Raw genomic sequence first — 54,454 nt, 5'->3', positions numbered from 1 at the left:
TTCAGAGCGGGCGACTTGAGCTGGATCGTCGCGCTGGCGCCGGAACCGACGGCCTGCACGGCGTTCGGCTTCTTGCCGGGAAGGGCCTTGGCGTAGGCGTCCTCGACCGCGCCGGGCGTGATCGTCTGGCCACTGGCCGAGACCGACGGCAGCGAGATCTTGGTGCCGCCCTCGAAGTCGATGCCGAGGTTGAAGCCCTTGAACACCATCGAGCCGATGCAGACCAGCAGGATGATGCCGGACACGATGTACCAGCGGGTGCGCTTGCCGACGATGTCGAAGGCGCCGTTGCCCACGTAGAGGCGTGAGAACACGCTCATGTCAGGCCTCCTTCACGGCGGTCGTCTTGCCGGTCGTGGTGGCACGGTGTGCGGCGCCCTCGCGGGCGGCACCGCCCAGGCCGGACAGGCTCGGGTTGGACAGGAACTTGGACTTGGACGCCAGCGCGACCAGCGGGTGCGTCACGAGGAACACGACCACGAGGTCGAGGACCGTGGACATGCCCAGGGTGAACGCGAAGCCCTTCACCTGCCCGACCGCGATGATGTACAGCACGGCGGCGGCGATGAAGCTGACCGCGTCGGCGGAGAGGATCGTGCGGCGCGAACGGACCCATGCGCGCGGCACGGCCGAACGGAACGTACGGCCCTCACGCACTTCGTCCTTCAGTCGTTCGAAGAAGACGATGAACGAGTCCGCGGTGATACCGATCGCGACGATGAAGCCCGCGATGCCGGCGAGGTCGAGCGTGAAGCCGATCAGGCGGCCGAGCAGGACCAGCACGGCGTAGATGATCACGCCGGACAGGACCAGCGACAGGATCGTCAGGATGCCGAGCAGGCGGTAGTAGAACATGCAGTAGACGAAGACCAGCGCGAGGCCGATGCCGCCGGCGATCAGACCCGCCTTGAGCGACTGGAGGCCGAGCGTCGGGGAGATCGTCTGCGCCTCGGACGAGTCGAAGGACAGCGGCAGCGCGCCGTACTTCAGCGTGTTCGCGAGGTTCTGGGCTTCCTTCAGCGTGAACTTGCCGCTGATCTCGGTCGAACCGCCCTCGATGGCCGACTGGATGGTCGGCGCGGACATGACCTCGCCGTCGAGCACGACCGCGACGGCCTGCTGGACGTTGGCCGCGGTGAACTTGGCCCACTTGCTGCCGCCCTCGGACTTGAAGTCCAGGTTGACGACGTAGCCGGTGCCGTTCGGGTTGTTGTTCGCGGCGGCGTTGTTGATGTCCTCACCGGTGAGGCGGGAGTAGTTCGTGAAGTCGTCCGCCTTGGTCTCGGTGTCCTCCTTGGGAGGGTTGACCGGGGCCAGGGTGTACTTGAACTCGCCCTTCTCGTCACAGGTGACGAGCGGCTTGTCAAGGTCGTCGTTGCCGCGCAGCGGGTCGGGCTGCGAGCAGTCGAGCATCAGCGCGGCCTGCTGCAGGATCTGCGGGTCCGTCGCCTGCCGCAGCGCCTTGGCCTCCTGGATCTCCTTCGCGACCTTCGGGTCGACGTTGGAGGGGGCGGCCGGCGTGCTGGGCGGCGTGCTCGCGTTGCTCGACGGCGGGGTGCTCGCACCACTCGACGGCGGCGTGCTGGACGGCTGAGCGGCCAGCTGCGGCGCGGGGCGGCCCTGCGGGGCACCGCTCGACGGCGGCGTGCTCGCGTTGCCGGCGCTCTCGCTCGGAGGCGTGCTCGGCGGAACGCTGCCCGACGGAGGCGTGCTCGCCGACGTCTGGGGGTTCGGGACCGCGCCTGCCGGAATCGGCTGGCCCATGACCTTGCGGAACGCGAGGCGAGCGGTCTGGCCGAGGCCCTTCGCGCCTTCGCTGTCCGCACCCGGGACGGTGATCACCAGGTTGTTGCCGTCGCGCACGACCTCGGCACCGGAGACGCCGAGACCGTTCACGCGGACCTCGATGAGGTCACGTGCGCGGTTGAGCGCCTCTTCACTCGGCTGCGCGCCGTCTTCCTGCCGAGCCGTCAGGGTGACGAGAGTGCCGCCCTGGAGGTCGATTCCGAGCTTGGGTTTGGCCGAACCGTTCCCGGTCAAAAAGACCAGGGCGTAGAGCGCGACCACGATGAGGACAAAACTCGCCAGATACTTCGCAGGGCGAATTTGCCCGGCCGGAGGTGCCACGATCCGTCCGTCTCCTAGTAGCTATGGTTTCCGAGCGCGCAGCGTAACGCGCGCCAGGTGAGCTGCGCGTCACTACCTGGAGTTGGCGGTGTTCACAGTTGCCAACTCCAGGTGTCACGACTCTGTTGGTTACTTCTTGGCGTTGTGGTCCAAGGGCTCGGCGACCTGTGCGGTGGTCACCTGCTCCTCGTCCTCGTCGGCCTTGTCCTCGACCACGGTCTCCTCGGTCTCCGCCACCTTCTCGCGGATCGCGGCACGCAGCCAGCGGGTGACGACACCCTCGGAGATCTCGATGTCGATGGTGGTGTCGTGGCTCGTGTCGGCGACGGTGCCGTACAGGCCCGACGTCGTCATCACCTTGTCGCCGACCGTGAGCGAGTTCTGCAACGACTGCTGCTCGGCCATCGCCCGCTTCTGCTTGCGCGCGCTGAGGAACAGCGGCACCGCGAGCAGAACCAGGAGCAACGGGAACATCAAACTGCCAAGGTCCATCATTCTCCGATCAAATGGACATGCCTCGACGCACGCCCGATATGTCCAGGTGCTTTCCCCGATTGTGCCAGGTCACCACAGTTGATCACCGGCGGGCGGTTCCAGCCCCAAGTGCTGCCACGCGGCGGGCGTCGCCACTCGCCCGCGTGGTGTACGGGCCAGCATGCCAGCCCGCACCAAATAGGGCTCGCACACCTCTTCGACGGTGGTGGTCTCCTCACCGACGGCGACCGCGAGGGTGGCGACCCCGACGGGCCCGCCGTGGAAGCTCCTGACCAGGGCGTTCAGCACTGCTCGGTCGAGCCGGTCGAGGCCGAGCTCGTCCACGTCGTAGACGACCAGCGCCTGCCTGGCGATCTCCTGCGTGATCAGCCCGTCGGCCCTGACCTCGGCGAAGTCCCGGACGCGGCGCAGCAGGCGGTTGGCGATGCGGGGGGTGCCGCGGGAGCGTCCGGCGATCTCGATGGCGGCGTCCTCGGCGATGTCGACGCCGAGGATCTTGGCGCTGCGCTTCACGATGAGGTCGAGCTCTTCGGCCGCGTAGAACTCCATGTGCCCGGTGAAGCCGAACCGGTCTCTGAGCGGTCCGGTCAGCGCGCCTGACCTGGTCGTTGCTCCGACCAGCGTGAACGGGGCGATGTCGAGCGGGATGCTGGTCGCGCCGGGGCCCTTGCCGACCATCACGTCGACGCGGAAGTCCTCCATCGCGAGGTAGAGCATCTCCTCCGCCGGGCGCGCCATGCGGTGGATCTCGTCGATGAACAGCACGTCGCCCTCGACCAGGTTCGACAGCATCGAGGCGAGGTCGCCCGCGCGTTCCAGGGCGGGGCCGCTGGTGATGCGGATGGAGGCGTTGAGCTCCTTGGCGATGATCATCGCCAAGGACGTCTTGCCGAGCCCGGGAGGGCCGCTGAGCAGCACGTGGTCCGGCGCCACACCGCGGCGCATGGCGCCGTGCAGGACGAGCTCGAGCTGTTCGCGGACGCGGTGCTGACCGACGAACTCGTGCAGGTCGGCCGGGCGCAGGCTCGTCTCGACGTCGCGTTCTGCCGGGGCGACGTACGGGCTGAGCTCGTCTTCCATCACTTGCGCCCCAGGGTGGCGAGCGCACGGCGCAGGACGGCGGGCGTGGACTGGTCGGGGTTGGCGGCGAGGACGCTGTCGACGGTGGTCTCGGCGGCCTTGGCCGGGAAGCCGAGACCGAGCAGCGCCTCCACGACGTGGTCGCGCGTCTGGCTGTGCGCGGGCGTCGTGGGCGTGGGCAGCTGGCCGACCTTGTCGCGGAGCTCGATGATGAGGCGTTCCGCGCCCTTCTTGCCGATGCCGGGGACCTGCGTGAGCACGGTGATGTTGCCCTCGGCGAGGGCGTGGCGGAGCTTGTCGGGTTCGAGGACGGCCAGCGTGGCCAGCGCGATCCGCGGACCGATCCCGCTCACGGTCTGGAGCAGGCCGAACAGCTCACGGGCCTCGGCGTCGGCGAAGCCGAACAGGGTGAGGCTGTCCTCGCGCACGATCAGCGTGGTGGCGAGGGTGGTCTCCTCGCCGCGGCGCAGGCTCGCGAGGGTGGTGGGGGTGGCCTGGACGGCGAACCCGACGCCGCCCACCTCGACGACGGCGTGGTCGAGGCCGACGTGCTGCACCTGGCCGCGCAGTGACGAGATCACCTGGTTCCTCCGGGGTTCACGAGCTGAACGTTAGTGGGCGCGCTTGGCGGCTTCGGCGAGCTTCGCCTTGTGCACGCGGGCGAGTTCGGCGGCCCTGGCCTGCGCTTCCTCCAGGCGGCTGCGCATCGGCGCGCGCCAGTGGTGGCAGATCGCGATCGCCAGGGCGTCCGCGGCGTCGGCCGGCTTCGGGGCGGTCTTGAGCCCGAGGAGCTTGGTCACCATTGCCGTCACCTGCGCCTTGTCCGCGCGGCCCGAGCCGGTGACGGCGGCCTTCACCTCGGACGGCGTGTGGAACTCGACCGGCAGGCCGCGCTGGGCCGCGGCCAGCGCCACCACGCCCGACGCCTGGGCGACGCCCATGGCGGTGCGGACGTTGTGCTGCGCGAAGACCCGTTCGATGGCGACGACCTGAGGTTCGTAACGGTCCAGCCACACGCAGAGGCCGTCGTACAGCTCGTGCAGACGCACGGACAGAGGAGCGTCTACGGGCGTGCGCAGGACGTCGACGGCCACGGCGCGCACGACCCGGCCTGGGCCGCCGTCCACCACGCCGAAGCCGCACCTGGTCAGACCGGGGTCGACCCCGAACACCCGCACAACCAGCTCCCCGCATCGCCGAACGAACAACAGTTCGAACCATATCCGGTGCACCCATAGGCACCGGCGACCGACACGGTTCGACAAGTCCACGCCGCCGTTACTACGGTGGTCGGGTTTCGATCACGGGAGTGCACGGGTGAAGCGGTTCTGGATCATCGCCGGGTGCGTCGGCACCGTCATGGTGATCGCCATCCTCACCGCCCTGGCCGCCCCTCGCGATATCGGTATCGCAATCGACAAGGTCGTGCAGCTCGTGTTCGCCGTGGCGGCGCTGATCGTCTACGCACGCAGGCGAAACCGCTGGATGACGGCGGCGCTGGCCAGCCTCACCGTCGGGTTGTCGGCGTGGATCTGGGGCCAGCAGATCATGGGCGTGCAACTGCCGTCGTCCACGATCGCGCCGCTCGGGTTCACGATGGTGCCGGTGCTGTGCCTGGCCGCGCTGATCGCGAAGGCGCAGCAACGCCGGGCCGACGACCTGCTGCCGAACTACCGCAGCCGCACGGTGCTCGTGCTGGACGGGCTGATCGTGATCGGGTCGCTGTTCGTGCTGACGTGGGTGTCGGCACTGGAGTCGCTGACCCGCGCGTGGGCCACCTCGGGGCCCGGTTTCGCCACGGTGGTCGCGCATCCCGCCGCGTATCTCGTGTTGCTCGTGTCGATCGTGGTGATGTCGTGGACGCATCAGGCCGTGCGTCAGTGGCCGATGCTTTTCGTCGCACTGGCGGGTATCGCGCAGTCGTCGTCGGGCTGGGTTTTCGCGTTCTACATCTCCAAGGGCAACACGGCGATTCCGGCGACGGCGGACATCGGGTTCATGTTGTGCCCGGCGTTCTTCCTGCTGAGCGCGTTGGCGCCGGCGCGCAATCTCGACCCCACGCCCGGACGCATGCGCACGGCCGATTTGCTGCATCTGCTCGTGCCGTACCTGCCACTCGCCATCACCGGTTTGTTCGTCATCTGGAACACGGCGACTGGCGGGCGGCTGAACCCGGTCGAGATCTACGTCGGTTTGATGGTCGTGTGTCTCGTGATCGTTCGTCAGTTGCTCACGATGATGGACAACGTACGGCTGATGGATCAGCTGCGCGTCTCACGTGAGCAACTGCGGCACGAGGCGACGCACGACCCGTTGACCGGTGTCGCGAACCGCTCGCTGTTCCGCGAACGGCTGGAGCGCGCGCTTTCGGTGCGTGACCGTGCCAAGCCGTTGATCCTGCTGTTCATCGACGTGGACGGCTTCAAGGCCGTCAACGACAACAACGGACACGCGGAGGGCGACGTCGTCCTGCGCAATGTCGCCGCACGGCTGGAGAACAGCGTCAGGCCGGAAGACACCGTGGCGCGGCTCGGCGGTGACGAGTTCGGCGTGCTGGTCGACGGCGGCGACGCCGACGAGATCGGCGCGCGCCTCCTCACGTCGCTCGGACATCCGCACGAGGTGCGCGGGCGGGTGCACCGGGTGCACGCCAGCATCGGTGTGGCGCAACGGTTCTCGTACGATCCCAAGATCACCGCCGACGACGTGCTGGGGGCCGCGGACGCCGCGATGTACACGGCGAAGCGGCTCGGCAAGGGCATGGTCGTCGTGCACGGTTCACCGCTACCGGAGATGACGTGACCCCAGAGCAGTTGATCACCTCGTTGAACATGCAGGAGCTGCCGGTCGAGGGCGGGTACTGGGCGCAGACGCACCGGTCCGACGAGGTGTCGGCGATCGCGTACCTGTTGCGCAGCCCCGACTTCTCCGGCATGCACGTGCTGAAGCACCTGGAGATCTACCACTTCCACGCCGGGTCGCCGTTGCGGATGTTGCTGCTGCACCCGGACGGCTCGGTGACCGAACCGGTGCTCAGCGCGTCGAACCCGCAGGTCGTGGTGCCGGCGGGGGTGTGGCAGGGCAGCACTCCGGCGGGCGACTGGACGTTGGCCGGCACGGTGGTGGTGCCGCCGTACACCGACGACATCGTGGAGTTCGGGCACGCGGACGACCTGTGCGAGCGTTATCCCTCACACGCCGCGGTGATTCGCCCCCTGTGCAGGTTCTAGCTATCTAGGATCTTCGGAATGGCGCTTGTCCCGCTCAACGGCATCGAGCTGAACGTCCAGACCGAGGGTTCCGGCGACCTCGTCGTGCTCGTGATGGGCACCGGCAGTCCCGGCCGCGTCTGGCGCACGTACCAGGTGCCCGCGCTGGTCAAGGCCGGTTACCGGGTGGCGTACTTCGACAACCGCGGGATCAGGCCGTCGTCGGAGTGCGGTGACGGCTTCACCCTCGACGACATGGTGGCCGACACCGCCGCGGTGATCGAGCACCTGGGCGGCCCGGCGCACGTGATCGGCACGTCGCTGGGCGCGCGCATCACCCAGGAACTGGCTCTCGCCCGGCCGGACCTGGTGCGGTCCGCGGTGCTGATGGCGACCGCCGGGCGTCCCGATCCGGTACAGCAGGCCTGGTCGCAGGCGTTGTGCGACCTGCACGACAAGGGCGTCGAGATCCCGCTGTCGTTCTACGCGGTGGCGTCGGTGGTGCGGAACCTGTCGCAGGCAACGCTGACCGACCCGATGGTGGCGCGCGACTGGCTGCAGATGTACGAGTTCGCGGGGTCGTCGGTGGGCGCGGGCGAACGCGTCCAGCTGGCGCTGGCCGAGTACGACACCCGCCTCGACGCCTACCGCGCGATCACCGTGCCGTCGCTGGTGATCGGCTTCGCGGACGACCTGGTGCTCCCGCCGCGGCTCTCCCGCGAGGTGGCGGACGTGATCCCGGGCGCGCGGTACGCCGAGGTCGCGGACGCCGGGCACGTCGGCTACCTGGAACGCCCGGACGAGGTGAACCGCCTGCTGCTGGAGTTCCTGGGCAGCCGCGCGTGACCGGCTCCCGGCGGACTCCGCGCGACCGCGAGCGCGAACTGGCGGAGGAGTACCCGGAGCTGCATGCCTTCCTGTCCGGCCTGTGTCCCGGACAGCTGCTGTCCGGGACGGTCGCGGCGATCGAGCGGTTCGGGGTGTTCGTGGCGCTCGACGAGGGTCCGCCGCATCCCGCCTACCCCGGTGTCGGGTTCGTCAGGGTCATCGACGTGACCTGGCACCACATCGGCTCCGTGGCCGAGGTGCTGCAGGTCGGGCAACGCGTCACCGGCGAGTTCCAGGAACACGACGCCTACCAGCAGGAGGCCCGGCTGTCGCTGAAAGCGTTGCAGCCGCCGGGTGTCGCTCAGCTCCCCGTGACGAACGCGTAGGTCTCGTCGACCAACCGCGGCAGGAACGCGGCGCGGTCGAACGCCGGGTCGTCCTCCATCCCCGGCGGCGGCACGTGCACGAAGCCGAAGTGCCCGGCGTGCGGAACCACCCGCAGGTCCACCTCGGCCGGGGCGGCACGCAGGATCTCCACCTCCGACGCCGGGACGAACGTGTCGAGCTCGCCCACGTACACGAGCATCGAGGCCGCAACCGCGTCCAGCGCGCCGGGAGCCGCGAACCAGCCTGCCGGCGGGGTGTAGAGCACCAGGCGGCGGACTCGCGGGTCCCGCGGCACGTCGAGCGGCTTGCGTTCCTTGCTCCACGGCGTCGCGCCCGCGAGGCACAGGGCGGACCAGGCGCCGATGGAGTGGCCGATCACGGCCACCTCGGCGTCCGGAGGCACGTCGCGCAGAGCCTCCACCAGACCCAGCGGCCGGGCCAGGTAGTCGTCCCAGGTCGCCGCTTGCGGGTGCAGGCGGGGGAAGGACGGCGCGATGACCTGGTGGCCGCGCGCGGTGAAGTGGTCGAGGAGCGGGCGGTGGCGTTCCGGGTCGCCGCCGCCACCCACGGCGAAGAGCACGATCAAGGTTGTCCCCCTAGCGGTGTGCCGCCTGGCCGGTCGGCCTCAGCAGGATCTCATTTACGTCCACAGTGGACGGTTGGGACACGGCGTAGAGAACGGCCCTGCCCACGTCTTCCGGCGCCAGCTTCGGATCGTTCGCGCGGGACGCCGGGATGCCCTCGGTGTCCACGAGGCCCGGCTGGATCACGGTCACGCGGACGCCGGTGCCGACGGCTTCGGCGCGGATCGCTTGCGCCAGGCCGGTGATGGCCCACTTGGTCGCCGAGTAGAGGTTGCCGGGGCGGACTCCCCTGCCCGCGGCGGAGCCCGTCATGACGAGGTGACCGCCGGACCGCATCAGCGCGGGCATCGCGGCGCGGGCGGTGAAGGCGGGGCCGCAGACGTTGGTGACGACCATGTCCGTCCATTCGGAAGGCTTGGCACCCGCCGAAGAGACGAACGACGTGTCCACCGAGACTCCGGCGTTCGCGAACACGACGTCGATCCTGCCCCATCGTGCTTCCACTCGGGACATCAGATCCTGCACGGAATCCCACGAAGAGACGTCGCATCGCGCGTCCCAGCCGCGATCTCCGACAGATTCTTCGGCGCTGCGTGAGGCCCTGACCACGCGATACCCCGCCTGAGCTGCGAGAACGGCGGTAGCCGCCCCGATGCCGCGGGAGGCGCCGGTCACCACGAAGACGTGTTCCATGATCGGCAACCCTAGTCAGGGAAACGTCAGTGCCGCCTGTTTTGATTGCGCCATGACTTTGAACCGCAGGTCCGTGTTCGGGCTGGGAACCGTCGCGGCCGCGACGGCCGTGCTCGGCTCCAACGGTGCAGCACAAGCGCAGGAAGACGCGGAGGTAGAGATCGAACGCTCCCCGGCGACGGCCGACCGGTCGCGCAAGCGCGTGGCCCAGGTCTACAAGCGACAGGCCCGCAAGGCGAGAGGGACCTGGTCGTCGCTCATCACGGTCGCCGACCTGGACGGCACCACGAAGCCCGCCGTCGACGAGAACGCCGACGTGGTGGTCGAGGCCTACAGCGTCAACAAGATCGCGGTCGCCGTGGCCGTGCTGGACAAGGTGGACCGCGGGCTGATCAGGCTCGACCAGACGGTCACGGTGTCGTCCGCGATCGTCATCCAGGACACCGACGGGATCTTCGCGCTCGACGGCGCGTACCCGAGCGAGGTGACGGTCGGCCACGCGCTCGCGAACCTGCTGACCGTCTCGGACAACACCGCCGTGCGCCTGTGCGGCCTCGTCGTCCCGGCGCTCGAGCTCAACGAGATCCTGCGCGGCAAGGGATTCGTGCACACGCAGGTCGTTCCGGTCGCGAACCCGAACCGCTTCTTCCTCGGCACCACGACGGCACGCGAGACGCACACGTTGCTGCAGAAGCTGGTCGACGGCCAGCTGCTGTCCGCGGCGTCCACCGCGTACCTGCTGAACATCCTGCGCGCCACCGCGAGCTTCACGGACGGCGTGCGGCTCAACCTCACGACCAACGAGCGGCTGCGCGTCGCGACGAAGGCCGGCTGGTTCGAGGACGGCCGCAACGAGGCCGGGATCATGTTCAGCGCGGACGACCGGGCGATCCTGGTCTACTCGATGTTCGCGTCCGGGGTGTTCTCCGGTGACAAGGCGATCAACGACGAGGACTTCAGCACCACGCACCCGGCCGTCGCGGCCCGCGCGGAGCTCGGCCGGTCCATGTTCGACGCGGTCATCAAGATCACGACCACGAAGCCCAGGCACCGTGCAAAGGTTTACAGGTTCTTCAACGGCGGCTGATTCCTGAGATTTATCTGAAACTTGGACCTGATGGCCCTGGTTTTCGGCTATACAGGCACCACGCCGGGGTCGGTCGTCGCCGCCGTCGACGACCGGCTTCCCGCGCGTTCGTGGTCAAAGCGCCGGTTCCACAACGTCGTGGTACCTGCGTGACACCTGGCCGATCACCTCGTCGAAGTCCGCCGCCCAGATGGCCGCGTTGAAGATCTCGACCTCGACGTCCCGCGCATATCCCGTCGCCGCGACGACGCGCGTCAGGCGGTCCAGGTCGATGTCCCCGTCACCGGGATAACCACGCCCCAGCAACACGTCCTCCGGCACCGGCGTGAGCCAGTCGCACACCTGGTACGACGCGATGAGCCCGCCCGCACGCGCGATCTGCTCGTCCACGGCGGGGTCCCACCACACGTGCAACGCGTCCACGACGACGCCGACGGACTCGTGCCGTTCGGCGATGTCGAGTGCCTGGGCCAGCGTCGACAGCACGCCGCGGTCCGCGCAGAACACCGGGTGCATGGGTTCCAGCGCCAGGATCACACCTGCCTGAGCTGCGTACGGCGCGAGCTCCGCGATGCCGTCGGCGACCCGTTGACGTGCGCCGACGAGATCCTTGTCGGCCGCCACTCCCCCGACCACCATGACCAGCGTGTCGGTGCCGAGCGCCGCCGCCTCGTCGATGGCGCGGCGGTTGTCGTCGAGCGCCTCCCGGTTGTCCACGGCCGTCAGGAAACCGCCGCGGCACAACGACGACACGCGCAAGCCCGCGTCGCGGACGATCTTGGCGCTGCGTTCGAGGCCCTGGTGCGCCACGGGTTCGCGCCACAGTCCGATCGACTCGATCCCGTGCCGCGCGCACCCGTCGACGGCCTCCGCGACGGTCGCGCGTTTGATCGTGGCCTGGTTCAGCGAGAGGCGAGCCATGCGGTCCACCGCCGTTCCGCGAAGTCCGGGTCGATCACGCCGGCGATCTCGGCGAGTCGTTTCGCCTCGGCGAGATGCTCGATCGTGCGGGCGCTTTCCAGGCCTCCGAGGAGCTGAAAGCGTTCCTGGTGACCGGCAAGCCACGCCAGGAACACAACGCCGGTCTTGTAGTAGTAGGTCGGCGTGCTGAACAGATGGCGGGACAACGGAACCGTCGGCGCCATGATGCGGTGGAACTCGTCGGTGTCCCCTTCGGCCAGCTTGGCAAGCGCTTTCGCGGCCACCGGGGCGATCGGGTCGAAGATGCCGAGCAACGCGTGGCTGTGGCCGTGCTCGTCGCCCGCGATCAGCTGCGGGTAGTTGAAGTCGTCGCCGGTGTAGCAGAGAACGCCTTCCGGCAACGCGCGGCGCAGGCCGATCTCGTGGTCCGCGTCGAGCAACGAGACCTTCACGCCGTCGACCTTGTCCGGGCGCGCGTGGATGATCTCCAGGAAGTTCCGGGTGGCCTGGGGGACGTCGGCGGCACCCCAGTAGCCCTCCAGCTGAGGGTCGAACGCCGTGCCGAGCCAGTGCAGGACCACCGGTTCGCTGACGCGGTCGAGCAACGTGCCGTAGACCTTCTCGTAGTCCTCGGGACCCCGCGCGGCGGCGGCGAGCTGGCGCGAGCACATCAGGACGGGCTGGGCTCCCGCCTCCTGGACGACGTCGAGCTGCTCCAGGTAGGCGTTCAGCACGTCGTCGAGGCTCGGCTCGCCGGTCAGGTGGTCGGTGGCGACGCCCGCGCAGATCCGCCCGGCCTTCTCGGCGGCGCTGCGGCGGATCAGCTCGGCGGCGGTCGGCCAGTCGAGGCCCATGCCGCGTTGCGCCGTGTCCATGGCCTCGGCGACGCCCAGTCCGTGCGACCAGAGGTGGTGCCGGAACGCGAGGGTCGCGTCCCAGTCCACCGTGGTCTCGTCCTTGGCCACGACGTGTGCCGCGGCGAACACGATCCGTTCGTTCTGACTAGACATCGGCGATCTCCACCCGGCGACCCTCCGAAGAGGACTGGAGGCCGGCGGCGGCCAGCGCGACACCCCGTGCGCCCGCGAGGAAGTTGTGCGGGAAGGCCGCGCCCTCGTAGACGTGCCGCAGGAACTCCGCCCACTGCACCTTGAAGCCGTTGTCGAAGTCCTCGTTGTCCGGCACCTGCTGCCACTGGTCGCGGAACGGGTGCGTGACCGGGAGATCCGGGTTCCAGACCGGTTTCGGCGTCACGGCGCGGGGCTGCACGAAGCACTCCCGCAGTCCGGCGACCGCGCTGCCCTCGGTGCCGTCCACTTGGAACTCGACGAGCTCATCGCGGCGCACCCGCACGCACCAGGACGAGTTGATCTGCGCGATGACGCCGTTCTCGATCTCGAAGATGCCGTACGCCGAGTCGTCCGCGGTGGCGTCGTAGGCGTTGTTCTGCTCGTCCCACCGGGTCGGGATGTGCGTGACGGCCTTCGCGGTCACCGCCTCGACCCGCCCGAACAGGTCGTGCAGCAGGTAGCTCCAGTGGCAGAACATGTCCGAGACGATCCCGCCGCCGTCCTCGGCCCGGTAGTTCCAGCTCGGGCGTTGCGCGGGCTGCCAGTCGCCCTCGAAGACCCAGTAGCCGAACTCGCCGCGCACGCTGAGGATCCGGCCGAAGAAGCCGCCGTCGATCAGCCGCTTGAGCTTGCGGATGCCCGGCAGGTACAGCTTGTCCGCCACCACGCCGTGCCGCAGGTCCCGCTCGTCGGCGAGACGCGCGAGCGCCACCGCCTGCTCGACCGTTTCCGAGACCGGCTTCTCGGTGTAGACGTGCTTGCCCGCCTCCAGCGCCTTCGTGATCGACTCGACGTGCTTCGACGTGACCTGCGAGTCGAAGTAGATCTCGACGGACGGGTCGGCGAGCGCCGAGTCGAGGTCGGTCGTCCAGCGCGCGAGGTCGTGCCGCTCGGCGATCTCCTTGAGCTTGTCGGCGTTGCGGCCCACCAGGACCGGTTCCACCTTGAGCAGGGTCCCGTCCTGCAGCCGCACGCCCTCGTCGCGCAACGGCAGCAGCGAGCGGACCAGATGCTGGCGGTATCCCATCCGCCCCGTGACGCCGTTGACCGCCACGCCAATGGTCCTGACCGCCATCGCACCTCCCTGGTAGCAGCGCTGGAAAGCGCTTTCCCGCCACGCTAATCGCGGCGCTTCACGGACGTCAACCTCCTCGCGAGCTAGTCTCAGCGCTCACATGCACGTTGACGGAGGTGGTCGTGTCCGCCCGACAGGTGACGCTCGCCGAGGTGGCGAAGCAGGCGGGTGTGTCGTTGGCGACGGCTTCCCGCGTGCTCAATGGCAGCACGCGACAGGTGAGCGAGGACCTGAGCGACCGCGTGCTGCGCACCGCGGAGGAGCTCGGGTACGTGCCGAACGCCTCGGCGCAGGCGCTGGCCCGCAACTCCAGTTCCCTGGTGGGGCTGGTGGTGCACGACATCACCGACCCGTACTTCTCCTGCATCGCGGCGGGGGTGACGCGGGTGGCCGAGGAGGCCGGGCTCGTCGTCGTCCTCGGCACGACGGGGCGTCGTCCGGAGCGTGAGGCGGAGCTGCTCTCCACTCTGCGTGCGCATCGGGCGCGGGCGGTGGTGCTGGCGGGATCCCGGACCACGGACCGCGCGGCGCAGTCGCGGCTCGCGGCGGAGATCGACGCGTTCACCGAGCAGGGCGGCCGGGTCGCGTGCGTCTCGCAGGCGAAGCTCGGCACCGACACGGTCGTGCCCGGCAACCGGGCGGGCGGCCGGGCGCTGGCCCGTGCGCTCGCCGAGCTGGGTCACAAGAAGTTCGCCGTATTGGGTGGTCCTTCGGAGCTCGTGGTGGCCCGTGACCGGCTGGCCGGGTTCAAGGCTGGCCTGAACGACGCCGGTATCGCCCCACCCGTGGTGATCAACGGCGCCTTCACCCGCGACGGCGGCTACGAGGCCGCGATGGAGCTGTTGAGCTCCAAGTCGCGCGCCACCTGCGTGTTCGCCGTGACCGACGTCATGGCCATGGGCGCGATGGCGGCGCTGCGCGAACGGGGCGTGCGGATTCCGGACGACATGTCGATCGCCGGGTTCGACGACATCCCGACCTTGCGCGACACCGTGCCCGCTTTGTCCACTGTGCGCCTTCCGCTGGAGGAGATGGGCGAGATCGCCGCTGGTCTCGTGCTCGACGGCGGAGGTGACGAGGCCCGCACCGTCCGAGTGGCGGGTGAGGTGGTGCTTCGGGCTTCAACTGCCCACAATTAGACTCGTCTGGCTAATCACGTTCTTTAAGTCATGAGGAGTTGAGCCGTCCCCATGGGGTCTGGCCCTGACTGGCATATACGCCCGGTCGCCCGTTCCGCTGGAGCGCTTAGGTGACCGGAATTCTTCTGAGCGTGCTCGGGCTGCTCGCCGTCGTGGCGCTGACAGCGGGCACCTTCATCGCGGTGGCGGCGGAGTTCTCGCTGACCGCGCTGGAACGCAGCACGGTCGAGCGGCACGTCGCCGAGGTCGGTGACGCGAAGGCGCGCACCATCGACCGCGCGCACCGCACGCTGTCGTTCCAGCTCTCCGGCGCCCAGCTCGCCATCACCCTGACCACGCTGATCACCGGTTACATCGCGGAGCCCGCGATCGCGAACCTGATCGAGCCCGGGCTCTCCGGGCTCGGTGTGTCCGAGCCGGTGGCCGACTGGTTGTCGCTGGCGTTGGCACTGGCCATCGCCACGGCGTTGTCGATGGTGTTCGGCGAGCTGGTGCCCAAGAACCTCGCGATCGCGAAGCCCCTGGAGACCGCGCGCGGCGTGGTCGGGTTCCAGGCGGCGTTCTCGACGGTGTTCCGCTGGCTGATCACCGCGATGAACAACTCGGCGAACTGGCTGGTGCGGCGCTTCGGCGTCGAGCCGGTCGAGGAGCTGGCGTCCGCGCGGTCGCCCGAGGAGCTGGGCGCGCTGGTCCGCACGTCGGCCGAGCACGGCACGCTGGACGAGAGCACCGCGGTGCTGCTCGACCGGTCGCTGCGCTTCGGCGACCGCACGGCGGGCGAGCTGATGACGCCCCGCGTGCGGGTCGAGGCGCTGCGGGCCGACGCGACCGTGGCGGATCTCGTGCGCAAGGCCCGCGACACCGGGTTCTCGCGGTTCCCCGTGCACAACGGGTCGCTGGACGAGGTGAGCGGGATCGTGCACGTCAAGCAGGCGTTCGCGGTTCCGGCGGCGCTGCGGGGATCCACTCCCCTGTCGGCGCTGACCCGGCCCGTGTACTCGGTGCCGGAGACGCTCGAGGGTGACGCGCTGCTGGACCGCCTGCGGGCGTCCGGGCTGCAGTCCGCGCTGGTCGTGGACGAGTACGGCGGCACGGCCGGGCTGGTGACGCTGGAGGACGTGGTCGAGGAGATCGTCGGCGACGTGCGCGACGAGCACGACCGCGGTGAGGCGGCGCCCGTGCGGTCGCTGGGTTCCGACAGCTGGATCGTGTCGGGACTGCTGCGCGACGACGAGGTGGCCGACGCGACCGGGTTCCAGATGCCCGAGGGCGACTACGAGACGCTGGCCGGCCTGGTGCTGGCGCGGCTCGGCCGGATTCCGGACGTCGGTGACGAGATCCGCGTCGACGGGTGGAGGGTCACCGTGATGCGGATGGACAAGCACCGGGTGGCCGAGCTGCGGGTGGTGTCGTCGTGAACTTCCTCGTCATCGCCCTGCTGCTGGCGGGCAACGCGTTCTTCGTCGGTGCCGAGTTCGCGGTGATCACCGCGCGCCGGGACCGCCTCGAAGCGTTGGCGGACAAGGGTTCCGCCCGGGCCCGCACGGCGATCAAGGCGTCGCAGCAGCTGCCGTTGCTCATCGCGGGCGCGCAGCTGGGCATCACGTTGTGCTCGCTGGGCCTGGGTGCGATCGCCGAACCCGCGCTGGCTTCGGTGCTGGAGGGGCCCCTCGGCGCCGTCGGTCTGCCGTTGGCCGTGGTGCACGGTGTGGCGTTCGCGGTGGCGTTGGTCATCGTTGTCGCGCTGCACACGATCCTGGGCGAGATGGTGCCGAAGAACCTGGCCATCGCCGGTCCCGAGCGGGCCGCGGTGTGGCTGGTCCCGGTGCACTACGGGTTCTCGCGGATGATCGCGCCGGTGCTGGCGATGTTCACCGCCGTGGGCCGGTGGGTGCTGCGGCGGTTCGGCGTGGAGCCCGTGGACGAGCTGGAGTCGGCCTACACGCCGGACGAGCTCGCGTTGCTGATCGGGCAGTCCCGGTCGGAGGGCCTGCTGGAGGACTCGGAGCACCGGCGGCTCGCGCAGACGTTGTCGTCGGCCGAGCGCACGGTGGCCGACGTGCTGGTGCCGCTGGACCGGCTGACGACGGTGTCGTCGACGCCGACCGTGGGCGAGATCGAGGCGGCGGTGGCGGCGACCGGGTTCTCCCGGTTCCCGGTGCTGGCCGAGGCGGGCCTGATCGGATACCTGCACGTCAAGGACGTGCTGGACCTGGAGGGCGCGGAGACGTCGGTGCCGCGCGACCGGGTGCGCGGCCTGCCGGAGGTGCCGGTGGACGCCCGCCTGGACGAGGCTCTGGCGGCGTTGCGCCGGGCTCAGTCGCACCTCGCGCGCGCGGTGTCGGCGGACGGCGCGGTGTTCGGCGTCGTGGCGTTGGAGGACCTGGTGGAGGAGTACGTGGGCACCGTCCGGGACGGCACCCACGTGCGCTGGGTCTGATGCTGCTGCTCGGGGCGGGCGATCTGCGGATCGACCTGCCCCGGCTCGCAGCGGAGCTGACCGAGGCGTTGCGGGCGGGTGCGGAGCCCGGTCAGCGGGTGCGCGCGGCGGTGACGCCGGACGTCACGGCGATGGTGCTGATGCCGGGGCTGTCGCCGGGGATTCCCGCGTACACGGTGAAGGTGCACGCCAAGAACCCCGCGCGGTCCCCCGCCATCACCGGCGTGATCTGCCTGCACGACCTGTCCGGTGACCTGCTGGCGATCATCGACAGCCCTCGGCTCACCGCGGTGCGGACCGGGCTGGGCGGAGCGTTGGGGGCACATCTGCTGGCACGGCCGGAGGCCCGGACCGTGACGGTGATCGGGGCCGGGGTGCAGGGCCGTGCTCAGCTGGAGGCCTTGACGGCGTTGCGGCCGGTCGAGTCTGTGTGCGTGCGGGACGTCGATCCCGTGGCGGAGCGGGACTTCCTGGCGTGGGCCGCGGGGCTGGGCGTGCCCGCCGGCCCCGAGGGCGAGATCGTGCTGATGGCGACGTGGTCGCGGGTGCCCGTGCTGCACGAGGTTCCGCCCGGGACGCACGTCACGAGCCTCGGCGCCGACGAGCCCGGCAAGGCCGAACTCGGTGCGGACCTGCTGGCCTCCGCCCTGGTCGTGGTCGACGACCCCGCACTCGCGCACGTCGCCGCCGGCACGACGATCGGCGCGGTGCTGCGCGGTGAGCACCCCGGCCGGACCTCGGCCGAGGAGGTCACGGTGTACAGCCCGGCCGGGTTGCCGATGCAGGACCTGGTGATCGCGTGGCACGTCTACCGGAACGCGCTCAGCTAGCGGTCCGGATCTCCAGCATCACGCAGCCGTTCTCCGTCCGGTAGGGGCCGTGGGGCATGCCGGGGCGGCGGCTCGCGAAGTCGCCGGCCCGGAACGTCCTGTTCAGCGTCAGGTCGGTGAGGTCGCCTTCGAGCAGGTAGACCTCCTCGTGGAAGTCGTGCCGGATCACGCCCTCGGTCTCCAGGCCCGGTGCCCAGCGGGCGATCCTGGTGAGGGTCGTGGTGTCCGGGTCGCGGCTCAGGACCCGTTCGGTGACGCCCTCGGTGGCCGGGTGCCAGGGGAGGTCGCCGGTCGGGAAGAACTCGTGTTCCTCGCGCATCTACAGCCTCCGGTTGGCGAGGACGGGCAGCTTCTGGCGGACGTCCTCGGTGAGTGCGGGGTCCACATCGGACAGGATCGTGCCCGGCTTGCCGTCGAGGCGCTCGCGGACGGTGCCGATCGGGTCGACCACGGCGCTGCGGCCGATGCCCGTCGGGGCTGAGCCGTAGTCGGCGTCCGGGTCGGCCTGGCCGCAGGCGAGGACCCACGACGTGGCGTCCAGGGCGCGGGCCTGGACGAGGAGGTCCCATTGGTCCGCCTTGCCGGGGCCCGCTCCCCAGGAGGCGCCGACCAGGATCACCGGCGCGGTGGCGGCGAGGGTGCGGAAGAGCTCGGGGAACCGCACGTCGTAGCAGGTGGCGAGGCCGATCGTGGTGCCGTCGACCTCGAACGTCACGGGCTTCTCGCCGGGGGTGACGCCGTCCGACTCGCGGAAGCCGAACGCGTCGAACAGGTGGATCTTGTCGTAGCCGAGGTGCAGTCCGGCGCCGGTGACGAGGGTGGTGTTGGTGACCCTCGTGCCCTCGCCCGGGGTGAACATCCCGGCCACCACGACGACGTCGTGCTCGTCGGCGATGGTCCGGATCTCGGTCGCCCACGGGCCGTCGAGGGGTTCGGCCACCGGCTTGAGGTCCACGCCGAAGCGGCACTGGGTGGCTTCCGGGAAGTGGACGACCCGTGCGCCTTGGTGTGCGGCACTGGCCACCTGGGTGCGCACGGTGGCAAGGTTCTCCTGCGGATCAGCGGTGGAGCTGATCTGGCAGAGCGCGAAGCGCATGATCCTCCTCTGGTATACATGTTGTATGCAGGGTGCAGACGCGTTGTCTGGCAGGGAAAAGGCTTACGAGTTCCTCAAGGACACCATCCTCGCCGACCCCGAGATGCAGGGGCGGTTCATCAGCGAGCAGGACGTCGCCAACCAGATCGGCGTCTCCCGCACGCCGATCCGCGAGGCCCTGCTGCTGCTCGCCGCCGAGGACCTCGTGCAGCTCGTGCCGAAGAAGGGCGCGTACGTCGCGCCGTTGTCGTCGCGGCAGATCGGCGAGCTGATGGAGCTGCGCGGCGTCATCGAGCGGTACGCGGCGGAGCGCACGATGGCCGAGGACACGGTTCCGCTGCGGCAGATGCAGGAGCTGATCGAGCGGCAGCGGTTCCTGGTCGAGGACGCGCGGCAGTTCATCGACGTCGACCGGCAGTTCCACGCGCTGCTGGTGGCGGCGACGGGCAACGAACTGCTGACGAAGACGTACGAGGGGCTGCGCGCCCGGCAGGTGCGCGCGGGTGTCGTCGCGTTGTACCGGGCGCACAACAGGCAGCAGGCGGTGATCCACGAGCACGACGAGATCGTGGCCGCGCTCGAGTCCGGGGACGTCGGCGCGGCCACGGCGGCGATCACCGCTCACTTGGACACGACGCTGAAGGTGCTGCTCAACGGCTGATCTTCTTCTTGCGGGTCGCGGCCGAGCCAGAGTCCGACGAGCGTGACCACGCAGGCGACCGTGACGTACAGGCCGACGACGACCCACGTGCCGAAGCCCGCCAACAGCGCGGTGAAGAGCAACGGTGCGATGGCGCCGCCGATCACGCCGGCGAGCGTGTAGGCGAGTGAGCTGCCGGTGTAGCGCAGGCGTTCGGTGAACTGCTCGGCGATGAACGCGGCCTGCGGGCCGTACATGAAGGCGTGGAAGGCGAGCCCGATCACGACGCCGATGACGATGAGCGGCCACGACTTGGTGTCGATGAGCGGGAAGAGCACGAACGGCCACACCGCGCCGAGCACGGCGGCGACGGCGTACAGGCCGCGGCGGTTGACGCGGTCGGACAGCCAGCCGGCGAGCGGCATGAGGAACAGCTGGAAGCCGGACGCGATCAGCACGGCGACGAGGCCGACGTTGCGCGGCAGCTTGAGCTGGGTCGTGAGGTAGGTCAGCACGAAGACGGTGTGCAGCGCGTACAGGACGTCCGGGCCGACGCGGCACAGCACGGCGGCGATCAGCGGCCGGGTCTGGGTGCGGAACACCTCGCTGATGGGCGCGGACGGCCGGTCGCCACGCGCCTCGATCGCCTTGAAGACCGGGGTCTCCTCCAGCTTCACGCGGATCCACAGGCCGAAGATCACGAGCACCGCGGACAGCAGGAACGCCACGCGCCAGCCCCACGACATGAACGCCGCGTCGGACAGCGCGACGCCGAGGAACGCCAGCACGCCGTTCGCCATCAGGTTGCCGGCGGGCGGGCCGATCTGGGCCGCTGACGCCCAGAAGCCGCGTTGTTTCGGATTGCCGTACTCGCTCGACAGCAGGACGGCTCCGCCCCACTCGCCGCCGAGACCGACGCCCTGCGCGAACCGCAGCACCACGAGCAGCACACCGGCGGCGGGGCCGATCGCGTCGTGGGTCGGCAACAGGCCGATGAGCAGCGTGGCGATGCCGGTGATCAGCAACGTCGTGACGAGCACGCGTTTGCGGCCGATCTTGTCGCCGAGCCGGCCGAACAGGAACCCGCCGAGCGGCCTGGACAGGTAGCCCACCGCGTACGTCGAGAACGCGAGCAGCGTGGCGGTGAGCGGCTCTTCGCTGGGGAAGAACAACGGGCCGAGCACGACGGCCGCGGCGACGTTGTAGATCGCGAAGTCGTACCACTCCAGGGCGGTACCGGAGAGCGAGGCCACGAACGCCCTGATGAGCGCGGACCGAGGTACGTCCGGCGCACCCGGCTGTGGCGTTCCTGTCGTTGCAGTGTCTGGCGGCATGGCGTAATACTGCCTGTATACAACTCGTATGCGCAAGGAGTACCGCATGTCTACCGTTCGTACACAGGCCGCTACGCTGGTTTTCGACCTCCCCGACGGCACCGTCGCCGAGGTCGCCGTGACGACACTGCTCAACGGCGGGTACGCGGGCCGCAGCCAGGAGGACGTGGCCGCTCACGTGCGCGAACTCGCCGAACTGGGCGTGCCGGCGCCGTCCGTGACGCCGAGCCTCTACCCGGTCTCGCCGTACCTCGCGCAGCAGACCTCGACGGTCCCCGCACAACACGGCAAGACCTCCGGCGAAGCCGAGTGGGCGTTGGTGGTCACCTCCGACGATGTCCTCCTGACGGTCGCATGCGACCACACGGACCGCGCGCTGGAAGTCCACGGCGTCGCGTGGAGCAAGAACGCGGGCCCGGACGTGCTGGGCCGCAAGGCGTGGCGGCTGTCCGAGGTGGCGGACCGCGTCGACTGCCTCGAACTGACCGCGTGGGCCGACGGCGTCGAGATCCAGCGCGGCACCCTCGCCGAACTGCTGACCCCGCAGTACTGGGTGGACCGCCTGCGCGACCTCGGCCTGCTCGAGCCGGGCACCGTGCTGCTGTCCGGCACGATCCCGATGCACCACGGCGTGGACCAGTTCGCCTCGCGGTGGCGCGTCGAACTGCGCGACCCGGCGACCGGCGACGTCCTCGACTGCGACTACGAGGTCACCCGCCTGCCCAACCCCATCGGCTGACTCCGGTATGTGCCTCCCGAACCCGTGTCGATGCGGGTTCAGGGGTGTTCGACGTCCCTGCGAAGGACCACCACAGGGAGGCACAGCAGATGAACAAGGTCTACACGGGCGCCAGCACCTCGATCGACGGCTACGTCTCGGGCCCGGACTTCTCCAGCTTCGACCGGCTGTTCGCCTGGTACGAGGCGGGCGACGTGGCGTTCACGGTGCCGACGGGCGCGATGACCGTGCACCTCACCCCGGCCAGCGCCGCGCACTACAGCGGCCTGATCGAGGTCACCGGCGCCCTGGTCGTCGGACGCAAGCTGTACGACATGACCAAGGGCTGGGGCGGCCGGCACCCGATGGGCGTGCACACCGTCGTGCTCACCCATCGGCCGCTGGAGAACACCGAGCACTTCACCTTCGTCAACGGCACCATCGAGGAAGCCGTCGCGGTGGCGTCCGAGCACGCGGGCTCGAAGGGCGTGGGCCTGAACTCCGGCGAGGTCGCCCGGCAGGCCATCGACGCGGGCCTGGTGGACGAGATCTTCCTCGACCTGGTGCCGGTGATCCTGGGCGGCGGCACGCCGTTCTTCGCGCCGGGCAGGGGCTATCAGCTGGAGGGCCCGATCTCCGTCGTGGAGAGCACGGCGGTCACCCACCTGCGGTACAAGGTGAAGTATGAGGCTGCGGAGACTGGCTGACGGCGACGCGGAGGAGCTGCTGCGGGCCGTCACGGAGTCGCTCGACCACCTGCGGCCGTGGAGCCCGTGGGTGGCGAACGGCTACACGGCGGCGGACGCCGAGGGATACCTGCGGGTCGCGGCGGACGGCTGGGCGAGCGGGAGGCTGTTCGCGCACGTGATCACGGTCGACGGCGCGATCGCCGGGCTGGTCGCGGTGAACCGCAAGGGATCCGACCTCGCGGAGATCGGGTACTGGGTGCACGCGGCGCACGTCCGCCGCGGCCTGGCGACCGCGGCGGCCCGCGAGATGGTGGAGTTCGCGTTCGCGCTGGAGGGCGTGCGCAGAGTCCAGATCTGGCACGACGAGGCCAACGCCGCGAGCAGCGGTGTGCCGCGGCGGCTCGGGTTCACCGAGATCGACCGCCGCACACCGCCGCGCGAGACGCCGGTCGGCAGCCGCGTCGGGGTGGACGTCGTGTGGGAGCTCCGGCGCCAGAGCGGGGCGGAGGCGACTGTCTCAAGAGGCCAGTGAGGCCTTCACCGTGCGGGTGAGGTCGTCCGCCAGCACCTCTTCGTCGCCGTTCTGGATGCCTTGCAGCACCTGCGAGACGACGTCGGCCGGCGCGATCTTGGGGCCGTCGACGTGCGCGGCCATGTCGGTGTCGATGTAGCCGACGTGCACGCCGACCACGCGGGTTCCCTGTTCCCGCAACGCGTCCCGGGTCGACCTCGTGAACGACCAGGCCGCCGCCTTGGAGGCCGCGTAGCCGCGCGCGGCCGGGTAGGAGGCCCACGACAGGACGCTCAGCACGTTGACGAGGGTGCCGCCGCCGTTGGCCTTCAGGACCGGCGCGAAGGCGTCCGTCGTGCGGACTACGCCGTAGAAGTTCACCTCGAACTCCGCCTTGATGCTGTCGACCTCGTCGCCGGGGCCGGTCACGCCGGCGTTGTTGACCACGATCGTGACGTCGCCGAGTTCCTTGGCCGCCGCCGCCACGGAGGCGTCGTCGGTCACGTCGAGCTGGACCGGGATCACGCCCTCGTCCACCACGGACGCCGGGTTGCGGGCGCCGCCGTAGACCTTGGCGCCGCGCTTCGCGAACTCCTGCGCGAACGCCTTGCCGAGGCCTCGGTTAGCGCCGGTCACCAGCACCACTGCACCGTCGAAGTCCATTTCTACCTCCTGAGTTGGATTTCCCAACTCACGGTAGCGCCGGTCGGTTTGATTTGCCAACTCACTGCTATGCTCGTCACATGACCCCTCGGAGCTGCTCCATCGCCAACGCTCTGGAAGTCGTGGGCGAGCGCTGGTCCCTGCTCGCGTTGCGCGAGGTCTTCCTCGGCGTCGCGCGCTTCGACCAGATCGCCGCCAACACCGGCGCGTCGCGGGACGTGCTGACCGTGCGGCTGAAGAAGCTGGTCGCGGCCGGGGTGCTGGAGAAGCAGCAGTACTCCGGGCACCCGCCGCGATACGAGTACGTGCTCACGGAGTCCGGGCGTGCGTTGCACAACGTGATGCTGCTGCTCAAGGAGTGGGGCGACACGTACGTGACGGAGGGGCCCCTCCCGCTCGTGTGGGAGCACTCGTGCGGCACCACGCTGGAGCCCCGTGTGGTGTGCACGGCGTGCGGCGAGGAGGCCACGCCGGAGTCGCTGACCCGGGCCGAGCCGGTGACCCACTAGGTTGGGCGGCATGAGTGAGGACGACGAGGACGAGTTCGCCGAGGACGACGACTTCGAGGACGAGGAAGACCCGGACGACCTCTTCGCCGTCACGCCGGAACCGCGCACGGTGTGTCACCTGTGCGGGGGCGCCAGCTACATCGCGGCGCCGACGCTCGCGATCATCGGCGGCGCGCCCAGGACCGTGGACAACGGCCGGGAGTGCCCGCACTGCAACGGCGCGCGGACGTTCACCGGGCTCGTGCCGCCCCTGTAAGGCACCCCGAGAGGCCGCCCGCGTACCGTGATTGCCCGTGGAAGTCCTGACCCGAGCCGAGTGGCACGAGCTGCGTGACGCGCACCTCGCGCGCATGCGCCGGTTCACCGGGCCGCATCAGGAGCGGAAGCTTCGCAAAGAGAAGCACCCGGTGATGGACTTCCTCTTCACCTATTACAGCCATCGGCCCGTGCGGCTCGAACGGTGGCATCCGGGGCCTGGCGTCGTCCTGGAGGACGCGGCGGAGTACCTGGAGTTCCCGCACTACAAGGCGACGGCCGACGGCGTCACGCTCGACGTGGAGAGCTTCATCGGGCAGCGGGCCAAGACCTTGGAGTTCGTCCAAGCACTGCTCACGGCGACGCTGAGCCGTCCCGCCCGGCTGGGCTGCTTCGGGCTGCACGAGTGGGCCATGGTCTACCGGCAGCAGCCCGAGGAGGTGCGGCACAACGCGTGGCCGCTCCGGCTCGGCAGCGGGGGCACCGACGAGGTCGTCGAGGCGAGCCGGATCCAGTGCGGGCACTTCGACGCGTTCCGGTTCTTCACGTCACCCGCTCGGCCGCGTAACGCTTTGCAGCCGACACGCGACGACCAGTTAGCGAACGAACAGCCGGGTTGCTTGCACGCCAACATGGATCTGTTCAAGTGGGCGTACAAGCTGGAGCCGGCAACTCCGTCGTCACTGGTGGCCGACTGCTTCGAACTGGCCGCTGACGTGCGCGAACTCGACATGCAGGCCTCCCCGTACGACCTGGTCGAGCTCGGGTACGGACCCGTGCGGATCGAGACGCCGGAGGGACGCGCGGAGTACGTGCGGAGGCAGTCGCAGTTCGCTGACCGGGCACAACCGTTGCGAGAACGGCTCATCTTCGTGTGCCAGTCGATACTTGCAGTGACTTCACTCTGCTGACTGGGTTCACCTGTTAGCGTGATCGGCGGTCGTCGGGGGCCGCTGCGTAGTTGTGAGGGATCGATGTCTCGACACCGCACTCTGCGGGCGAAGGTGAAGCGCGGAATCGCCAAGTGGCCCGTGCTCATCGTCGTGCTCGTGGTGCTGCTCGGCCTGAGCTGGCTCGCCCTGTCGTGGGCCGGTGACGTCCTCGACAAGCGCTCGCAGGCGCTGGCCCAGAACTGCAGCGAGGGCGACTCCGTGCTGCGGGTGGCCGTGACGCCCAGCGTCGCCGAGGCCGTCCGCGACGTCGCGCAGGCCTACAGCGCGACCCGGCCCGTCGTCTACGACCACTGCATCGCCATCGAGGTCACGTCGGCGGACTCCGCCGCGGTGCTCGAAGGCCTGACGACGACCTGGGACGAGAACAAGCTCGGCAAGCGCCCGCACGCGTGGCTGCCGGACTCGACGCTGTGGGCGAACCGGCTGTCCGCGTTGAACGCGAAGCTGGTGGGCGCGGCGCCGAAGTCGGTCGGCACGTCACCGGTGCTGCTCGCCGCCCCCGAGGCCGCCGCGCCCGTGCTGAAGGACTTCCGCTGGTCGGACATGCCCCAGGTGACCGACTGGACCAAGTACGGGCAGCCCTGGGGCCGGTTCAGCGTCGCCATGCCCGACCCGGCGGCGAACACCGCCTCCGCGCTCGCGATCCAGGCGGCGCTGGCGGGTGGCAAGGGCCCCGTGACGGCCGAGTCGCTCGGATCGGACGCCTCGAAGTCCGCGCTGACGAAGCTCGCGGCCGCGGTGCCGCCCGAGGTGCCGCCGACGACGCGCGACGCGTTGGGGCGCCTGGGTGACAGCGCGACGGTGAACGCGGCGGGCTTCTCCGTGACGCCGGTGTCCGAAGTGGACCTGTTCAAGCACAACACGGGCAAGGACGCGCCGTCGAAGCCGTTGGTCGGCGTGCTGCCGGCCGGACCGGCGCCGGTGGCGGACTTCCCGTACGTCGCGCTCGGCGGGTCCGAGGTCGGCGAGGCGGAAGCGCGTGCGGCGCAGGCGTTCCGCGACTTCGTGCTCGAGCCGGAGCAGCAGAAGATCCTGGCACGCGGCGGGTTGCGGGTGGAGTCCACTCAGGACCGTCCGTCACCGTCGCCCGGCGTGGCCTGGGCTCAGGTCACCGAGAACCTCGTCGGCGCGGACGCGACGACCACGCAGCAGATCTCGTCGGCGTGGGCGTCGGCGGACCGCGGCGGGCAGGTCGTCACGGTGCTCGCTGACGTGTCGACGTCGATGAAACCCAGGCTGGACAAGGTGAAGGCGGCGCTGCGCGGTCAGGTCGACCGGGCGGTGTCCGGGTCGTTCGGGCTGTGGGAGTTCTCCCGCGACCTGGACGGCTCGAAGCCGCAGAAGCAGCTCGTCGCGACCGGTCCGGTGGCCGACAAGCGCGACGCGTTGAAGCGGGCGATCGACGGGTTGAAGACGTCCGAGGGTTCGCAGCTCTACAGCGCGCTCGCGGCCTGCTACGAGACCGCGCACGACGGGTTCGTGGCGGGACGCGTGAACCGGGTCGTGGTGATCACCGACGGCAAGTCCGACGGCGGGATCGACCTCGACGCGCTCAAGTCCGCGTTGCACGGAACGGACCTGGCGATCAGCTTCATCGCGATCGGCGGTGACGTCGACAAGAACGCGCTCACCGACATCGCGCAGACGACCGGCGGCTCGGTTTCGGTGGTGGAGAACGAGAACGGCGTGGAAGCGGCGCTCGGCCAGGTCCTGTCGACCAAGGCCTGAGCGCCGCTCGCTCAGGCCGCGTTGAAGCGGTCGGGGTCCGGGCCGGTGCGGGTGCCGCGGTCGAGCTCGCTGATCACCAGCATGTCGTCCTGAGCCAGTTCGAAGTCGAAGATGTCGATGTTCTCCTTGATCCGGTACGGGGTGACGGACTTCGGGATCACGACGTTGCCGAGCTGCACGTGCCAGCGCAGCACGATCTGGGCGGCGGTCTTGCCGTACTTCTCGGCGAGGCCCGCGATGTCCGGTTCGCGCAGCAGCGCGCCCTGGCCGAGCGGCGACCACGCCTCGGTGACGATCCTGTGCGTGACGTGGACCTTGCGCATCTCTTCCTGTTGCAGCAACGGGTGCAGCTCGATCTGGTTCACCGCCGGGGTGGTCGGGAACTCGTCGAACAGCCGCTGCAGGTGCGCGGTGTGGAAGTTGGACACGCCGATCGCGCGCACCCGGCCGTCGGCGTAGAGGCGTTCCAAGGCGCGCCACGTGTCGGCGTAGAGGTCGCGTTTCGGGGCAGGCCAGTGGATGAGGTAGAGGTCGAGGACGTCGAGACGCAGGCGGCGCATGCTCTCGTCGAACGCGCGCAGCGTCGCGTCGTGGCCCTGGTCGGAGTTCCACAGCTTGGTCGTGATGAACAGGTCGGGGACGCCGGCGATGGCGTCGCCGACTCCGGACTCGTTGCCGTACGCCGCCGCGGTGTCGATGCTGCGGTAACCGGCCTCGATCGCCGTCGTGACCGCACCGGCCACCTGGTCCTCCGGCACCTGGTAGACGCCGAAGCCGAGTTGAGGGATCCGTACTCCGTTGTTCAACGAGATCAGCGGAACCATGCGGGTAGCTTCGCACCGTTGTAGACGTCGTGCATCGCCCTGATCGCCGCGACCAGTTCGCGGCGAAGTTCGTTCGGTGCCAACACTTCCACGTCGGCGCCGAATTTGAGCAGGTCAGCGACGGCGTGCCGGAGCGACTCGGTGGGGAAGCCGAACTCCTCGCCCGGCCGTGGATCGGCGTCTCGAATGACGCGCGCCTGGTACCCGCTGAGCAGGTACTGCGTCTTGGCCAGGCCCGCGGGGGTCATCCGGACGGTGACGCGGTCGCCGTACATGCGGGCCTCGAACTGCTCGGACCACTCGGCCCAGAACGACGCCAGATCGAAGTCCTTCGGGCGATCGAACGTGTCCGAAGTGACCTGGAGGGCGAGCACGCGCGACACGCGGTAGGTGCGGCCGCTGCCGACGAAGTACCAGGTACCCGCCTTGAGCACGAGCCCGTACGGGTCGACCTCGCGTTCCACGGTCTGGTTCCCCCACCGCTGGTAGGTCATGCGGACGCGGCGCTGCTCCCACACGGCGTCGGCGATGGTGGCGAGGTGGTCGGTGGGTTCGTCGCCGCGGAACCACGTCGGGGTGTCGAGGTGGAAGCGCTGGCGGATCTGCTCGGCCTTGGACCTCAGCTCCGTGGGCAGCGCGGCGAGGAGCTTGAGCTGGGCGGCGGCCGCGAACTCCCCCAGTCCCAGCGCCTGCGCCGGTCCGGGCAGGCCCGCGAGGAACAACGACTGCGCCTCGTCGGTGGTGAGCCCGGTGAGCCGGGTGCGGTAGCCGTCGACGAGCTGGTAGCCCCCGGCCGGGCCGCGGTCGGAGTAGACGGGGATGCCCGCCGCGGAGAGCGACTCGACGTCGCGGTAGATCGTGCGGGGCGAGACCTCCAGCTCCGCCGCGAGCTCGTCGGCCGTCATGCGGCCCCTGGACTGCAGGAGCAGCAGCACCTGGATGAGCCTGCCGGATTTCACGGTATGAACCTGACACGATCTGTCAGGAATTACCAGCAGAGTGGTCCGCATGAAGGCAACAGGAACCATCGCGGTGAAGAGCTGGGACGAGAACACGTGGGACGGCCGGTCCTACAAGGACGTCGAGGGACGCAAGCTCACCGAGGCGCACGTCGAGTTCACGTACGGGGGCGACGTCAGCGGCGTCGGCAGCTGCCGGTACCTCATGTACTACGGCGAGGACGTCGCGTGGACGACGGCGCTGGAGGAGATCACGACCGACGAGGGAACGCTGGTGCTGCGGCACGTCGGCGCCTACCGGTCCGCTGTGGAGGGTACGACCGAGATCGTCGACGGCACCGGGAAGTTCCTCAACGCGCGAGGTGCGGTGACGGTGGACTGGGCGGAGGATGGCAGCGGCACCTACACCCTGGAGTACGAGGTCTGACCATGACCAACGCCCCTCTCTACGACGCGGCCAAGAAGCGGATCACCGCGCTGGTCGACGGCGCCGATCCGCAGACCCCCGTGGCGGCGACGCCCGGCTGGTCGGTCAAGGACGTGGTGGCGCACCTCGCCGGCGGTCTGCGTGATTTCGCAGACCGCCGGTTCGACGGCGTCGAGTCGGGCGAGTGGGGCGAACGGCAGGTGCGCGACCGCCGCGACAACTCGCTGGAGGACGCCTTCGCCGAGTGGGACGCGAACCTGGAACGGGCGGCGCCGCTCTTCGACACGCCGATGGGGCCGATCCTGGTGTCCGAGGTGATCGCGCACGAGCACGACCTGCGCGCGGCCCTGGGCGTCCCGGGCGACCGCGCCGGCGTCGAGGTGCGGGCGGCCCTGGTGCGGCCGTTGCAGCAGCTCGACCAGCGGATGCGGGAGAACGGCGTGCCGGCGTTGCGGATCACGCTGGAGCACGGCGACCGCGTGCTCGGCCACGGCGAGCCCGCCGGGACGGTGCGGACGACGTCGTTCGAGCTGATGCGGGCGATCGGCGGGCGGCGGTCCGCCGACCAGATCAAGGCCCTGGACTGGGACGGCGATCCGGACGTGTGGATCTCGTCGCTGGCCCTGTTCGGACGTCACCGCCCGGAGCCGTTCACCGAGTAGCTTCAGCCGTCGTGAGCGACTGGCTGACGGACACGCGCGACTCCTACGACACGGTGGCGGCGAGCTACGCCGACCACACCCGCGGACTGCTGGACGGCCTGCCGCACCTGCGAGCGGCGTTGCGGCTGTTCGCGGAGGAGGTGAGCGGGCCGGTCGCGGACGTCGGCTGCGGGCCCGGCGACATCACCGCGCTGCTGCACGGTCACGGCGTGGACGCGTTCGGCATCGACCTCTCCCCCGCGATGGTCGACCTGGCCAGGGCCTCGCATCCGGGGCTGCGGTTCGAGGTGGGATCGATGACCGACCCGCTGCCGGGCGAGCTCGGCGGCATCCTCTGCTGGTGGTCGCTGATCCACGTGCCGGACGAGCTGGTGCCGGTCGTGTTCGGGCACTTCCGCGCCGCGCTGCGGCCAGGCGGGTTGGTGCAGCTGGGTTTCCACGTCGGCGACCGCACGAACCTCAAGACGCAGGGCTACGGCGGGCATCCGATGCGGGTGAACGTCCACCTGCGACCGCCCGACCGGGTGGCGGGGTGGCTGCGGGAGGCGGGGTTCGCGGTCGAGGCGCGGTGGCTGCTCGGCGACGACGGCGCGGTGCTGTTCGCGCGGGGGTGAGACGATCTGCCGCGTGTCAGAAGAGCAGACCTGCCAGCGTTGCGGTGAGACGGTCGAACTGGACCGCGAGGACTTCGAACTGTTCGAGCGGATGCACCCCGACTGCTTCCACTTCGCGTTCGAGCACGACCTGACGAAGCCCGGCATCGGGACCGACGAGAACTGCGGCGACGAGGCCTGTCCCGTCGGCGCCTAGCGCGGCCGCACGTTCGCGCAGAAGAGGCCCAGTCCGATCCTCGTCACCAGCACCGCGATCACGGCGGCGTGCAGCGGGTTGCCGCCCGCTTCCTGCACCAGTTCCGCGATCGTGGCCGCGTCGACGACCCGGTCGGAGCCGGAGCCGCCCGTGAGCCCCTTCACCTTGGGGTGCAGGCAGACCTGCTGTTGCAGAGCCGCGTACCGCGCCTTGAACCACGTGCGGCCGTAGTCCTCGGCCTCGTCGCGGTCCTCCGGCGACATGCCGGCACCGGAGCCCAGCAGGCTCGCGCCCAGCGTCGCGTACAGCTCGTCGTCGGTCATCTCCAGGTACGGACGGAGGTCCACGGGTCAGCTCCTGATGATCGTGTGCTCGACCAGTCCCGCCATCGCCTCGGCGACGGGACACCGGAGCAGCGGTGTGAGGTCCTGCAGGGCGGGCACCCGCTGGAGCCTGCCGCGCACGGTGTACGCGGCCAGCGGTGCCTGGGTCTTCCAGGTGTCGAACCAGGTCGGCGACAGCTCCCAGAGGCGCGCCGCGTCGCCGGGCCTGCCGTCGAGCAACGCCTCCGCGCCCTCGTGGAGGGCGGGCCACGGCCCCAGTTGCTCGGCGAGCTGGTCGGGGGCCAGCGCCTGCAGCTCGTCGCAGCGGACGAACACGTCGTGCGCCATCAGGGAGAACGGGTGGTGCTGCACCTCCGGACGGGTCCTGAGCAACGCCCAGTCGACGTCCGGACGGGAGCCCTGCACGAAGTCGGCGGCCCTGTCGGTCGCCTCGAACAACGGCAGCGCGTAGCTGTTGAACGTGGGCCGGACGTGGAACGGGACCTCCTGCCACAGCACCCCGAGCCTGCGGTCCACCGGCGGGTGGCTGACGCCGGTGCGCAGGAACAACGAGCTCTCGGCGTAGTGCAGCACGGCGATGGCCACCAGCGCGCCCAGCGGCACCTGCGACGGCAGCCCTACCCCGTCGTGCTGCTGCGCGGCGAGGACCACCTGGTACGCCAGCCGGTCGGCCTCCAGCTCGGCCTGCTGCTCCCCGGTGCAGGACGCGACACCGTCGACCGGAGCCAGGTGGGACCGGCCCGCGTGCCCGAGGACGTGGTGCGCCACCTCGTGCGCGATGACGAAGCGCATGGCGTGCCGGCTCAGGAGCTCCGCCAGCCGCAGCTGGACCGGCTCCATGCCGATCATGAACGTCTGCGCGAGGTTGAACGAGCGCTGGACGCGGCTGTTGTGGCGGAGAACCGCGGTGAGCAGCTCGGTGTCGAACTCCACCCGGCCGGTGCGGAGGAAGCGCGCGCCCTTCTTCAGGAACGTGCGCAGGTTCGGTTTCATCACCGCCCGCGCGAGGTGCTGACCGTAGACCTCGGCCAGCCCCAGCACGGCGTTCGAGATAAGGACCAACGCGGAGCCGTCCGGATAGCTCTCGGCGCTCGCGGACACCGTGGCGCGTGATTGGGGAACCAGCACGACGGACCGCACCCGCTCGGGGTCGTGCCCCACCCGGACCACCGCCTCGACCACGGAGTCCTTGAGCGCCTCGTAGTGGTCCTCGATCGTCCTGACCGGGTCCGGCAGGCCGGCCAGCGTCTCCCGGTACCAGCGGGCGGCCTCGATCTCGCCGTCGGCCTCGAGCTCGTCGGGGAAGCCGCGGCTGGACTCGAAGTCTCCCCGCCGCTCCGCACCGGCCTGCTCCGCCATCGTCCGCACGTCCGGTCAGATCGGCCGAAGATCAGCAAGCGTTACCGGATCTCCTTGCACCCCAACGTTTCCACGCGACGTGGCCAGAAAGGCGAAAGGGGCGCACCCCCGACGGATGCGCCCCTTTCAGACCTGCTGGATCAGCTGCTGTACGCGTCGAGCGGCGGGCAGGAGCAGACCAGGTTGCGGTCGCCCTTGGCGCCGTCGATGCGACGGACCGGCGGCCAGATCTTCGGCGCCGCGGTGCCGGCCGGGTAGACGGCCACCTCACGGCTGTACGGGTGGTTCCACTCGCCGACGGTCACACAGGCCGCGGTGTGCGGGGCGTTGCGCAGCGGGTTGTCCTCGACGGACCACTCGCCGGCGCCGACCTTGTCGATCTCGCCCTTGATGGCGATCATCGCGTCGATGAACCTGTCGATCTCGCCCAGGTCCTCGGACTCGGTGGGCTCGACCATCAGGGTGCCGGCGACCGGGAACGACATGGTCGGGGCGTGCAGGCCGTAGTCGGCGAGGCGCTTCGCCACGTCGTCGACGGTGACGCCGGTGGCCTTGGTGATCGGGCGCAGGTCGAGGATGCACTCGTGGGCGACGAAGCCGCCCTCGCCGGTGTAGAGGACCGGGTAGTGCTCGTCGAGGCGGCGAGCCACGTAGTTCGCGGCCGCCACGGCGGTCAGGGTCGCGCGGCGCAGGCCGTCGCCGCCCATCATCCGCACGTACGCCCACGAGATCGGGAGGATCGACGCGGAACCCCACGGGGCACCCGAGATCGGGCCGACGCCGGTGGCCGGGCCCGCGGTGGGCTGCAGCGGGTGGTTCGGCAGGAACGGGGCGAGGTGGGACTTCACGCCGATCGGGCCGACGCCGGGGCCACCGCCGCCGTGCGGGATGCAGAACGTCTTGTGCAGGTTCAGGTGCGAGACGTCCGAGCCGAACTTGCCGTAGCGCGCGAGGCCGATGAGGGCGTTGAGGTTCGCGCCGTCGACGTACACCTGGCCGCCCGCGTCGTGGACCAGGCCGCAGACCTCGCGGACGGTGTCCTCGTACACGCCGTGGGTCGACGGGTAGGTGATCATGATCGCGGCCAGGTCGTCGGCGTGCTCGGCGACCGTGGAACGCAGGTGGCCCATGTCGATGTTGCCCTTGTCGTCGCACTTCACGACGACGACGCGCATGCCGGCCATGACGGCGGACGCGGCGTTGGTGCCGTGCGCGGACGACGGGATCAGGCAGACGTCGCGGGCCTCGTTGCCGTTGGCGCGGTGGTAGGCGCGGATCGCGAGCAGACCCGCGAACTCACCCTGCGAACCGGCGTTGGGCTGCAACGACACGGCGTCGTAGCCGGTGACCTCGGCGAGCCACTCCTCCAGGTCGGAGATGATCTTCAGCATGCCCTTGGCGTCGGAGACCGGCGCGAACGGGTGCAGGCCGGAGAACTCCGGCCACGTCACGGGCTCCATCTCCGCGGTGGCGTTCAGCTTCATCGTGCAGGAGCCGAGCGGGATCATGCTGCGGTCGAGCGCGACGTCCTTGTCGGACAACGCGCGCAGGTAGCGCAGCAGCGCGGTCTCCGAGCGGTGCGCGTGGAAGACCGGGTGGGTCAGGTAGTCGGACGTGCGGCGCAGGTCGGCCGGGATGCCGTCGGCGGTGTCGGCGTCGATCGCGTCCACGTCGGCACCAGTGACACCGAAGGCGTTCCACACGGCGATGACGTGCGCGCGCGTCGTCTTCTCGTCGCACGCGATGGCCACGACGTCGGCGTCGACGAGACGCAGGTTGATGCCGGCCTCGCGCGCCTTCTCGACGACGGCGGCGGCCTGACCCTCGACGCGGACCTCGACGGTGTCGAAGAACTCGCCGTGCACGACGTCCAGACCGGCCTCGCACAGGCCCGTGGCGAGCACGGTGGCCATGCGGTGCACGCGGGTCGCGATGGCGCGCAGGCCCTCGGGACCGTGGTAGACGGCGTACATGGACGCGATCACGGCCAGCAGCACCTGCGCGGTGCAGATGTTGGACGTGGCCTTCTCGCGGCGGATGTGCTGCTCGCGGGTCTGCAGCGCGAGGCGGTAGGCCAGCGAGCCGTCGGAGTCGACGGACACACCGACGAGACGGCCGGGCAGCTGACGCTCCAGACCGGACCGGACGGCCATGTAGCCGGCGTGCGGGCCGCCGAAGCCGATCGGCACGCCGAAGCGCTGGGTGGTGCCGACGACGACGTCCGCGCCGATCTCGCCCGGCGCGCGCAGCAGCGTCAGGGACAGCAGATCGGCGACGACGACGGCCTGGGCTCCGGCCGCGTGGATCTCCTCGATCAACGCCTTCTGGTCGCGCACCGCACCGGACGCGCCGGGGTACGACAGCAGCACGCCGAAGAAGTCACCGCCGAGGCCGAGGCCCTCGATGCCCTGCGACAGGTCGGCGACGACGATCTCGATGCCGAGCGGCTCGGCGCGCGTCTCGATCACGGCCAGCGTCTGCGGCAGCGTGTCGGCGTCGATGACGAACTTGGCGGACTTGGACTTGCCCGCGCGGCGCACCAGGGTCATCGCCTCGGCGGCGGCGGTCGACTCGTCCAGCATGGACGCGTTCGCGACCGGCAGGCCGGTCAGGTCGCCGACCATGGTCTGGAAGTTCAGCAGCGCTTCGAGACGGCCCTGCGAGATCTCCGGCTGGTACGGCGTGTAGGCCGTGTACCAGGCCGGGCTCTCCAGCACGTTGCGCAGGATCACGCCCGGCGTCACGGTGTCGTAGTAGCCGAGGCCGATCATCTGCGTCATCGGCCGGTTCTGGGACGCGAGCTCGCGCAGCTCGGCGAGCGCCTCGGTCTCGGTGGCCGGGACGGGCAGGTCCAGCACGAGGTCGCGTTCGTGGATGGACGACGGAACCGCGTGCTGTGCCAGTTCCTCCAGCGATCCGACGCCGATGACGTCGAGGATGCGCGCGAGTTCGGCGGGCCGGGGACCGACGTGGCGGTCGGCGAACGGGGTGCCGTGCTCGAGAGCGGCGAGCGGAATGCGGTCCTGCGTCATCAAACGCCTCCGGGGGATGGCTGCGGGCACACTGGTCCTGTGCCCTCCCCGCTCTGTCCGTACCCCGAGGGGCGCCTGAGAGGTTCACCCGTTGCGAGAACGGGCTTTCACCGTCGGCGGGACTCCCTTGCGGAAGTCCACTTTCCAGAGGCGTCTCGCTCTGGCGGTCCTGGATGCCTGAGAGGTTCCCGGGGAGGGACTTGCTCCTTCGGCGCCGGGCTCGGGGCCCGGACTCTCCCGCCTGAGTTCAGCGACTACCCGAGAAGAATACCCGCAGGCAGCCCGGGTAGTCGCTAGGGACGCGACCTACGTCTCAGCACGAAGACCGACGAGGGCCGCCGCGACCGGGTCGGCGGGGTCGTCGCGCACGGCCACGAGCAGGTGCCGGGTGCCCACGATCTGGTCGCCGCTGCGGGCCGCGACCAGCTTCGCGCGTTCCATCGCGCGTTCGACGGCGCCTCCGGCGGGCAGTGAGGTGCCGTCCACGCCCGCTTCGCGCAGGGCCGCCGCACCTCCCGACTCGAACTCGGGCTTGAGCCTGCGGCCTGCCACCGTCAGCTGGTGGTCGAGCGTGAGCACGGCCTCGACCAGGTCCCTCGACGACACGTCCCGGCGCCCGGCGACGGCCAGCCGGTCGGCCTCGTTGCGCACGGCGGTCAGCACCGGGCCGCCCAGGCCCTGGCCGCGCGAGACGAACTTGGTCAGCCAGCGCACGTACCCGCCGCCGGCCTCGCCCTCCAGTGCTCCCGCCTTGCGCAGCAACCAGACGGCGGGCGTCTCCTCGACCTCGGCGTACTTCCGCGTGGCGTCGGCCCGCACGGCCGCGGCGGTCTCGTCCACGTCCACACCGTGCAGGAACATCAGGTCGGCGACCCTCCCGGAGTCGAGCGACAGCAGCGCCAGCGCGAGGTGCGTCGTCGTCAGCACGCCGTCGCCCGCCTGCGCCACAGCGGCTCGCAGACAGGTCTCCAGCGCCTGACTGGCGGGCAGGAGGGTGTCGACGCGGGCGTGGTGGTGGGCGGCGCTCAACAGCGCCGTGACGTCCGGGTGGGACTCGGTGACAACGCCTCCGTCGTCGCCGGCCCAGTGGTCGGTGCCCCTGGCCATCGCCTGTGCCGTCAGCGAGGTCGTGCCGAGCTTGCGGCCAGGGCCGACGGTGTCGACCAGTGAGATCAGCAGGTTCTCGGTGCCGACGAAGCCGAACTCCAGCCGGAAGGCGCGCTGCACGGCTGCGGCCAGGACCTTGACGACCTGCGCTGAAGGGGTGTGCGTCATGCCGGAAACGCTAGGGAGCAAGGGGGTTGCGGCGCTGCTGCCGACCGGCCACTCAGGACGGCCAGTCGGCCACGATCAGCGGGACGATCAGCCGGTCGCGCGCTCGCGGCGGCGGCGGGTCAGCTCGTCCTCGGTCATCGGCGCGATCTCGACGCCGTCCGCACGTTCGGCCGGGAACTCGTGGATCGTGCCGGAGATCTCGCGCATCGCACCGCTCACCGCGATGCCGAACACGCCCTGACCGCCCTGCAGCAGATCGACGACCTCCTCCGGCGAGGTGCACTCGTAGACGGTGGTGCCGTCGGAGAAGAGCGTGATCTTCGCCAGGTCCTGCACGCCGCGGCGGCGCAGGTGGTCGACCGCGACCCTGATGTTCTGCAACGAGACCCCGGTGTCCAGCAGCCGCTTCACGACCTTGAGCACCAGGATGTCCTTGAACGAGTACAGCCGCTGGCTGCCCGACCCGTGCGCCATCCGCACCGTCGGCGCGACCAGCCCGGTCCGTGCCCAGTAGTCGAGCTGCCGGTACGTGATGCCCGCGATCTGGCACGCCGCGGGCCCTCGGTAACCGACGAGCTCGTCCGGCAGCGAGGAGTCCGGGAACAGTTCACCCTGCAGCCCGGATTCGGCCCTCAAGGGCGCTTCCTCGACCACGCCTGCCTCCCCTCGGAACGGCCACGAAACTCATGACCGTCAAGCCGCCACGTCCACTCACGTGAACCGGCGACGTCCACTCGAGTTCGACGGTAAGACCGGTCCGAGGGCAGGTCAACGCGACGCGCGGGGAGTTGCGACCCTCAACCTCAGGTAGAGAGTCACACCGTCACCCGAACTAGGCGTTTCAGGTGACGTTTAGTGATCGTTTAGCGAGAAAAACGACCTAAAGTAGTCCGATCGAGCGACGTCCAAACGAACGTTCGAAAGCCCTAACGAGACAGAGTGCGACGCACCGAAACTCACTCACAGGCGCCACAGGCGTCGCACACAGGTCTGTCCGCGTGTCCGCTCCGCGACGGTGTCTACGTGTCCGCTCCGCGGAAGTCCTCCGGGGAGACCGAGTCGAGGAACTCGCGGAACTTCTCGACCTCGTCCTCCTGCTCGTCCGGGATGATCAACCCGGCCTCGGCGAGCACGGCCTCGTCGGCGTGGATGGGCACGCCCACCCGCAACGCGAGCGCCACCGAGTCGGACGGCCGCGCGGACACCCGCACGTCGCCGTCGAACACGAGCTCGGCGAAGAACGTGCCCTCCTGCAGGTCGGTGATCCGGACCTGTTCGAGGTTGCGACCCAACGCCCCGATGACGTCCTTGAGCAGGTCGTGGGTCAGCGGGCGGGCAGGACGGACGCCCTGCTGCTCGAGCGCGATCGCCGTGGCCTCGACGGACCCGATCCAGATCGGCAGGTACCGCTCGCCCTCGGTTTCCCGCAGCAGGAGGATCGGCTGGTTCTGGGGCAGCTCCACCCGGACGCCCACGACGCGCATCTCACTCATCGGGTCTCGCCTCCCTCTGACTCGTTGGGGAGTACCCGGTTCGCTCCGAGCATCCCCCGGCGTATGCAGTCGACGCTACCCGCCAAGCGGGCCGTGTGCTCAATCGTTGCGGGCAGAACGTGATCAAGATGATTGCCGCAGACCCGCTCTTACCAACAACGTGTGCAACGAGGTGAAGAGGTCAGCCAATTCCCGCACCGTCTCAGGATCTGAGAAAGACTTCAGCAGAACCACCTCGTGGTCCGCCGCAGCGCGAACCGCGCGCAGGTGCTCGCGCTCGACGCCGAGTCCGGTCATCGTCCGGATCGTGCGGAGCGCGGTGATGTCGTCGGTGGTGAACCGGCCACCGGGGCCGGGGCGCAGCAGACCGTCACGCTCCAGCTGGGACAGCTGTTCGGCGGTGAACCCGGTCTGGGCCAGCAGATCGATCCGCGTCACGGCCGTCGCCGCGTCGGGGACGGCGTCGAGCTGCTCGCGGATCACCTTGAGCGGTAAGTACCTGTCCCGTTGTGCGGACAGCACGAACCGCAACCTCTCGACGTCCGCCACGCTGAACTGGCGGTAGCCGGAGGCGGTGCGCGCCGGGCGGACCAGCCCCTCCGCTTCCAGGAAGCGGATCTTGGAGATGGTGACGTCGGGGAACTCGGGACGGAGCTGCGCGAGCACAGCCCCGATGCTCGAGCCCCCGCGTTGTGGCCGCCCGGCCGTCACGCGTCAGGCTCCCGCGGAGCCGGGACCCGTCAGGAAGACGAGACGGAACTTGCCGATCTGAACCTCGTCACCGTTCGCGAGAACGGCCTGGTCGACCGGCTCGCGGTTGACGTAGGTGCCGTTGAGGCTGCCGACGTCGATGACGACGAACTCGCCGCTCTCCCGGCGGAACTCGGCGTGCCGGCGCGAGACCGTCACGTCGTCCAGGAAGATGTCGCTGTCGGGGTGGCGCCCGGCGCTCGTCGTGTCTCGGTCCAGCAGGAACCGGGATCCGGCGTTCGGACCGCGCTTGACCACGAGCAGCGCGGAACCGGCGGGAAGGGCGTCAACACCGGCAACGGCCGGCTCCTGTGCGGGCGCCTCGGCGCCGCCTTCCATCTCCTGGAGGAAGTCCGCCCGGAAGACGGAGGTCCGCTCCGGGGACTGCTCCGGCGGAACGCCTGGGCCGTCGTTCGTGCTCACCTGAGCTCTCCTCCTGCTGCTGGATCCGTCACTTCCGGTAAAACCTATCGCGTTGGGGTCACCGCCTTCAGCGCGGCTCCCCTTCCGGCCGAAGATCCGGCGAAAGATCGACGTCACTCCTTCTCCACCAACGCCTTGTACCCGTCCGCGTCCAACAGGCTTTCGAGCGCGTCCGCGTCGTTGAGCCGGATCTCCACCATCCAGCCCTCGCCGTACGGGTCGGTGTTGACGGCGTCGGGCGACTGGACCAACGCGTCGTTGATGGCCACGACCTCGCCGTCGAGCGGCGAGTAGAGGTCAGACACGCTCTTGGTGGACTCGACCTCACCGAACGTGTCCCCCGCCGAGACGGTGTGACCGACCTCGGGCAGCTGGACGAAGACGACGTCACCGAGCTGTTCCTGGGCGTAGTCGGTGATGCCGACGCGCACGGTGTTCTCGCCTGTGCTGGCGATCCACTCGTGCTCCTCGGTGTAGCGAAGCTCCTCGGGAATCAACTGACTGCGCTCCTCGTGCTGAACCTGTATGGGGTGATCTTTTCACGCGACCGTGCGAGGTGTGACCCGCAGGGCCAGGAAGAACTGGTAGACGTACAGCAGCGCCGACCACAGGTAGAGCGCTCCGCCCCACGCCGTGAACGCGTACGCGATCGGCAGGGCGGTCTGCGCCCACGCCGAGTCGCCCTGCGCGAGCAGCAGCAGGGGGAAGGCGTAGAGCAGGTTGAAGGTCGCGGCCTTGCCCAGGTAGGTGACCTCGAACGGAGCCCAGCCGCGGCCGCGCAGGATCAGCAGGCAGATGCCCACGACGACTTCGCGGCCGACCAGCACGAGGGCGACCCAGAGCGGCACGATGTCCCTGATGACGAACGCCAGCAGCGTGCAGAACACGTAGAGGCGGTCCGCGGCGGGGTCGAGCAGCGCGCCCAGGTTGCTCATCTGGTTGAGCCAGCGCGCGAGCTTGCCGTCCAGCCAGTCGGACAGCCCCGCGAGAACGAGGACGAGCAGCGCCCAGCCGTCCGCGCGGGGTCCGAGCAACAGGTACAGGAAGAGCGGAACACCGGCCAGCCGCAACACGCTGAGCAGGTTCGGAATCGTCAGCAGGCGATCAGCCGGATCACGCACACCCGCACTCTAAACGAGTGACTGCGCAAGGGCTGCCGGATGGCGTCACGGCACGCGGTGCGACTGGTTGCGGGAGTGCGGTCGTTCTGCGTTCTCGTGGGTGCTTCTCAGGCTGTGCGGGTGAACGTCCAGCCCCGGCGCTGCATCTCGGCACCGGTGATGGCGTGCGGGCGGCCCCGGTCGTCCCGGCCGACCCAGCGGGCGCGGAAACCCTCGAGCACGTAGGCGTGACCCCGGCTCCACACCACGCTGCACGGCGTGGTGGGCAGGCTTGAGTCGGACTCCTCGTCCTGCTTCGGGTGGGTCTCCATGGCGGTTCTCATTTCTGTCCCTCCGTGACACCAGGGATGTCGCGTACCGGGGCTCCGGCGTTATCCCTGGAAACGAATTCTGTCGGACTGTGGTTCAGAACACGTGTGTGTTTTGGGCCCTAAGCGTTGGGTGGGGCGTTCGGCGCGCCGAGCTGTTCGGGCCCGAAGCGGAACGGATCTTCTGGTCCTTGCCTGTGCAACCGTTCGTCGTTCGCCGATGACCGCACGGCTCGTGCTCGTCTTCGGCCCGGCCTAACCTCGAGCCGTGGAATCCCAGGTGAAGTTCGGAGAAGAGCTGCTCAGCCGCTTGATGGCCCACCTGAGCTCCCAAATGGACGGTTGTCTCGGGGTGGGTCTGAGCGTCTGGCCGGGGACGCAGCAGCTGCGGGCGGTCGGCGTGGCGGAGGAGCTGGACCAGGCCCAGCTGGACGCGGGTGCCGGACCGCTCGTCGAGGCCTCCCGCGACGAGCGGCAGACCTCGGGCGAGATCGGTGGTCTGCACGTGGTGGCGGTGCCGGGGAGCTGGGGTGACAGCGGGCCGGTGGTGCTGACCGTCTACCTGGACCACTCGCCGCGGCTCGCCGACCTGCAGGTGATCGAGGAGATGGAACCGCTCGTCGCGACGGCCGCGTCGGTGGTCGAGTTCTGCGCGGGCGAGGTGCTGCGCGCCGACCAGATGGTGCGGATGGTCCAGCACCGCCGGTACATCGAGCAGGCGAAAGGGCTCGTGATGGGCGCACGGCCGTGTGCGCCGGGCGAGGCGTTCGAACTGCTCGTGCGGACGAGCCAGCACGCCAACGTGAAACTCCGCGACGTGGCGACGGCGCTGGTCCTGGTGGTCGGCGGGACGCTGGAGGACAGCGCCGAGGAGGTCGTCGAGCCTCCCTCGGACGCGTTCGGGGTCGCGCGGAAACTGTGGGAGGCTCTCCGCGTTTGAACCAACCGTTGTCCGGGTATGGACCACTCGACCTGTCCTGTAAAGCGGCGACTTCCCGTACGGTGGTGGCCGCAGCGGTTGAGCCAGCAGCCGCGTCGGGGCCGCTGCGTGGCGGCTCCCTGTCCGTGAAAGGGAGTACTTCGGTGACTGTGCAGGACCCACGTGCGGAGCAGATCGAGCTGAAGGTGCGGCAGCCGGCGCCCGGAGTCACCGTCCTCGCCGTGTCCGGTGAGGTCGACATGGTGTCAGCACCCGTGTTGCGCGAATCCCTGGTCAACGGTCTCGGTGACGGCGGCGTGTTCGTCGTCGACATGACCGGCGTGACGTTCCTCGGCTCGGCCGGTCTCGCCGTTCTCGTCGAGGCCGCGAAGCTCGCCCAGCAGCAGAGCGCGACCCTGAAGGTCGTGGCGACCGCGCGCAGCGTGACCCGCCCGCTGGAGGCCACCGGCCTGGGTGAGGTCTTCAGCCTGCACTCGTCGGTGGACGAGGCTCTGAGCTGACCCTCAGGCGGTTGCCCGCCTGACGCAGCGCCTCCGCGACGTCCTGGAGGGCGAGTTCCACTCCGCCCCGTTCCCGGCCGACGCCGCTGAGGTCCACGATGAGCGGCACGGTTCCGCCCCGCGCCGCCGTGGTGAGCGTGCGGCGCAACGACGGAGCGGCTTCCATCGGGACGTCGCCGCAGATCACCGCCACCACGCCCGAGGAGGACTCGTGGACTCTCACGTCGCACTCGGGCGAGAGCGCGGGCGGCGGCTTCGCCACCGACGAGGGGGTCAGTCGCAGGCGCACGGTCGTGCCGTTCGCCCTGCGGTCGATCTCGACCTCGTCCACGCTCTCCCGCATGAGCAGGAGTCCCCGGCCTCGCATCGTGAGCGCGGGAGGCGGTGTCCGCCACTGGCCGCGGTCGCTGACGTCCACTCGGGTGGAGCCGTCCGGTTCCACGCGGGCGTGGACGGCCACGGTGCCGCCCGATCCGGGGTAGGCGTGCTCGACCGAGTTGTTGATCGCCTCGCTGACCGCGAGGACGAGGTCGCTCGCCTCGTCGTCGCCGAGTCCGCTGTCCTTGAGCCAGTCGCGCAGGCGGTGCCTCACGGGGCCCACCTCACGCGCGTCGGCCGGGAAGCGGAGAGCGAGGAAGTCCTGATGCACCAGCACGGCACTCCTCTCGGTGATCCTCATCTGCTTCCAGCAGAGGATTTCCCTGAGTGCGGCGCGACTACACGTGCGACTGCGCGTGTAAGACGAGATCGATTCGGGTACGGCAGGATCTGCCGGCCTTCAGCAGAACGGACTACGAGGTGGCTGTGACTCAACTGTCAGGCGTCGAGCTTCGGATGGCCGCGGATCCCACGCAGCTGTCCATCGTGCGCGCGGTCGCGGCGGACATCGCGATGCGGCAGGACTTCGACCTCGACTCGATCGAGGACCTGAAGCTCGCCGTCGACGAGACGTGCTCGACGCTGATCACGCTGGCGGCCCACGACGCGGTGCTCAGCTGCCACTTCGCGGTGGACGACAAGGGCGCCGTCCACGTCACGGCGAAGGTGTCCGCGAAAGCCGGCTCCGGGCCGGACGAGGGCAGCTTCGGGTGGCGCGTGCTCACCGCGCTCGTCGACTCCGTGCAGACGAGAGTCGAGGAGAGCGAAGGGTTCGTGGTGCACATCGGCCTGGTGAAGTCCACGGCAGGGGCGGTGGATGCGTGACCGAGGCGAACGAGACGACCACCACGACCGAAGAGGCGACCGCGCCGAAGGAGGCCGCGGAGTCCCAGGCGGCGGAGTCCCAGGCGGCGGAGTCCCAGGCCGCGGAGTCCAAGCCGGAGGAGACCAAGTCCTCCCGCTCGGGTGACTACGACCACCTGGCCCCGCTGTTCGCGGAGCTCGCGGCCACCCCGGCGGGCGCGGCGCGCGAGACGTTGCGGGACCGGCTCGTCACCGAGCACCTGCCCGTCGCGCAACACATCGCGCGGCGGTTCGGGCACCGCGGCGAGCCGCACGAGGACCTCGTGCAGGTGGCGACCGTCGGCCTGATCAACGCCGTCGACCGCTTCGATCCCGAGCGCGGCAGCGACTTCCTGTCGTTCGCGGTGCCGACGATCATGGGTGAGGTGCGGAAGTACTTCCGCGACTCCAGCTGGTCGGTGCGGATGCCGAGGCGGCTCAAGGAGCTGCACCTCGCGATCAACGCGGGAACCTCACGGCTGTCGCAGTCCCTGGGCCGCGCGCCGACGCCGTCGGAGCTGGCGGAGCACCTGGGACTGTCGAGAGACGAGATCCACGAAGGACTCGCGGCCGGAAACGCTTACCAGAGCGCGTCTTTGGACGACATGCTGATGAGCGAGGACTCGTCGATCTCGCTGGGATCCACCATCGGCGAGGAAGACCCCGAGATCGCGATGATCGAGCAGCGCGAGGCGTTGCACCCGTTGCTGGAGAAGCTGCCGGAGCGCGAGCGCAAGATCGTGATCATGCGGTTCTTCGGCAACATGACCCAGACGCAGATCGCGCAGAAGGTCGGCATCTCCCAGATGCACGTCTCGCGGTTGCTCGCCAAGACGTTGCGGCAGTTGCGGGACGTGCTGGAGGAGTAGGCGCGTCCGCTGTACGACGCGCTGGAGTGAGCGCTGGAGTGGGCATGTCCGCGGCAGGACGCGCTGGAGAAGTGGGCGCGTCAGCTGCGGGATGTGCTGGCGGTAGGAGTGGAGTAGGCACGGACACGGCGTCGGGATGCTGCGACGATCTGGCGCCGTTCGTCCTCTCCCATGCCTCCCCACACGCCGTACGGTTCCTGGGCCTCCAGGGCGTGGGCTCGGCACTGTGCCAGTACTGGGCAGTGGCCGCAGATCGCCTTGGCCTTGTCTTCCCTGGCCGCCCTTGCGTAGCCCCGCTCGTTGTCGGGGTGGAAGAAGATCGCGCTGTTCTCGCCCCGGCATAGGCCGTCCATCTGCCAGTCCCAGACGTCGGTGACCGGCTTGGGCAGACGAGTGGTGCAGGTCATCGCGACTCCCTGGCGACTAGGGGGAAAGAGTTGCGATCTCTGCGTACCTCTGGGTGGGTTGCGGTAAACCTGATCCAGCCGTTCGGGTGGGTGCGTTCACGTGCACGTCACCTGGTGTGGTGGTTGGGTTTGGGTGCAAAGACTTTGACGAGCTTTGGTCACGTCATCGCCGCTGCGCGACGATAGAGATCGGGGCTTGACTTCGGGGCCCTTGCGAGGCGCTCATCGGCCGGAAAAGGCCGGGCTGAAAAGCGCCCGGCCGAGCTCGAGAAGCTAGCACCTCGCACCCAAAGTCAAGCCCCAATCTCTTTGCAGCGTGGGCACGTTGAGCCGGTACGTCACGTCATTACCGGTTGCCGTGGCGCGCCCAGGAAGGACGCCTCGCCTTCGGCATTGCGTTGAGGCAAGGAAGCTCGGCTACGCCATCGCCGTACGCACGCTCAGACGGGCTCGCCTTCGGCATCGCGAACCCTCAAGCCATTGGTGACCTGAGACTTGGCCCCACCCGTCTTGGCCCACCACCGACCCACACGCCCAAGCCCCCCACGCCCCGACCACCGCCGCTTGGCCACCTCGCCCCGGCCACTGCGTTCGGCAACCTCGTCCTGGCCACTGCGCACGGCCGCCTCGCCCGACCTGTGTGCTCAGCAGCCTCGCTCTAGCCCTGCGGTCAGGCACCTCACCCGGCCCATTGCGGTTGGCTGCCTCGCCCTGGCCGTGCACTCCGCCCCAGAACGCGGCAACCCAGCGCTCTGCTGGCTGGCGGAGCGCTGGGTTGCCGGGGTGCTGGGGTGCTTGGCCCTACAGCCTTTCCGGGGCTCCGATGCCCAGGAGCGACAGGCCCAGCGTGAGTACGCGGGAGGTGAGGGTGAGCAGGTGCAGGCGGGAGTCCTGGAGTTCCTGCGTCTCCGCCGTGGCCACCGGGCAGTTGTTGTAGAAGGTCGAGAACGCCGTGGCCGTCTCGAACAGGTAGCCGGTGAGCTTGTGCGGGGCCAGCTCGTCGATGGCGGCCTGGATGGCCGTCGGCAGCTGGAGGAGTTTGAGGGCCAGGTCGCGTTCTGCCTGTTCCTGGAGGACCAGGGGGGCGTCCTGCGGGGCCTCGCGGCCCACCTTGCGGCCGATGGAGAGGATGCGGGCGTTGGCGTACTGGATGTACACCGAGGTGTCGCCGGTGGTGGCGAGCATCTTCTCCCAGGTGAAGACGTAGTCCTTCTCGCGGTCGTTGGAGAGGTCCGCGTACTTCACGGCACCCAGTCCGATGGTGCGGGCGAGTGCGTCCTTCTCCGCACCCTCCACTTCGGACGTTTCCGGCATGACCTTGTAGGAGTTCTCGACTGCCTCGGTGAGGAGGTCGATGAGTTTGATCGTGCCGCCTGCTCGGGTGCGGATGGTCTTGCCGTCGCTGCCGAGGATGGTGCCGAAGCCGGTGTGGACGGCCGTGTGGGCGTCGTCCAGCCAGCCCGCCTGCTTGGAGGTGGCGAAGATCATCTGGAAGTGCTGGGCCTGCGGGGTGCCGACCACGTAGATCAGGTCGTCCACCTTGCGGTCGCGGACCCAGTAGCGGACGGTCGCGAAGTCCGTGGTGGCGTAGCCGTAGCCGCCGTCGCTCTTGCGGACGATGAGCGGGAGGCGGTCGCCCTCGCGGTTGGTGAAGCCGGGCGGGAACACGCAGAGCGCGCCGTCGCTGGTCTCGATGAGGCCCTTGGACTGGAGCTCGGTGATCGTGTCGGCGAGGTACGGGTTGTAGAAGCTCTCGCCGTAGTTGTCGTCGGCGTTGAGGCCGATCTCCAGCAGGTGGTAGACCTCGTTGAAGTGGCGCTGGGACTCGCCCACGAGCTCGTGCCACAGCTTCAGCGTGGCCTCGTCGCCGCCCTGGAGGAGGACGACGCGGCGGCGCGCGCGGTCAGCGAAGCCCGGTTCGTTGTCGAACTTCTGCCTGGCCTGCTGGTAGAACGCGTTGAGGTCGCTGATCTCGTGGTCGGCGCCGTGGCCCTCGTCGGTCAGGTGCTCGATGAGCATGCCGAACGGGGTGCCCCAGTCACCGAGGTGGTTGTGCGGGATGACCTCGTGGCCCGCGAACGTGAGCAGCCGGCAGAACGCGTCGCCGATGATCGTCGAACGCAGGTGGCCGACGTGCATCTCCTTGGCCACGTTGGGGCTGCTGTAGTCGATCGCGATGCGGCGCGGCTCCTCGGTGCGCGGCACGCCGAGGCGGTCGTCGGCCAGGAGGCCCGCCGCCTGCGTCTCGAGCCACTCGCGCTTGAGCTTCAGGTTGATGAAGCCCGGTCCGGCGATCTCCGGCGTCTCGATCGCGTCGGCCGCGTCGAGGTGCTCGACGATCAGCGTCGCGACCTCGCGCGGGTTGCGGCCCACCTTCTTGGCGAGGCTCATCGCGACGTTGCACTGGTAGTCGGCACCGTCTCGGTTGGACGGTCGGATCAGCGCTTCCTCGGCGGTGATGTCCACGTCCAGGGCGACGCGCAGCGCCTGCGCGACCCGCTGGCCCAGTTCCAGCCCGACATCCCCACGCAGCACTGAACCCACCTCTCACCACGGCTTGTTCACCTCAGTATTTCACCCGTGGCAAAACGCTTCTTCACCACCGCCCGAGCAGCAGCGCTCCCCCGCCCACGAGTGAGGCGAGGCTCACCAGGCCGAAGAACGTCACCCAGCCCAGCGCGGGGACCCCGGTGAGCCAGGCGAGCTGGTCTGCGTCGGACTTCGGGGCCTGCCGGCGCCACCGCTTGACCTGGAGCTCCCACACCGGCCGCACGCCGCCCAGCAACAGGAACCACGCGAAGACGTACGCGGCCGCGTCCCTGACCTCCAGCGAGGCGTAGAAGGAGACGAAGAGGAAGATGCCGCCGGTGATGATGATCGACAGCACGCCGAAGACGTTGCGGATCATGATCAGCATCGCGGCGAGGAACCCGATGCTGATCCAGAGCATCAACTGGATCTGCTCGTTGGTGATGAGCACGGCCGCGCCGAAGCCGAGCAGCGACGGGGCGATGTAGCCGGCCAGCGCGGTGAGCACCATGCCGGGGCCGCGGGGCTTGCCGCGCGAGACGGTGAGGCCGGAGGTGTCGGAGTGCAGCTTGATGCCGCTGAGGCGCCGGCCGGTCAGCACGGCCAGCAGGGCGTGGCCGCCCTCGTGGGCGATGGTGATGACGTTGCGGGTGACCCGCCAGATCCCGTGCAGCGCGACGGCCAGGAACGCGGCGGCCGCCGTTCCCCACGTGATGAGCACTTCGTGGGTCAGCAAGTCCTCAGGCATCGCGACATCGAAACAGACGCGCCGTGAGAGCCGCATGTGGGCTCTCACGGCGCGTCTGCGCCGGACAGGGGTCTGTCTAGTGCTTGATCTTGTCCTTGCTCACGCGTTCGGTCTTGGGGTCGACCGTCGCCTGCTCCTGCGTGACCGGCTCCCGGTGGTGGACCGGGGTCGGGAGCGGTTCGGTGATCGCGTTGTTCGCGGGCGGGGTGACGGTGTCCGGTTCGTCGCGGAACGCCTCCGAGCGCGGCTCCGGCACCACGGGAACCTCGTCCTCGACCAGCTTGCGGCGCGCGGGCATGACCGCGAGCAGCAGGCCGAACAGGGCGAGGCCGAGGTGCAGCCAGTTGTCGTTGGCGTTGACGGCCAGCGGGTTGCCGTACTCCTGCGCCGGGTTCTGCGCGAGCACGCCGGTGATCATCAGGTCCCACACGAAGAGCGCGCCGAAGCCGGCGAACAGCAGCCAGCCGTACAGCCGGGCCGTGCCCGAGCCGAGCGCGGTGAGCAGGCCGAGCACGCCGACCGCCACCATCACGAGGTTGTGCAACGGGTTCACGGAGAACCCGAGCACGAACGACTGGGCAGCCCAGTCGCCGACTCCTGTGCGGGTGAAACCCACGACGCCGAACACGATGAACGCGATACCGGCCAGTCCGGCCAGCACCTGCACCGGCTGCAGACCTGCGACCTTGATGCGGTGGGTCATGTCGCCCTCCAGGCTCCGTTTCTGTCGCCCGGCGAGGTACCCCCGCTTCACACCGACCAAACGTGGCCGGTCAGCTCGTGCTCTTGCGGCCGATGCCCGCGTACGCGCCCGGCACGACGGCCGGCGCCTCGATCTGCAGGCCTTCCATGAGTTGTTCAACGGGCTGCGGGTGCGACACGACGAGGAACCCGCCCGCGGGCAGTGCGTGCCGATAGCGTCTGACCACGCGTCCGGGGCTCGTCGTGTCGTCGACGTACCTCAGGACGTCGACCATCAACACGGCGTACGGCTCGCGCAGGTCCAGATGCGACAGCACGCCCGGATGCCGGAGCACTTGGTCGGGGCGACGCAGATCGGCCTCGATCGCGCACGCCCGCGGTTCGCCGCGCAGCAGTCCGCGGGAGAACGCGACCGTCACCGGGTCGGAGTCCACGTAGACCACCCGCGCGTCGGGCAGCGTCTGGTGCGTGGCACCGCACGTCGGGATGCCCGAGCCGAGGTCGAGGAACTGGCGCACGCCGGACGCCCAGCAGTGGCGGACGGCGTGACGGAGGAAGGTGCGCTGCGCCCTGGTCACGAGCGGCAGCTCCGGATCGATCCGCACGGCCTGTTTGGCGAACGCGCGGTCGGCGGCGTAGTTGTGCGCGCCACCGAGATAGAAGTCATGGATCCGTGCGGCGTTCGGCCGACGTACGTCGACCTCGTAGCGTGCGAAGGCGGGGACCGCAGCCATTCGCAGAGCGTAACTGGCGCCTAGACCATTCGGGCGAAGTTTTCGAAGATTCTTTGGGTCCGTCTGACATGGACCACTGTGCGGGAGGGCCCGGCCCACCCCACGAAGACCGGGCCACGTAGCGCGTACGGGGATCGAACCCGTGTTTCCGGATTGAGAGTCCAGCGTCCTGACCACTAGACGAACACGCCGAGCACGAGCATTGATACACAAATGCCCGTAAGTAATAGTAGAAAGTGAACTTGCTGGTCAGAGCTTGGAGGGCGCTCCGGCCCATTCGTCTGCGCGAATCATGGAACAATGATGACGTGCGGCGCGCGGAGTGCGCAAAGCAATTAATCGAGCCACGTGAGAGCGAGCCACAGCCGGGTCCGCTCGTCGGCCGTTCCAAGATCACGACCGAGGAGCCGCTCGGCGTGAGAAATTCGGTGCCGAACGCTGTTGCGGTGCACTTTCAGCACGGCCGCTGCCCGGTCCCAGCTGCCGTGCTGCCCCAGCCAGGCCCTCAGGGTGTCGAGGAGGTCGGGCCGGTCGAGCAGGGGTGCGAGCTCTCGCCGGGCGAACGCCCTGGCGGCCGCGGGGTCGACGAGAGAGGCCAGGTCGGAGGCAGGTAGCGCTGGCTCGCCGGTCGCCTGGGCACGGCTCAGGAGAGCGCTTGCCTCGGCAGCGGCGGCGTCGATTTCGGCGCGGGAGAGGGAACTGGCGAGGTTGGGGCCTGGCGCCGGGGTGGGAGCTGGGGCGGGGTTGAGGCTTGCGGCAGAGGTGGGAGCTGGGGCGGGGTTGCTGCCGGCAGCGGAGCCGGGAGCGGGCAGCGGTGCGACTCCTACCGGGCCGGCGATCTCCACCCCGGCGGCGACCAGCGCCAGGAATCCGTCCCCTTCCTTGGCCACGAGCGGCCCGTACCGCTGCGCCAGCACGTCGTAGTCCGCGCGCGACTCCCCCGCCACCACTCGATAGGGGCCAGGTCCCGTCACCCCCTCAAGTCCGGACACCTCCTGCCGCAGCAACGCCGAGGCCGCGAGCCGGGCCAACCGGCCGCGTTCGCTCTCCACGTCCCGGCGCAGCAGGCCGAGCAGGGCGAGTGCCACCGCGACCACGGCCCGTTCGGCGGCCGACAGGGGCGACGGGCGGCGCACCACGAGCACCGCGGACTCCACCGGGTCGAGGGTGACGTGGTCCTCACCCACCTGGGCCGAGGCCGAACGAGGGCCGCGGCCCGACGACACCCGGCCGACCAGCGAGGCGACGTCGGTGGGGGCCGTGGCGGGGTCCACCAGGTCGGCGCGGCAGTTCAGGACCACCGCGAGGGTGGTCAGGACCGACTCCACCGGGCGGACTCGGGTGGCGGCTCGGGTGAGGGCGCGCTGGCTGTCGGCGATCAGGCGCTGCTCGCGCACGGCGATCTCCGCCAGCAGGCTGGCGAGGGCCTGTGACACAGCCAGGAAAGGAGTGGACGGCGGCACCTCCAGCAGCGGCATGCCCTGGGCGGCACAGGCCTCCACCAGCGAGGACGGGGCGGTCGGGAACTCCGGTTCGACGCCGAAGCCGATCGCCGAGGCACCGGAGGAGACCAGGCCGGCGACGTAGGCCGGGACGTCGGACGGGAAGCGCACGCCGGCCGTGAGCAGGAGTTCCTCGCCGACCAGGTACGGGGTCGGGTCCTCCAGTTCGGACACGTGCGCCCAGCGGATCGGGCGGTCCAGGGCGTCGGCGCCGCACAGGACCGTGAGGCCCAGTTCGGTGCGCGCGACCAGGGCCAGCAGCGGGACGGTTTGCACAACCACAAGTCCAGGATTGTGCAGAACGACCTCTTACCGGCGCCAGCCCCGGTTCTTACTGTGACCTGCAACCCCAAGGAGGTCGGCAGTGGCTCTCGACTACGCGGTGATCGCCGCCTACGTGCTCGGCATGATCGGCATGGGCTGGTGGGGCATGCGCCGCGCCACCAGCAAGAGCGAGTACCTGGTCGCCGGGCGGCGGCTCGGGTTCGGCATGTACTCCGGCACCATGTCGGCGGTCGTGCTCGGGGGCGCGTCGACCATCGGCGGGGTCGGGCTCGGCTACAAGTTCGGCATCTCCGGCGCGTGGATGGTGTTCGCGATCGGGCTTGGCATCCTGTTGCTCAGCGCGTTGTTCGCGCGCCGGATCGTCAAGTTGAAGGTCTACACCGTCAGTCAGATGCTCGACCTGCGGTACGGCGGCAACTCGTCGTTGATCTCCGGCGCGGTCATGTGGGCGTACACGTTGATGTTGACCGTCACGTCGACGATCGCCTATTCGACGATCTTCAACGTCCTCTTCGGACTCCCGAAGACCGTCGGCGTGATCATCGGCGGGTCGATCGTGGTGCTGTACAGCGTTCTCGGCGGCATGTGGTCGATCACGCTGACCGACATCGTCCAGTTCGTCATCAAGACGATCGGCATCCTGTTCCTGCTGCTCCCGGTCTCGATCGCCGCCGCCGGTGGGTTCGATGGAATGCGGCAGCGGCTCAACGATCCGGCGATGTTCGACATCGGCAACATCGGCATCAGCACGATCATCACGTTCTTGTTGATCTACGTGTTCGGTCTGCTGATCGGGCAGGACATCTGGCAGCGGGTCTTCACCGCGAAGTCGCCGAAGGTCGCGACCTGGGGTGGCGTCACGTCCGGGTTGTACTGCCTGGTCTACGCCGTCGCGGGCGCGTTGATCGGCACGGCCGGCAAGGCGTTGTACCCGAACATCGCGAACAAGGACGAGGCGTTCGCGGTGATGGTCGAGAACCTGCTGCCGACCGGTGTGCGCGGACTCGTGCTGGCCGCGGCGCTGGCGGCGATGATGTCCACATCATCCGGTGCGTTGATCGCATGTTCGACCGTGGCCGCCAACGACATCTGGCGACGCAAGACCGATGTCCACTCGAACCGGATGTTCACGCTGGTGCTCGGCATCATCGCCATCGGCATCGCGGTGATCCTCAACGACGTCGTCGCGGCGCTGACGGTCGCCTACAACATCCTGGTCGGCGGCCTGCTGGTGGCGATCATCGGCGGTCTGGTGTGGAAGCGCGGCACGCGGATCGGTGCGATGGTGTCGATGGCCGTCGGTGCGCTGACATCGATCAGTTTCATGGTGATCGATGGTGTGCTCGCCGACTCGCCCATCTACTACAGCCTCGGCGCGTCGTTCGTGACGTACGTGATCGTCAGTCTGGCCACGCCCGCGACCGACCCGGCCGTGCTCGCGCACTGGGAGCGCCGGGTGGCGGGCGAGGCGACCGAAGAAGAAGAGGAACTGGTGAAAGCATGATCGGCCCCGTCGACTCCTCGCAGGTACCGCGTTATGCGGGCCCGGCGACCTTCGCCCGGCTGCCGCGCCTCGACCAGGTGGCGCACGCGGACGTCGCGGTGGTGGGAGTCCCGTTCGACACGGGCGTCTCGTACCGGCCGGGCGCGCGGTTCGCGCCCTCGGCCGTGCGGGAGGCGTCCCGGCTGCTCCGCCCGTACAACCCCGGCCTGGACGTGTCGCCGTTCGAACGACTGCAGGTCGTGGACGCGGGCGACATCACGGTCAACCCGTTCCACGTCGGCGAGGCCGTCGAGACGATCGAGGGCGCGGCCACCGACCTGCAGGCCGACGGCACCCGGTTGGTGACGATCGGCGGCGACCACACGATCGCACTGCCGCTGCTGCGGGCGGTGTCGCGCATCCACGGACCGGTGGCACTGCTGCACTTCGACGCGCACCTCGACACGTGGGACACCTACTTCGGCGAGCCGTACACGCACGGCACCCCGTTCCGGCGGGCGGTCGAGGACGGCATCCTCGACACCGAGGCGATCTCGCACGTCGGCACGCGCGGGCCGTTGTACGGCAAGAAGGACCTGGAAGACGACCGCAGGCTCGGCTTCGGCATCGTCACGTCGTCGGACGTCATGCGGCGCGGCGTGGACGAGACGGTGGACGCGCTGCGGCAGCGGATCGGGTCGCGGCCGCTGTACGTGTCGATCGACATCGACGTGCTGGACCCCGCGCACGCGCCCGGCACCGGGACGCCCGAGGCGGGTGGGATGACGTCGCGGGAGCTGCTGGAGATCGTGCGCGGGCTGCGGGGGCTGAACCTCGTCGGGGCGGACGTGGTGGAGGTGGCGCCGGCGTACGACCACGCGGACATCACGTCGGTGGCGGCCTCGCACCTGGCATATGACCTGGTGAGTCTGCTGGCTTTGAAGGAGGGGAAGTGAACGAACGGAACGGTGGCGATGTCGTCGTCGAGACGCTCGAAGCACTCGGCGCGCGCACGGTGTTCGGCATCCCCGGCCAGCACGCGCTGGGCCTCTTCGACGCGCTGCGCCGCTCCGGCCTGCGCTACGTCGGCTCGCGGACCGAGGTCAACGCCGCCTTCGCCGCCGACGGCCACGCCCGCGTCACCGGCGAGGTGACCCCGCTGCTGGTGTCGACGGGTCCGGGCGCGCTCCAGACGCTGGCGGGCCTGCAGGAGTCGGCGGCCGCGTCGGCGCCCGTGCTGGGCATCTCGTCGCAGATCCCGCGTGCCGGGCTCGGCGGGGTGCGGGGCGGGTACCTGCACGAGCTGACGGACCAGCTGGCCTCGTTCCGCGACGTCGTGAAGCACGCACGGGTGGTGCGGCACGCGTCGCAGATCCCCTCAGCGCTGGCCGAGGCGTGGGAGGTCGCGATGACCGCCCCGTTCGGGCCTGTGTGGGTCGAGATCCCGCAGGACGTGCTGCTCGGACCCGCCGGTGTGCCGCCCGTGACGTCGATGGAGTGGTCGGCGCGCGAGGTGCGCCCGCGGGCCGAGCTGGTCGCGGAGGCCGCGCGGTTGCTGGACGGCGCGGAACGGCCGGTGATCCTGGCCGGTGGTGGTGCGCTGCACGCCCGCGACGAGCTGCTGGAGCTGGCGGAGAAGTTGCGGGCGCCGGTCGTGACCACGTTCGGGGGCAAGGGGAACTTCCC

General features: G+C 69.6%; 63 protein-coding genes, 1 tRNA gene and 1 riboswitch (2 of these 65 only partly in view). Of the genes, 28 read left to right on the top strand and 36 right to left on the bottom strand.

From position 1 onward, the window contains the following. From secF to ruvC, 6 genes are all read right to left on the bottom strand, one after another. On the bottom strand, window positions 1-320 hold the 5' portion of the coding sequence (gene secF, locus ACFWNN_RS15555) for a protein translocase subunit SecF (protein WP_382440561.1). The gene continues 832 nt to the left of window position 1, outside the view; the window shows 320 of its 1,152 coding nt (coding positions 1-320); the start codon lies at window positions 318-320; its stop codon lies off the left edge, out of view. Window position 321: 1 nt separating this feature from the next. Then, entirely contained in the window at window positions 322-2,127 is a 1,806-nt protein-coding gene (secD, locus tag ACFWNN_RS15550) for a protein translocase subunit SecD (protein WP_382440560.1), read from the bottom strand. A 129-nt stretch (window positions 2,128-2,256) separates the two neighbouring features. Next, window positions 2,257-2,601 (bottom strand): preprotein translocase subunit YajC, encoded by a 345-nt coding sequence (yajC, locus tag ACFWNN_RS15545; protein WP_382440707.1) that lies wholly within the window; start codon window positions 2,599-2,601, stop codon window positions 2,257-2,259. 90 nt (window positions 2,602-2,691) lie between these two features. Next, window positions 2,692-3,702, bottom strand: a complete 1,011-nt coding sequence (ruvB, locus tag ACFWNN_RS15540; RefSeq protein WP_382440559.1) for a Holliday junction branch migration DNA helicase RuvB — start codon at window positions 3,700-3,702, stop codon at window positions 2,692-2,694. Further along, window positions 3,702-4,283, bottom strand: a complete 582-nt coding sequence (ruvA, locus tag ACFWNN_RS15535) for a Holliday junction branch migration protein RuvA (RefSeq protein WP_382440558.1) — start codon at window positions 4,281-4,283, stop codon at window positions 3,702-3,704. The genes ruvB and ruvA overlap by 1 nt, the downstream gene beginning before the upstream one ends. A gap of 30 nt (window positions 4,284-4,313) precedes the next feature. Next, window positions 4,314-4,880: a crossover junction endodeoxyribonuclease RuvC gene (gene ruvC, locus ACFWNN_RS15530; RefSeq protein ID WP_382440557.1), complete on the bottom strand. Its 567-nt coding sequence runs from the start codon at window positions 4,878-4,880 to the stop codon at window positions 4,314-4,316. A 139-nt stretch (window positions 4,881-5,019) separates the two neighbouring features. On the opposite strand from ruvC, the gene ACFWNN_RS15525 reads away from it, so the two are divergent. The 4 genes from ACFWNN_RS15525 to ACFWNN_RS15510 are packed head-to-tail and all read left to right on the top strand — an operon-like array spanning window position 5,020 to window position 8,125. Then, window positions 5,020-6,504, top strand: coding sequence for a diguanylate cyclase domain-containing protein (locus ACFWNN_RS15525; RefSeq protein ID WP_382440556.1), 1,485 nt, complete (start codon window positions 5,020-5,022; stop codon window positions 6,502-6,504). After that, the gene (locus ACFWNN_RS15520) at window positions 6,501-6,932 is read left to right on the top strand and encodes a cupin domain-containing protein (RefSeq protein WP_382440555.1); all 432 of its coding nucleotides are present in this window, start codon (window positions 6,501-6,503) and stop codon (window positions 6,930-6,932) included. The genes ACFWNN_RS15525 and ACFWNN_RS15520 overlap by 4 nt, the downstream gene beginning before the upstream one ends. Before the next feature lie 18 nt (window positions 6,933-6,950). Further along, complete coding sequence (locus ACFWNN_RS15515) at window positions 6,951-7,757, top strand: alpha/beta fold hydrolase (protein ID WP_382440554.1); 807 nt, start codon at window positions 6,951-6,953, stop codon at window positions 7,755-7,757. Beyond that, window positions 7,754-8,125, top strand: coding sequence for a S1 RNA-binding domain-containing protein (locus ACFWNN_RS15510; RefSeq protein WP_382440553.1), 372 nt, complete (start codon window positions 7,754-7,756; stop codon window positions 8,123-8,125). The genes ACFWNN_RS15515 and ACFWNN_RS15510 overlap by 4 nt, the downstream gene beginning before the upstream one ends. Here ACFWNN_RS15510 and ACFWNN_RS15505 read toward each other — a convergent pair. After that, the gene (locus tag ACFWNN_RS15505) at window positions 8,101-8,706 is read right to left on the bottom strand and encodes an alpha/beta fold hydrolase (protein WP_382440706.1); all 606 of its coding nucleotides are present in this window, start codon (window positions 8,704-8,706) and stop codon (window positions 8,101-8,103) included. The two genes, ACFWNN_RS15510 and ACFWNN_RS15505, sit on opposite strands and share 25 nt — an antisense overlap. A gap of 16 nt (window positions 8,707-8,722) precedes the next feature. After that, window positions 8,723-9,403 carry an SDR family oxidoreductase gene (locus ACFWNN_RS15500; RefSeq protein WP_382440552.1) on the bottom strand — a complete coding sequence of 227 codons (681 nt, stop codon included), beginning with the start codon at window positions 9,401-9,403 and terminating at the stop codon, window positions 8,723-8,725. Window positions 9,404-9,455: 52 nt separating this feature from the next. Between ACFWNN_RS15500 and ACFWNN_RS15495 the strand changes: the two genes are divergently transcribed. Then, window positions 9,456-10,490: a serine hydrolase gene (locus tag ACFWNN_RS15495; RefSeq protein WP_382440551.1), complete on the top strand. Its 1,035-nt coding sequence runs from the start codon at window positions 9,456-9,458 to the stop codon at window positions 10,488-10,490. Between the two features lie 114 nt (window positions 10,491-10,604). On the opposite strand, the gene ACFWNN_RS15490 is transcribed toward ACFWNN_RS15495, so the two are convergent. From ACFWNN_RS15490 to ACFWNN_RS15480, 3 genes are read right to left on the bottom strand one after another with little or no spacing between them, the layout of a single operon-like run. Continuing rightward, window positions 10,605-11,411 carry a sugar phosphate isomerase/epimerase family protein gene (locus tag ACFWNN_RS15490; RefSeq protein ID WP_382440550.1) on the bottom strand — a complete coding sequence of 269 codons (807 nt, stop codon included), beginning with the start codon at window positions 11,409-11,411 and terminating at the stop codon, window positions 10,605-10,607. Beyond that, entirely contained in the window at window positions 11,393-12,421 is a 1,029-nt protein-coding gene (locus ACFWNN_RS15485) for a dihydrodipicolinate synthase family protein (protein ID WP_382440549.1), read from the bottom strand. The genes ACFWNN_RS15490 and ACFWNN_RS15485 overlap by 19 nt, the downstream gene beginning before the upstream one ends. Next, a complete protein-coding gene (locus tag ACFWNN_RS15480) occupies window positions 12,414-13,556 on the bottom strand; it encodes a Gfo/Idh/MocA family protein (RefSeq protein ID WP_382440548.1) in 1,143 nt (380 codons plus the stop codon). The genes ACFWNN_RS15485 and ACFWNN_RS15480 overlap by 8 nt, the downstream gene beginning before the upstream one ends. A gap of 122 nt (window positions 13,557-13,678) precedes the next feature. On the opposite strand from ACFWNN_RS15480, the gene ACFWNN_RS15475 reads away from it, so the two are divergent. The 4 genes from ACFWNN_RS15475 to ACFWNN_RS15460 all read left to right on the top strand — a co-directional run bounded on the left by ACFWNN_RS15475 (window position 13,679) and on the right by ACFWNN_RS15460 (window position 17,965). After that, on the top strand, window positions 13,679-14,695 hold the full coding sequence (locus ACFWNN_RS15475; RefSeq protein WP_382440547.1) for a LacI family DNA-binding transcriptional regulator: 1,017 nt from the start codon (window positions 13,679-13,681) through the stop codon (window positions 14,693-14,695). Window positions 14,696-14,805: 110 nt separating this feature from the next. Next, window positions 14,806-16,113 carry a hemolysin family protein gene (locus ACFWNN_RS15470; protein WP_382440546.1) on the top strand — a complete coding sequence of 436 codons (1,308 nt, stop codon included), beginning with the start codon at window positions 14,806-14,808 and terminating at the stop codon, window positions 16,111-16,113. Beyond that, the gene (locus tag ACFWNN_RS15465; protein ID WP_382440545.1) at window positions 16,110-17,135 is read left to right on the top strand and encodes a hemolysin family protein; all 1,026 of its coding nucleotides are present in this window, start codon (window positions 16,110-16,112) and stop codon (window positions 17,133-17,135) included. Before ACFWNN_RS15470 ends, ACFWNN_RS15465 begins: the two co-directional genes overlap by 4 nt. Further along, window positions 17,135-17,965 (top strand): ornithine cyclodeaminase family protein, encoded by an 831-nt coding sequence (locus ACFWNN_RS15460; protein ID WP_382440544.1) that lies wholly within the window; start codon window positions 17,135-17,137, stop codon window positions 17,963-17,965. The genes ACFWNN_RS15465 and ACFWNN_RS15460 overlap by 1 nt, the downstream gene beginning before the upstream one ends. Here the strand turns inward: ACFWNN_RS15460 and ACFWNN_RS15455 are convergent. After that, window positions 17,958-18,284 (bottom strand): cupin domain-containing protein, encoded by a 327-nt coding sequence (locus ACFWNN_RS15455; protein ID WP_382440543.1) that lies wholly within the window; start codon window positions 18,282-18,284, stop codon window positions 17,958-17,960. The genes ACFWNN_RS15460 and ACFWNN_RS15455 overlap by 8 nt on opposite strands. Beyond that, on the bottom strand, window positions 18,285-19,061 hold the full coding sequence (locus ACFWNN_RS15450; RefSeq protein WP_382440542.1) for a carbon-nitrogen hydrolase family protein: 777 nt from the start codon (window positions 19,059-19,061) through the stop codon (window positions 18,285-18,287). A gap of 43 nt (window positions 19,062-19,104) precedes the next feature. Between ACFWNN_RS15450 and ACFWNN_RS15445 the strand changes: the two genes are divergently transcribed. Further along, window positions 19,105-19,722, top strand: a complete 618-nt coding sequence (locus ACFWNN_RS15445; RefSeq protein WP_382440541.1) for a GntR family transcriptional regulator — start codon at window positions 19,105-19,107, stop codon at window positions 19,720-19,722. Here the strand turns inward: ACFWNN_RS15445 and ACFWNN_RS15440 are convergent. Then, window positions 19,683-21,035, bottom strand: a complete 1,353-nt coding sequence (locus ACFWNN_RS15440) for an MFS transporter (RefSeq protein ID WP_382440540.1) — start codon at window positions 21,033-21,035, stop codon at window positions 19,683-19,685. The two genes, ACFWNN_RS15445 and ACFWNN_RS15440, sit on opposite strands and share 40 nt — an antisense overlap. Before the next feature lie 46 nt (window positions 21,036-21,081). On the opposite strand from ACFWNN_RS15440, the gene ACFWNN_RS15435 reads away from it, so the two are divergent. The 3 genes from ACFWNN_RS15435 (at window position 21,082) to ACFWNN_RS15425 (ending at window position 22,974) form a co-directional block, all read left to right on the top strand. Continuing rightward, entirely contained in the window at window positions 21,082-21,774 is a 693-nt protein-coding gene (locus tag ACFWNN_RS15435) for a DUF2848 domain-containing protein (protein ID WP_382440539.1), read from the top strand. Between the two features lie 89 nt (window positions 21,775-21,863). Further along, window positions 21,864-22,460: a dihydrofolate reductase family protein gene (locus ACFWNN_RS15430; protein ID WP_382440538.1), complete on the top strand. Its 597-nt coding sequence runs from the start codon at window positions 21,864-21,866 to the stop codon at window positions 22,458-22,460. Continuing rightward, a complete protein-coding gene (locus ACFWNN_RS15425; protein ID WP_382440537.1) occupies window positions 22,438-22,974 on the top strand; it encodes a GNAT family N-acetyltransferase in 537 nt (178 codons plus the stop codon). Before ACFWNN_RS15430 ends, ACFWNN_RS15425 begins: the two co-directional genes overlap by 23 nt. Here ACFWNN_RS15425 and ACFWNN_RS15420 read toward each other — a convergent pair. Beyond that, complete coding sequence (locus tag ACFWNN_RS15420) at window positions 22,960-23,616, bottom strand: SDR family oxidoreductase (protein ID WP_382440536.1); 657 nt, start codon at window positions 23,614-23,616, stop codon at window positions 22,960-22,962. The genes ACFWNN_RS15425 and ACFWNN_RS15420 overlap by 15 nt on opposite strands. A gap of 80 nt (window positions 23,617-23,696) precedes the next feature. Here ACFWNN_RS15420 and ACFWNN_RS15415 point away from each other — a divergent pair, with 80 nt between their 5' ends. From ACFWNN_RS15415 to ACFWNN_RS15400, 4 genes are all read left to right on the top strand, one after another. Further along, window positions 23,697-24,125, top strand: coding sequence for a winged helix-turn-helix transcriptional regulator (locus tag ACFWNN_RS15415; RefSeq protein WP_382440535.1), 429 nt, complete (start codon window positions 23,697-23,699; stop codon window positions 24,123-24,125). 10 nt (window positions 24,126-24,135) lie between these two features. Beyond that, window positions 24,136-24,381, top strand: coding sequence for a hypothetical protein (locus ACFWNN_RS15410; RefSeq protein WP_084401880.1), 246 nt, complete (start codon window positions 24,136-24,138; stop codon window positions 24,379-24,381). A 94-nt stretch (window positions 24,382-24,475) separates the two neighbouring features. Continuing rightward, complete coding sequence (locus ACFWNN_RS15405; protein ID WP_382440705.1) at window positions 24,476-25,291, top strand: 3-methyladenine DNA glycosylase; 816 nt, start codon at window positions 24,476-24,478, stop codon at window positions 25,289-25,291. Between the two features lie 63 nt (window positions 25,292-25,354). Continuing rightward, window positions 25,355-27,061: a substrate-binding domain-containing protein gene (locus tag ACFWNN_RS15400; RefSeq protein ID WP_382440534.1), complete on the top strand. Its 1,707-nt coding sequence runs from the start codon at window positions 25,355-25,357 to the stop codon at window positions 27,059-27,061. A gap of 11 nt (window positions 27,062-27,072) precedes the next feature. Here the strand turns inward: ACFWNN_RS15400 and ACFWNN_RS15395 are convergent, their stop codons facing one another. Beyond that, window positions 27,073-27,885 (bottom strand): aldo/keto reductase, encoded by an 813-nt coding sequence (locus ACFWNN_RS15395; protein ID WP_382440533.1) that lies wholly within the window; start codon window positions 27,883-27,885, stop codon window positions 27,073-27,075. Continuing rightward, window positions 27,873-28,844 carry a helix-turn-helix transcriptional regulator gene (locus tag ACFWNN_RS15390; RefSeq protein ID WP_382440532.1) on the bottom strand — a complete coding sequence of 324 codons (972 nt, stop codon included), beginning with the start codon at window positions 28,842-28,844 and terminating at the stop codon, window positions 27,873-27,875. The genes ACFWNN_RS15395 and ACFWNN_RS15390 overlap by 13 nt, the downstream gene beginning before the upstream one ends. A gap of 49 nt (window positions 28,845-28,893) precedes the next feature. On the opposite strand from ACFWNN_RS15390, the gene ACFWNN_RS15385 reads away from it, so the two are divergent. Genes ACFWNN_RS15385 through ACFWNN_RS15370 form a run of 4 tightly spaced genes read left to right on the top strand, consistent with a single transcriptional unit; the run spans window position 28,894 to window position 30,743 of the window. Continuing rightward, window positions 28,894-29,271, top strand: coding sequence for a DUF3224 domain-containing protein (locus ACFWNN_RS15385; protein ID WP_382440531.1), 378 nt, complete (start codon window positions 28,894-28,896; stop codon window positions 29,269-29,271). Between the two features lie 2 nt (window positions 29,272-29,273). Then, window positions 29,274-29,933 (top strand): maleylpyruvate isomerase family mycothiol-dependent enzyme, encoded by a 660-nt coding sequence (locus tag ACFWNN_RS15380; protein WP_382440530.1) that lies wholly within the window; start codon window positions 29,274-29,276, stop codon window positions 29,931-29,933. 11 nt (window positions 29,934-29,944) lie between these two features. Then, the gene (locus tag ACFWNN_RS15375; protein WP_382440529.1) at window positions 29,945-30,547 is read left to right on the top strand and encodes a class I SAM-dependent methyltransferase; all 603 of its coding nucleotides are present in this window, start codon (window positions 29,945-29,947) and stop codon (window positions 30,545-30,547) included. Between the two features lie 13 nt (window positions 30,548-30,560). After that, the gene (locus tag ACFWNN_RS15370) at window positions 30,561-30,743 is read left to right on the top strand and encodes a hypothetical protein (RefSeq protein ID WP_382440528.1); all 183 of its coding nucleotides are present in this window, start codon (window positions 30,561-30,563) and stop codon (window positions 30,741-30,743) included. Here the strand turns inward: ACFWNN_RS15370 and ACFWNN_RS15365 are convergent. The 11 genes from ACFWNN_RS15365 to ACFWNN_RS15315 form a co-directional block, all read right to left on the bottom strand. Further along, entirely contained in the window at window positions 30,740-31,090 is a 351-nt protein-coding gene (locus ACFWNN_RS15365; protein WP_382440527.1) for a hypothetical protein, read from the bottom strand. The genes ACFWNN_RS15370 and ACFWNN_RS15365 overlap by 4 nt on opposite strands. 3 nt (window positions 31,091-31,093) lie before the next feature. Next, window positions 31,094-32,446 carry an ImmA/IrrE family metallo-endopeptidase gene (locus ACFWNN_RS15360; protein ID WP_382440526.1) on the bottom strand — a complete coding sequence of 451 codons (1,353 nt, stop codon included), beginning with the start codon at window positions 32,444-32,446 and terminating at the stop codon, window positions 31,094-31,096. Window positions 32,447-32,586: 140 nt separating this feature from the next. Next, window positions 32,587-35,478, bottom strand: coding sequence for an aminomethyl-transferring glycine dehydrogenase (gene gcvP / locus ACFWNN_RS15355; protein WP_382440525.1), 2,892 nt, complete (start codon window positions 35,476-35,478; stop codon window positions 32,587-32,589). A gap of 154 nt (window positions 35,479-35,632) precedes the next feature. Beyond that, window positions 35,633-35,728, bottom strand: a riboswitch (glycine riboswitch). Between the two features lie 56 nt (window positions 35,729-35,784). Continuing rightward, window positions 35,785-36,753 carry a Clp protease N-terminal domain-containing protein gene (locus ACFWNN_RS15350; protein WP_382440524.1) on the bottom strand — a complete coding sequence of 323 codons (969 nt, stop codon included), beginning with the start codon at window positions 36,751-36,753 and terminating at the stop codon, window positions 35,785-35,787. Between the two features lie 87 nt (window positions 36,754-36,840). Beyond that, window positions 36,841-37,407: a MerR family transcriptional regulator gene (locus ACFWNN_RS15345; protein WP_089913860.1), complete on the bottom strand. Its 567-nt coding sequence runs from the start codon at window positions 37,405-37,407 to the stop codon at window positions 36,841-36,843. 365 nt (window positions 37,408-37,772) lie between these two features. Continuing rightward, the gene (locus tag ACFWNN_RS15340; RefSeq protein ID WP_285644641.1) at window positions 37,773-38,246 is read right to left on the bottom strand and encodes a bifunctional nuclease family protein; all 474 of its coding nucleotides are present in this window, start codon (window positions 38,244-38,246) and stop codon (window positions 37,773-37,775) included. A gap of 123 nt (window positions 38,247-38,369) precedes the next feature. Further along, window positions 38,370-38,912 carry a MerR family transcriptional regulator gene (locus tag ACFWNN_RS15335; protein ID WP_382440523.1) on the bottom strand — a complete coding sequence of 181 codons (543 nt, stop codon included), beginning with the start codon at window positions 38,910-38,912 and terminating at the stop codon, window positions 38,370-38,372. Window positions 38,913-38,960: 48 nt separating this feature from the next. Then, window positions 38,961-39,419, bottom strand: a complete 459-nt coding sequence (gene garA / locus ACFWNN_RS15330; RefSeq protein WP_030476302.1) for a glycogen accumulation regulator GarA — start codon at window positions 39,417-39,419, stop codon at window positions 38,961-38,963. A 113-nt stretch (window positions 39,420-39,532) separates the two neighbouring features. Continuing rightward, entirely contained in the window at window positions 39,533-39,916 is a 384-nt protein-coding gene (gene gcvH / locus ACFWNN_RS15325; RefSeq protein WP_382440522.1) for a glycine cleavage system protein GcvH, read from the bottom strand. A 42-nt stretch (window positions 39,917-39,958) separates the two neighbouring features. Continuing rightward, on the bottom strand, window positions 39,959-40,540 hold the full coding sequence (locus ACFWNN_RS15320) for a CDP-alcohol phosphatidyltransferase family protein (RefSeq protein ID WP_382440521.1): 582 nt from the start codon (window positions 40,538-40,540) through the stop codon (window positions 39,959-39,961). A gap of 107 nt (window positions 40,541-40,647) precedes the next feature. Next, window positions 40,648-40,863 carry a hypothetical protein gene (locus tag ACFWNN_RS15315; protein WP_382440520.1) on the bottom strand — a complete coding sequence of 72 codons (216 nt, stop codon included), beginning with the start codon at window positions 40,861-40,863 and terminating at the stop codon, window positions 40,648-40,650. Between the two features lie 253 nt (window positions 40,864-41,116). On the opposite strand from ACFWNN_RS15315, the gene ACFWNN_RS15310 reads away from it, so the two are divergent. Further along, on the top strand, window positions 41,117-41,788 hold the full coding sequence (locus ACFWNN_RS15310; RefSeq protein ID WP_382440519.1) for an ANTAR domain-containing protein: 672 nt from the start codon (window positions 41,117-41,119) through the stop codon (window positions 41,786-41,788). Between the two features lie 143 nt (window positions 41,789-41,931). Continuing rightward, entirely contained in the window at window positions 41,932-42,288 is a 357-nt protein-coding gene (locus tag ACFWNN_RS15305; protein ID WP_382440518.1) for an STAS domain-containing protein, read from the top strand. On the opposite strand, the gene ACFWNN_RS15300 is transcribed toward ACFWNN_RS15305, so the two are convergent. Next, window positions 42,251-42,967, bottom strand: coding sequence for an ATP-binding protein (locus ACFWNN_RS15300; protein WP_382440517.1), 717 nt, complete (start codon window positions 42,965-42,967; stop codon window positions 42,251-42,253). The two genes, ACFWNN_RS15305 and ACFWNN_RS15300, sit on opposite strands and share 38 nt — an antisense overlap. Window positions 42,968-43,092: 125 nt before the next feature. Here ACFWNN_RS15300 and ACFWNN_RS15295 point away from each other — a divergent pair, with 125 nt between their 5' ends. Both ACFWNN_RS15295 and ACFWNN_RS15290 read left to right on the top strand, forming a co-directional pair. Next, the gene (locus tag ACFWNN_RS15295) at window positions 43,093-43,491 is read left to right on the top strand and encodes an ATP-binding protein (RefSeq protein ID WP_382440516.1); all 399 of its coding nucleotides are present in this window, start codon (window positions 43,093-43,095) and stop codon (window positions 43,489-43,491) included. 155 nt (window positions 43,492-43,646) lie between these two features. Further along, window positions 43,647-44,378, top strand: coding sequence for a SigB/SigF/SigG family RNA polymerase sigma factor (locus ACFWNN_RS15290; RefSeq protein ID WP_382440704.1), 732 nt, complete (start codon window positions 43,647-43,649; stop codon window positions 44,376-44,378). Window positions 44,379-44,458: 80 nt separating this feature from the next. Here ACFWNN_RS15290 and ACFWNN_RS15285 read toward each other — a convergent pair whose 3' ends face one another. The 7 genes from ACFWNN_RS15285 to ACFWNN_RS15255 form a co-directional block, all read right to left on the bottom strand. Continuing rightward, window positions 44,459-44,785, bottom strand: a complete 327-nt coding sequence (locus ACFWNN_RS15285) for a WhiB family transcriptional regulator (RefSeq protein ID WP_382440515.1) — start codon at window positions 44,783-44,785, stop codon at window positions 44,459-44,461. An 801-nt stretch (window positions 44,786-45,586) separates the two neighbouring features. Next, a complete protein-coding gene (gene argS, locus ACFWNN_RS15280) occupies window positions 45,587-47,320 on the bottom strand; it encodes an arginine--tRNA ligase (protein WP_382440514.1) in 1,734 nt (577 codons plus the stop codon). A gap of 61 nt (window positions 47,321-47,381) precedes the next feature. Next, on the bottom strand, window positions 47,382-48,062 hold the full coding sequence (locus ACFWNN_RS15275) for a M50 family metallopeptidase (protein WP_382440513.1): 681 nt from the start codon (window positions 48,060-48,062) through the stop codon (window positions 47,382-47,384). A gap of 76 nt (window positions 48,063-48,138) precedes the next feature. Next, window positions 48,139-48,765, bottom strand: coding sequence for a DUF4383 domain-containing protein (locus tag ACFWNN_RS15270; RefSeq protein ID WP_382440512.1), 627 nt, complete (start codon window positions 48,763-48,765; stop codon window positions 48,139-48,141). 70 nt (window positions 48,766-48,835) lie between these two features. Then, a complete protein-coding gene (locus ACFWNN_RS15265; RefSeq protein WP_382440511.1) occupies window positions 48,836-49,498 on the bottom strand; it encodes an SAM-dependent methyltransferase in 663 nt (220 codons plus the stop codon). Window positions 49,499-49,617: 119 nt separating this feature from the next. Next, a tRNA-Glu gene (locus ACFWNN_RS15260) sits at window positions 49,618-49,689 on the bottom strand. Window positions 49,690-49,833: 144 nt separating this feature from the next. After that, window positions 49,834-51,276, bottom strand: coding sequence for a PucR family transcriptional regulator (locus ACFWNN_RS15255; RefSeq protein ID WP_382440510.1), 1,443 nt, complete (start codon window positions 51,274-51,276; stop codon window positions 49,834-49,836). An 88-nt stretch (window positions 51,277-51,364) separates the two neighbouring features. On the opposite strand from ACFWNN_RS15255, the gene ACFWNN_RS15250 reads away from it, so the two are divergent. The 3 genes in view from ACFWNN_RS15250 to ACFWNN_RS15240 are tightly spaced (each overlapping or abutting the next) and all read left to right on the top strand, a layout consistent with a single transcriptional unit that may run on beyond the window. Further along, window positions 51,365-52,789, top strand: a complete 1,425-nt coding sequence (locus ACFWNN_RS15250) for a sodium:solute symporter (protein WP_382440509.1) — start codon at window positions 51,365-51,367, stop codon at window positions 52,787-52,789. Beyond that, a complete protein-coding gene (speB, locus tag ACFWNN_RS15245) occupies window positions 52,786-53,724 on the top strand; it encodes an agmatinase (protein WP_382440508.1) in 939 nt (312 codons plus the stop codon). Before ACFWNN_RS15250 ends, speB begins: the two co-directional genes overlap by 4 nt. Beyond that, window positions 53,721-54,454: the start of a thiamine pyrophosphate-binding protein gene (locus tag ACFWNN_RS15240; RefSeq protein WP_382440507.1), read on the top strand. The gene runs 883 nt beyond the window's last position; only the first 734 of its 1,617 coding nucleotides appear in the window; the start codon lies at window positions 53,721-53,723; the stop codon falls past the right edge of the window. The genes speB and ACFWNN_RS15240 overlap by 4 nt, the downstream gene beginning before the upstream one ends.

The organism is Lentzea sp. NPDC058450, from assembly GCF_042721395.1.
Lineage (GTDB): Bacteria > Actinomycetota > Actinomycetes > Mycobacteriales > Pseudonocardiaceae > Lentzea.
This window is presented reverse-complemented; position numbering and strand designations above follow the sequence as displayed.

Coding starts and splice junctions, on each gene's coding strand:
- ACFWNN_RS15455 (WP_382440543.1), bottom strand. CDS start 18,284: ATGCGCGAGGAACACGAGTTCTTCCCGACCGGCGACCTCCCCTGGCAC.
- ACFWNN_RS15495 (WP_382440551.1), top strand. CDS start 9,456: ATGACTTTGAACCGCAGGTCCGTGTTCGGGCTGGGAACCGTCGCGGCC.
- ACFWNN_RS15315 (WP_382440520.1), bottom strand. CDS start 40,863: ATGAGAACCGCCATGGAGACCCACCCGAAGCAGGACGAGGAGTCCGAC.
- ACFWNN_RS15440 (WP_382440540.1), bottom strand. CDS start 21,035: ATGCCGCCAGACACTGCAACGACAGGAACGCCACAGCCGGGTGCGCCG.
- ACFWNN_RS15275 (WP_382440513.1), bottom strand. CDS start 48,062: ATGCCTGAGGACTTGCTGACCCACGAAGTGCTCATCACGTGGGGAACG.
- ACFWNN_RS15490 (WP_382440550.1), bottom strand. CDS start 11,411: ATGGCTCGCCTCTCGCTGAACCAGGCCACGATCAAACGCGCGACCGTC.
- ACFWNN_RS15430 (WP_382440538.1), top strand. CDS start 21,864: ATGAACAAGGTCTACACGGGCGCCAGCACCTCGATCGACGGCTACGTC.
- ACFWNN_RS15425 (WP_382440537.1), top strand. CDS start 22,438: ATGAGGCTGCGGAGACTGGCTGACGGCGACGCGGAGGAGCTGCTGCGG.
- ACFWNN_RS15270 (WP_382440512.1), bottom strand. CDS start 48,765: ATGACCCACCGCATCAAGGTCGCAGGTCTGCAGCCGGTGCAGGTGCTG.
- ACFWNN_RS15480 (WP_382440548.1), bottom strand. CDS start 13,556: ATGGCGGTCAGGACCATTGGCGTGGCGGTCAACGGCGTCACGGGGCGG.
- gcvP (WP_382440525.1), bottom strand. CDS start 35,478: ATGACGCAGGACCGCATTCCGCTCGCCGCTCTCGAGCACGGCACCCCG.
- ACFWNN_RS15360 (WP_382440526.1), bottom strand. CDS start 32,446: ATGGCGGAGCAGGCCGGTGCGGAGCGGCGGGGAGACTTCGAGTCCAGC.
- ACFWNN_RS15415 (WP_382440535.1), top strand. CDS start 23,697: ATGACCCCTCGGAGCTGCTCCATCGCCAACGCTCTGGAAGTCGTGGGC.
- ACFWNN_RS15500 (WP_382440552.1), bottom strand. CDS start 9,403: ATGGAACACGTCTTCGTGGTGACCGGCGCCTCCCGCGGCATCGGGGCG.
- ACFWNN_RS15385 (WP_382440531.1), top strand. CDS start 28,894: ATGAAGGCAACAGGAACCATCGCGGTGAAGAGCTGGGACGAGAACACG.
- ACFWNN_RS15410 (WP_084401880.1), top strand. CDS start 24,136: ATGAGTGAGGACGACGAGGACGAGTTCGCCGAGGACGACGACTTCGAG.
- ACFWNN_RS15435 (WP_382440539.1), top strand. CDS start 21,082: ATGTCTACCGTTCGTACACAGGCCGCTACGCTGGTTTTCGACCTCCCC.
- ACFWNN_RS15450 (WP_382440542.1), bottom strand. CDS start 19,061: ATGCGCTTCGCGCTCTGCCAGATCAGCTCCACCGCTGATCCGCAGGAG.
- ACFWNN_RS15420 (WP_382440536.1), bottom strand. CDS start 23,616: ATGGACTTCGACGGTGCAGTGGTGCTGGTGACCGGCGCTAACCGAGGC.
- ACFWNN_RS15515 (WP_382440554.1), top strand. CDS start 6,951: ATGGCGCTTGTCCCGCTCAACGGCATCGAGCTGAACGTCCAGACCGAG.
- ACFWNN_RS15265 (WP_382440511.1), bottom strand. CDS start 49,498: ATGGCTGCGGTCCCCGCCTTCGCACGCTACGAGGTCGACGTACGTCGG.
- ACFWNN_RS15300 (WP_382440517.1), bottom strand. CDS start 42,967: ATGAGGATCACCGAGAGGAGTGCCGTGCTGGTGCATCAGGACTTCCTC.
- ACFWNN_RS15460 (WP_382440544.1), top strand. CDS start 17,135: ATGCTGCTGCTCGGGGCGGGCGATCTGCGGATCGACCTGCCCCGGCTC.
- ACFWNN_RS15400 (WP_382440534.1), top strand. CDS start 25,355: ATGTCTCGACACCGCACTCTGCGGGCGAAGGTGAAGCGCGGAATCGCC.
- ACFWNN_RS15405 (WP_382440705.1), top strand. CDS start 24,476: ATGCGCCGGTTCACCGGGCCGCATCAGGAGCGGAAGCTTCGCAAAGAG.
- ACFWNN_RS15340 (WP_285644641.1), bottom strand. CDS start 38,246: ATGAGTGAGATGCGCGTCGTGGGCGTCCGGGTGGAGCTGCCCCAGAAC.
- speB (WP_382440508.1), top strand. CDS start 52,786: ATGATCGGCCCCGTCGACTCCTCGCAGGTACCGCGTTATGCGGGCCCG.
- ruvB (WP_382440559.1), bottom strand. CDS start 3,702: ATGGAAGACGAGCTCAGCCCGTACGTCGCCCCGGCAGAACGCGACGTC.
- yajC (WP_382440707.1), bottom strand. CDS start 2,601: ATGTTCCCGTTGCTCCTGGTTCTGCTCGCGGTGCCGCTGTTCCTCAGC.
- ACFWNN_RS15395 (WP_382440533.1), bottom strand. CDS start 27,885: ATGGTTCCGCTGATCTCGTTGAACAACGGAGTACGGATCCCTCAACTC.
- ACFWNN_RS15380 (WP_382440530.1), top strand. CDS start 29,274: ATGACCAACGCCCCTCTCTACGACGCGGCCAAGAAGCGGATCACCGCG.
- ACFWNN_RS15485 (WP_382440549.1), bottom strand. CDS start 12,421: ATGTCTAGTCAGAACGAACGGATCGTGTTCGCCGCGGCACACGTCGTG.
- ACFWNN_RS15350 (WP_382440524.1), bottom strand. CDS start 36,753: ATGACGCACACCCCTTCAGCGCAGGTCGTCAAGGTCCTGGCCGCAGCC.
- ACFWNN_RS15285 (WP_382440515.1), bottom strand. CDS start 44,785: ATGACCTGCACCACTCGTCTGCCCAAGCCGGTCACCGACGTCTGGGAC.